27 protein-coding genes are annotated in these 41,123 nt (G+C 37.9%); 9 read left to right on the top strand and 18 right to left on the bottom strand.

The genetic code is table 11. From position 1 onward, the window contains the following. The first annotated feature begins 315 nt into the window (after positions 1–315). A complete protein-coding gene (locus ELS83_RS19405; protein ID WP_171597207.1) occupies positions 316–1,008 on the top strand; it encodes a S24 family peptidase in 693 nt (230 codons plus the stop codon). 2 nt (positions 1,009–1,010) lie between these two features. On the opposite strand, the gene ELS83_RS19410 is transcribed toward ELS83_RS19405, so the two are convergent. Continuing rightward, positions 1,011–2,228 (bottom strand): tyrosine-type recombinase/integrase, encoded by a 1,218-nt coding sequence (locus ELS83_RS19410; protein WP_171597208.1) that lies wholly within the window; start codon positions 2,226–2,228, stop codon positions 1,011–1,013. Between the two features lie 335 nt (positions 2,229–2,563). Continuing rightward, the gene (locus tag ELS83_RS19415) at positions 2,564–4,318 is read right to left on the bottom strand and encodes a M14 family metallopeptidase (RefSeq protein WP_171597209.1); all 1,755 of its coding nucleotides are present in this window, start codon (positions 4,316–4,318) and stop codon (positions 2,564–2,566) included. Positions 4,319–4,620: 302 nt separating this feature from the next. Between ELS83_RS19415 and ELS83_RS19420 the strand changes: the two genes are divergently transcribed. The 5 genes from ELS83_RS19420 to ELS83_RS19440 are packed head-to-tail and all read left to right on the top strand — an operon-like array spanning position 4,621 to position 8,878. Continuing rightward, positions 4,621–5,028 (top strand): Fur family transcriptional regulator, encoded by a 408-nt coding sequence (locus tag ELS83_RS19420; protein WP_171597210.1) that lies wholly within the window; start codon positions 4,621–4,623, stop codon positions 5,026–5,028. 3 nt (positions 5,029–5,031) lie between these two features. Continuing rightward, positions 5,032–5,403: a hypothetical protein gene (locus ELS83_RS19425; RefSeq protein ID WP_171597211.1), complete on the top strand. Its 372-nt coding sequence runs from the start codon at positions 5,032–5,034 to the stop codon at positions 5,401–5,403. Between the two features lie 35 nt (positions 5,404–5,438). Further along, positions 5,439–7,847, top strand: a complete 2,409-nt coding sequence (locus ELS83_RS19430) for a TonB-dependent receptor (protein WP_171597212.1) — start codon at positions 5,439–5,441, stop codon at positions 7,845–7,847. A gap of 28 nt (positions 7,848–7,875) precedes the next feature. Further along, positions 7,876–8,328: a DUF4625 domain-containing protein gene (locus ELS83_RS19435; protein ID WP_171597213.1), complete on the top strand. Its 453-nt coding sequence runs from the start codon at positions 7,876–7,878 to the stop codon at positions 8,326–8,328. A gap of 58 nt (positions 8,329–8,386) precedes the next feature. Next, positions 8,387–8,878, top strand: coding sequence for a DUF4625 domain-containing protein (locus ELS83_RS19440; protein ID WP_171597214.1), 492 nt, complete (start codon positions 8,387–8,389; stop codon positions 8,876–8,878). Between the two features lie 150 nt (positions 8,879–9,028). On the opposite strand, the gene ELS83_RS19445 is transcribed toward ELS83_RS19440, so the two are convergent. From ELS83_RS19445 to ELS83_RS19520, 16 genes are all read right to left on the bottom strand, one after another. Next, the gene (locus ELS83_RS19445) at positions 9,029–10,381 is read right to left on the bottom strand and encodes an MFS transporter (protein ID WP_171597215.1); all 1,353 of its coding nucleotides are present in this window, start codon (positions 10,379–10,381) and stop codon (positions 9,029–9,031) included. Positions 10,382–10,440: 59 nt separating this feature from the next. Then, complete coding sequence (locus tag ELS83_RS19450) at positions 10,441–11,316, bottom strand: hypothetical protein (RefSeq protein ID WP_216616701.1); 876 nt, start codon at positions 11,314–11,316, stop codon at positions 10,441–10,443. A gap of 35 nt (positions 11,317–11,351) precedes the next feature. Beyond that, positions 11,352–12,341 carry a glycoside hydrolase family 2 TIM barrel-domain containing protein gene (locus ELS83_RS19455; RefSeq protein ID WP_171597217.1) on the bottom strand — a complete coding sequence of 330 codons (990 nt, stop codon included), beginning with the start codon at positions 12,339–12,341 and terminating at the stop codon, positions 11,352–11,354. Positions 12,342–12,358: 17 nt separating this feature from the next. Continuing rightward, positions 12,359–13,849 (bottom strand): glycoside hydrolase family 30 protein, encoded by a 1,491-nt coding sequence (locus tag ELS83_RS19460; RefSeq protein WP_171597218.1) that lies wholly within the window; start codon positions 13,847–13,849, stop codon positions 12,359–12,361. 21 nt (positions 13,850–13,870) lie between these two features. After that, on the bottom strand, positions 13,871–15,307 hold the full coding sequence (locus tag ELS83_RS19465; protein ID WP_171597219.1) for an MFS transporter: 1,437 nt from the start codon (positions 15,305–15,307) through the stop codon (positions 13,871–13,873). A gap of 189 nt (positions 15,308–15,496) precedes the next feature. Then, positions 15,497–16,579, bottom strand: coding sequence for a glycosyl hydrolase family 17 protein (locus tag ELS83_RS19470; RefSeq protein ID WP_171597220.1), 1,083 nt, complete (start codon positions 16,577–16,579; stop codon positions 15,497–15,499). 11 nt (positions 16,580–16,590) lie between these two features. Continuing rightward, the gene (locus ELS83_RS19475; protein ID WP_171597221.1) at positions 16,591–17,538 is read right to left on the bottom strand and encodes a glycoside hydrolase family 17 protein; all 948 of its coding nucleotides are present in this window, start codon (positions 17,536–17,538) and stop codon (positions 16,591–16,593) included. 29 nt (positions 17,539–17,567) lie between these two features. Continuing rightward, complete coding sequence (locus ELS83_RS19480) at positions 17,568–18,452, bottom strand: glycoside hydrolase family 17 protein (RefSeq protein ID WP_171597222.1); 885 nt, start codon at positions 18,450–18,452, stop codon at positions 17,568–17,570. 73 nt (positions 18,453–18,525) lie between these two features. After that, positions 18,526–21,978, bottom strand: a complete 3,453-nt coding sequence (locus tag ELS83_RS19485; RefSeq protein WP_171597223.1) for a hypothetical protein — start codon at positions 21,976–21,978, stop codon at positions 18,526–18,528. A gap of 88 nt (positions 21,979–22,066) precedes the next feature. Next, positions 22,067–23,623 (bottom strand): sugar porter family MFS transporter, encoded by a 1,557-nt coding sequence (locus ELS83_RS19490; protein ID WP_171597224.1) that lies wholly within the window; start codon positions 23,621–23,623, stop codon positions 22,067–22,069. A 3-nt stretch (positions 23,624–23,626) separates the two neighbouring features. Further along, entirely contained in the window at positions 23,627–24,454 is an 828-nt protein-coding gene (locus tag ELS83_RS19495; RefSeq protein ID WP_171597225.1) for a glycoside hydrolase family 16 protein, read from the bottom strand. Positions 24,455–24,489: 35 nt separating this feature from the next. After that, positions 24,490–25,587 carry a glycoside hydrolase family 16 protein gene (locus tag ELS83_RS19500; RefSeq protein WP_171597226.1) on the bottom strand — a complete coding sequence of 366 codons (1,098 nt, stop codon included), beginning with the start codon at positions 25,585–25,587 and terminating at the stop codon, positions 24,490–24,492. A 71-nt stretch (positions 25,588–25,658) separates the two neighbouring features. Then, the gene (locus ELS83_RS19505; protein ID WP_171597227.1) at positions 25,659–27,425 is read right to left on the bottom strand and encodes a PKD domain-containing protein; all 1,767 of its coding nucleotides are present in this window, start codon (positions 27,423–27,425) and stop codon (positions 25,659–25,661) included. Positions 27,426–27,445: 20 nt separating this feature from the next. Further along, a complete protein-coding gene (locus ELS83_RS19510; RefSeq protein WP_171597228.1) occupies positions 27,446–28,966 on the bottom strand; it encodes a RagB/SusD family nutrient uptake outer membrane protein in 1,521 nt (506 codons plus the stop codon). 18 nt (positions 28,967–28,984) lie between these two features. Further along, positions 28,985–32,119 carry a SusC/RagA family TonB-linked outer membrane protein gene (locus ELS83_RS19515; RefSeq protein WP_171597229.1) on the bottom strand — a complete coding sequence of 1,045 codons (3,135 nt, stop codon included), beginning with the start codon at positions 32,117–32,119 and terminating at the stop codon, positions 28,985–28,987. Between the two features lie 311 nt (positions 32,120–32,430). Beyond that, positions 32,431–35,343 (bottom strand): ligand-binding sensor domain-containing protein, encoded by a 2,913-nt coding sequence (locus ELS83_RS19520; protein ID WP_171597230.1) that lies wholly within the window; start codon positions 35,341–35,343, stop codon positions 32,431–32,433. Positions 35,344–35,638: 295 nt separating this feature from the next. Here ELS83_RS19520 and ELS83_RS19525 point away from each other — a divergent pair, with 295 nt between their 5' ends. From ELS83_RS19525 to ELS83_RS19535, 3 genes are all read left to right on the top strand, one after another. Next, a complete protein-coding gene (locus ELS83_RS19525) occupies positions 35,639–38,407 on the top strand; it encodes an outer membrane beta-barrel protein (protein ID WP_171597231.1) in 2,769 nt (922 codons plus the stop codon). Between the two features lie 162 nt (positions 38,408–38,569). Next, entirely contained in the window at positions 38,570–40,060 is a 1,491-nt protein-coding gene (locus tag ELS83_RS19530) for a sensor histidine kinase (RefSeq protein WP_171597232.1), read from the top strand. A gap of 147 nt (positions 40,061–40,207) precedes the next feature. Next, on the top strand, positions 40,208–40,918 hold the full coding sequence (locus tag ELS83_RS19535) for a response regulator transcription factor (protein WP_171597233.1): 711 nt from the start codon (positions 40,208–40,210) through the stop codon (positions 40,916–40,918). Positions 40,919–41,123 lie beyond the last annotated feature (205 nt).

Raw genomic sequence — 41,123 nt, forward strand, 5'->3', positions numbered from 1 at the left:
GAGTGTGCCGTCTAATTTCTTTTACCTTAGCCTCGGTACTTTGTTTCTTTGTTCTCATTTTATAGACATTAATTGGTTACAAAAAGTTAAGAAATCTATCTCTTAAATTTTATACCAACTTGTCCAAATTAGGCTGAAGACTTACAGTACATTTATTTTTATCAAACAGATGAATTCTGGCGAAATTTTTAGATTAAGAAGAATTGGTGAATGTTACACTGGGGAATTTTAATAGCTTTGTGATATTAATAAGGAATATTGGTAAAAATAACCTATCGAGGAAGGTGTTGTTCTCGAAATAAATATGATAATAAAATGGATGATAACTTTTCATCATATCATAATGAATCAGTTTCCCAAAGAGTGAAAAAGCTTATCACTCATTTTAATTATACAATTCATTCATTTGAAAAACATATTGGAGTTTCCCCAAACATGTTAGGAGTGGCAATAAGGAAAAATACAGATATTAAATCTGAAACCCTACGAAAAATATTATATCAATTTTCAAATGTGAACCCAATTTGGCTTCTAACTGGAGATGGTGCAATGCTATTAGACTCGATGCAACATTTAACTGGAAATCAAGAATTAAACAACAAAGATTTTATTGATATTAAATTAATAGATCGTCAAAAGCACTTTGATAATCTCTTAATTGAAGAAGAAGTTGATCAATTAATTACCATTCAGGTGAGAAAAATTGATGAATTAAACTATGATAACACTTTCGCTATTAATGTTAAAGATGACTATATGGAACCCACGCTTCTTAATGGTGAAAAAATTATCATTGAAGCATTACCAATAAAGGATATTAAATATCTAACAGGTATAGTAGTTTTATATTTTAACAATGAATTTGTAATAAAGAGAATTCAAAAGAATCTTAATGGAATTCTTACATTATCATGTGATAGTATGAAAGGAACTACTTTTGAGGTAAGGCATCAAGATATAAAAAGGATCTTTAAGGTAAAATACTCATATTTCCGGCCTATAGAGTAAAATTATTCTACAGGATATAATAAAAAATCAATTACCTTTCGATTAGCCTGATCCATCAAACTTCTATCTTTTTTTATATAGTATTTCCAGGCCAGTGACTTTTTACTTTTATGACCTAAAGAAAATTCAATTATTGACTCTGAAATATTTAAATCATTAAAGGCTATTGTAGCCCATGTATGTCGAATCATTGATAAATGAAAACTTCCTATATCTATTTTCTTACAGATTAATTTTATACCATCATTTATAGCATCCCGAAATGCTTTTGCATCTTTAAATGATTCTTGAAAAATTAGTTTAGACTCACCCTTAAGTTTTGATAAAAGAATCTCAGCTTCAGGCTCAATTCTGATAGAATGGTTTACTGAAGTTTTTGAACGTTCAAAATAAAATCTTCCATCGTTAACTTCTCCTCCTGAATTATTTAGATGATACAAATCAACTGGGTTAATTCCAATTAATAAAAAATTTAATTGAAAGACTGCTTGAGCTATTTCTTCTTGACTGCAAGTTGGTTTATATTTAAAAAACCTTCTTAGATCTGGAACACTAATAACTCGAATTTCTTTTTCCTTTCTATACGAATTTACCTTAATATTCCTGAATGGATAATAATCCGAAGAAACAATATTATCAGTAACAGCACGATTATAAACTGCCCTAAAATCTTTTAGAATATTCCAAATGCCATTATCCAATCCTCTGTTTTGTAAATATGATATAAAATTTTTGATATACTTAGAATCAATGTCTTGAAAGCGTTTCATTTCTATAGAAGAATCAAACTGTTTAAGTTTTCTTTTCAATGCCGTATAATTATCGAAAGTGCTCTTTGAAGCTTTTCCATGATTTTTTAAACTGGCATGATACTTTTCCTGTAAATCAGATAGTACTTGATCAAGATATCTAATAAAACCTATATCAATACTTCTTTCAGATATCAAGTACTTTTTGATTTGAATCACAGACAAGGATTCAATTTTAAGTCCTAATTGAAAAATTTTAACTTCGTACTCCGAAATCTGGCTATGTATTTTAGCATTTATGATCCCTGAATTTGTGTGGGATCTTGCCATACCAGATTTTGAAAGCTGATTCTTAAAAAGATAATATTCGGTTCGAATATATGCAGCTTTCCCTTTATGGATTATTTGTATTTTTAGATTATATGTAGAATCCTTTCTTTTATCCTTCAGCACCGCTTTAATACTAGCCATATTTTACCGTGAGTAAATCGTGAGTAATTATTTTTACAATCAACTACATTGTAGAAAATGTAAAACTAGTAAAACACTGCACTACACACAACAACTTAAAAACCAAAACTTCCAATATTCTATGTTATCACGTCTGGGGGGCGTGGGGTCGGAAGTTCGAATCTTCTCGCCCCGACTAAGTAAAATAAGGGTTTCCATTTTAGGAAACCCTTATTGGTTTATTGTGGTTTAAATATGGTTTAAACTTTCAAATAGTACGATTTTAGGCGATTAAAACATCTTGAATCAGTTTCATTTCATTTGCAAACTCAATCACCTCTATCATTTTGGATCCCTCAGAATTCTGCATTATAAATTTTACCAACCGGATACAAGTTTTTTAAGCGATCGCGATAAGCTGACCTTTCCAGGAACCAATTCACTTTTGCCCATTGGTTGTTGTAAACATCCGGATGCTCTTTTAAAGCTTGCTGAAAATCTTTCAGTAATTGCGGATTTTCTTGAATCATTTTGCGTGCCATTTTTTCCATTACATAGGTTTCAACATACTCTTTCCGCTCGAAAATGGAATTGAAAAATCCCCATCGTAAAAAAGAGTCTGGTCCTTCAGGTTCCAATAAATGAGCTATTATTTTCGCGCTACGTTGATTTACAGGAACAATAACAGAACCCGCCGGATAGTTTTGGATTATACTAAGCTCTTCCACATCGAATCCTCTTACCATTTGTCGGCCTTCATAAGGAAAATTGGCAAAAGTGATATTGCTGAATTTATAAGTTCTTATTGTAAACTCTTTCGATTCTTCAAGCGTTGTATACTGAATTCCATGTAGCTTTAGCTTATTGATAACATGATACCATTGAGCAGGAATAATATATGCATCAGGCAGTTTTACTTTTTTGCTTTCCTTCAGTTTATCGAATAAAACCAGCTTGTAATCTATAGGTTTATCGCTGAATTGTACCCACATGCCATCGGTTAAATCACTATGTACAATGTCATATTCTACTCCTTTAAAAAGCACATTTGTACTATCCTTTTTTGAGGTATAATATGTTAGAACAAAATCCTTACCGGCCAACTTTCCTGCCTCTTCATCAGCCCGTTGATTGATTTTCTTAAGTGTCTGATAGTGCTTATCAGTATATTTAATTGTATGCTTTAATAAATGGTAAGTCGCATCTACCCTGGTTTTATAATTTTTTAGCATGTGTGTTTCCACCAGTAAAGCCGGACGGTTTTGCATGGCCAGATAACCTGTTGAATAACGCGGAGAATAAGTCTTTCGAATTAATCCACTTCTCGGATCGTGCCAGGTTCTATACGATACATAGGGAAACATCAATATCTCATCTTGTTTTAGTTCCTTTTCGATGCTAAAAAGGTATTCATTTTGCCAGTCTGTTTGTTCCTGGTTCATATCGCCCATAATATGCATGGCATAGGTCAGCTGGTATTGATAATCCGCTCCATCGGTGGTGTGGATATCTACAAACATATCGGGCAACCAACGATTAAATAAAGCATGCCAATCCTGCATTTCAGGCGCATCGGCTTTTGTAAAATCACGGTTTAAATTGTAGTTTTCAGCCGTAGTACGCCAGCCCATTTCTTTTGGACCGTTTTGGTTGATCCTGCTAAAGGCACTAAATCTTTCGTGTCCATCGGCATTGAAAATGGGAATAAAAAGTATACTCGTATTTTCGAGTAAGTCAGCATACTTGTTAAAAACCAGTATGTCTCTAATTAGCATCAAGCCAGCATCTTTCCCTTCAGATTCTCCCGGGTGAATACATGCTTCAATCAATAAGATAGCATTGCCCGATTCCCTGATGCTCTCAGGCGTAAAGTTTTGGTTTTTATCAATAATCAACACAGGTAAATCGCGCCCTTGAGTACTTTGTCCAAAGATCTCATATCTGATACAATCTGAATAATCTGCTAATTTTTTACAGTACTCTATTGTTTTATCATAGCGGGGAGTTTCCAGGTAATTTGATTGCTCGTAATAAGTATCCCATTCCGATTGTTGGGCTTTCAGAATCCCAAAGCACATGCTTAAAACTGCGAGTAAAAACCACTTATTCATGATAGTGTAATTCGTGAGAAAAATCAAATAAACATATTTTTTAATTCATATGCACAAAAAAGGCTATATCATTTGATACAAGCCAACTATTATTCGACAATAAGGAAGCTTATTTTATATACTGGCCCTGGCATTCGAGCATCACCCTTTGCCTGCTTGAGAAAGCTTTAAAATTACACAAAGAATCCCACCACTCTTCACCTTACTTAATTGTTCATGTTTTCAAAGCATCTTTATTTTTTGCAACATTATTGCATTTAGACTATCTTTGCAACATTGATGCATTTGAAATGTTGTTGTAAATGAAGCCTGCTGAAATATTAAATACTCATAAGCTAAAAAGAACAAGTTGCCGTGAAGGCATTCTTGAAGTGGTAATAAACGCCGGTCAACCGCTTTCGGAAAACGAAATCAGGGAAAATCTTCCTGGAAATTATGATCGAACAACTTTCTATCGTTCGTTTAAAACTTTGGAAGAACATCAAATCATACACAAAATTGTAATTGACAATCAATTGGTAAAATATGCCTTGCACAATTCAATTACCCACAAGCAGGATCATGCACATTTTTATTGCAACGATTGTGATATGGTAAAATGCCTGGATGATATACCGGTACAAAAGTATCAACTACCCGATGGTTTTTCCGATAATGAAACTGAAGTAATAATAAAAGGAACCTGCCCAAAATGTAAAAACAAAGACTAGGAAATGTTTGGTTTAAAAAAACATATCGCAATTCTTTTATTTGGAATTTTCTTTTTCCCACTGGCCTATCAGCCTTGGCATGTGATTGTGCATCATTCACAAGATTCACAATGCCATCATGCCTGCTGTCATTCAAAAGGAGCAAAAAAGACATGTGATTTTGGACATTGGCTTGCTTCTAAAGTGGAAAAACAAGAATCATGTCCTGTTTGTGAATACCATTTCCCGATTAATATTATACCTGAATTAAATCTATTCAAGCCTAAAAATCCAAATTTGGATAGGAATTTGTTTGAATTGGAGACCAGTATAGCATTACAACAAATCGACTCCAGAAAATCCCCGAGAGCACCACCCCTCTCAATCAAATCATAAGATCGTTTTTGGAGGTTTAATCTCATTTATATTACATGCACAAATACATTATACTCTTTTTGTGCATCAATATTTTGTCCTTTTCTGCAATCGGACAAAGTAATTGTGTACTCGAAGGGATGGTCGTTGACCAGAATAACCAGGTTCTACCTGGTGCATCACTAATGCTATATCCAATCAAAAAGGGTGGCGTAAGCGATCGTAATGGTAAATTTGAAATATCTGATTTACCCAAGGATACCTATGTGATCGAAATTTCGTTTATTGGATACAATACTTTGGTAGACACTCTTATTATTAACAAGAACACCAGCTATAATGCCCAACTTACGGTTTCTAATCTCAGTTTAAGCGAAGTGCTTATTACCGATAATTATGCCGAACAACGAAAGCGCGAAGAGGCTCTTAGCATCGAGATTGTTAGCGATGATGACCTGAAAAAAAATCTTGGCGGAAGTTTGATGAACTCTTTGGAAAGATTACCAGGCGTTACCACAATTAATATTGGTTCAGGACAATCGAAACCAGTAATTCGGGGCCTTGGCTTTAACCGGGTTGTGGTGGTTGAAAACAATATTAAACATGAGGCCCAGCAGTGGGGATCGGATCATGGATTAGAAATAGATCAATATGCTGTTGATAATATAGAGGTGATTAAAGGTCCAGCTTCGTTAATGTATGGTTCCGATGCTATTGGTGGCGTTATTAATATGAAAAACAGCAAATTACCTGCAAGTGACACCTTCGGAGGATTAGTTGACCTTACAGGCAAAAGCAATAATGAGCTGCTTGGTACATCTGTTTCATTGTACGGCAGAAAGGGGAAATTCTTTGCCAATGCGAGGGCTACCTACATTGACTATGGAGATTACAAAGTTCCTGTGGATAGTGTTGATATCTATTCGTATCGAGCACCTTTGTACAAAAATCACTTGCGAAATACTGCCGGATATGAGAAAAACCTGCATGTAAGTTTGGGAATAGCTCAAGATGGTTTTATCAGCAAATTTTATGTGAGTTCGGTAAACAGTAAAAGTGGCTTTTTTGCCAATGCGCATGGCCTTGAACCACGTAATGTTGATACTGATTTACACGACAAGTCAAATCGTGACATCAATTATCCATATCAAAAAGTAAATCATTTTAAACTGATTAACACTACACAATATGAATGGAAAAAACTAAAATTCGATCTTGACCTGGGTTTTCAACGAAACTTCCGACAGGAATGGAGTCAATACGTTAGTCATGGATATATGCCTGCAGTTTTTCCCGACACACTTGCTTTTCATTCTGATTTGGAAAGAGAATTTGAAAAATTTGTGTACTCAGGAAATTTCAAAATATCCTACCAGCTCAATGAAAAAACTGAAATGTTTTTTGGTGTGAATAGCGAATTTCATGATAATCAAATAGATGGAAGAGGATTTATCATTCCTGCCTATGAACAGTTTACCTTGGGTGGATTTGCTTTGGTTCGCAATAATTTTTCAGAGAAGAGTAGCATTCAATTTGGTATTCGATATGACTATGGTCAGATTGAAACCACAGAATACCAGGATTGGTTTCCATCTCCGGTAGATGAAAATCAGCCGACTAACTTGCAATATCTTTTAAGGGCTGAAAATATCGACCGTAACTTTTCCAACCTAAGCTGGTCCTTGGGCTATACCTATAATGCCGAAAATTGGTCTTTCAAAGCCAATGTTGGGAAGAGTTTTAGAATGCCTATAGCCAAAGAACTTGCCGCAAATGGCGTGAATTATCATCGATTTAGTTACGAGGTTGGTAATGCTGATTTGTCACCAGAAAAATCATATCAGTTTGATGCTGGTTTAGAATATCAATCCAAAAAATTGACAGTCGGTATTTCACCATTTATAAATTATTTTTCAAATTACATTTATCTGAATCCAACATCGGAGCACGACAGACTATATGGAAATGGAAACCAGGTATACTATTACACCGAAAGTGAGGTAATACGGTATGGCGGGGAAATTCATGCTTACTATGACCTTTTGGAAAACATTCAATTGGGCCTAATGGGGGAATATGTTTATTCAGAGCAGTTATCGGGCGAAAAGAAAGGTTTTACACTTCCTTTTTCACCTCCGGCTTCGGCCATTTTCAGTGCCAAATATCACAAAAGCAAGCTAGGGCTAATCAAAGACTTTTATTTCTCGGTAGATTACCGATTAACTGCTTCTCAAAATGAGATTGTTCCTCCCGAAAAAACCACCGATGGATACCAACTGATTAAGCTTGGGCTTGGTGGTAATATCGAAATGGGGAAACAAAAAGTAAATATTTCAATGCAGGTACACAACCTGCTAAACACAAAATATTTTAACCATACCAGCTTTTACAGGCTGATTAACGTACCTGAGCCGGGAAGGAATTTTATTATAAATATTTCCATTCCTTTTTCAGGCTATTTTTAAATAGTAAACAATTTAATCTATAATAATTATGAACAAAAAAGTTATTTTATTTACGTTTATTTTAGGACTTGCAAGCCTAATTACTGCATGCGATAGCGATGATGATACGAATGCAAAACCAGAAATCACAATTTTAGAACTAGGTGATGGTGAAAGCCATGGCGACGAGCGCACCGCAAAAATTGGTGGCGAACTTCATATGGAAATTGAAGTTGTAGCTGAAGGAAAAATCGATAAAATTCAGGTAAGATTGCATCCTGAAGGTGAGCACCACAAAAGCGGAGAAGAAGGTGAACACGAAGAATGGGAAATCGACACTACCTACACAAAATTTTCAGGTTTACGAAATACAACTTTTCACGAGCATCTTGAAATCGATTTGGATGCAGAACCTGGTGACTACCACTTTGATTTTGTAGTTACCGATATGGAAGGTAACCAAACTGATGCCGAAGCTGAAATTGAAATTATTGAAGAATAAAAAACTAAAAGCCAGGCAGGGATACTTTTACCTGCCGGCTTTTTTTATATTTATTGATATGAAGAGAAAAAATATACTAGTGCTACTTGCATCTTTCATGCTATTTGCAAGTGCCTGTAGCGATGACAGCGAGGTGGATTCTATTAAGCCTACAATTGACATTGGTTTTACCAATGCATTTCCTAATAATTGTGACACCATCTATTTTGGGGAGTCTTTCCAATTAAAACTACGATTTTCAGACAATGCTGAATTGGGTTCATACAGTATCGACATTCATAATAATTTCGATCATCATTCACACAGCACCGAAGTAAGCGAATGTGATCTTGGCCCTGTAAAAGAACCTGTTAACCCATATGTTCTTATAGATGATTATTCAATCCCACAAGGTTTGAAGGCATATGAAACCAACCTTACAATTTCAGTTCCGGCAACAAATGAAGGAGTTTTGCTGGATGAAGGAGATTATCATTTTTATATCAGTTTAACTGATAGTGAAGGATGGTCGGTACAAAAAGGCTTAAGCATTAAAATGTTGCATCGATAGAAATTTTCGAAGGAACGTGATGCTGTTGTTGGAAGAGACCTATAGTCTCTTTTCAACATCCGGCCTGGCTATATTATTTTAAGGCTAATAAACAAAAAAGCCATCCATTTTGTTTCTTGGACAGCTTTTTTCTTGTTCTAAAATCACTACTTATTCTTTTCCCCTTCTTGCATCCAAATCTTTCTTCATTTGTTCGCAAGTTTCATGGTCGATCGTATAGTAATACAACAATATTGCACACGACATGTAAAGAATGCCTGGGAATACCGATATCATTAATTTAATTCCTGTAATTGCTGTTTCTGTTTGTTCAGCATTAGGTGTAAACTGGAAAACTGCCAACAACCATCCTGCCAATGCACCACCTACTCCCCAGCCCGCTTTTTGAGCAAAAGTAGCAGCAGAAAATACCAACCCGGTGGCTCTTCGGCCCGATTTCCACTCCGAATAATCTGCCGTATCGGCCAACATGGTCCATAATAATGGTACAGCGGGAGCATAAGCAATTTTGGCCAGAATGTTAAAGGTATAAATCAGAAACAGGTTATCGGAAGATGGGATATAGAGGCAAATGAAGAAAAATCCAGACAATAATGAACTAGCCAAGAACACATTTCTCTTACCAAATTTTTGAGCCAATGGTTTCGAAAACGGAATGGCTACAATTAGTGCCACCGTTCCAATCACATTGAATAGCTGGACATTTTCCTCATTACCAATATAATACTTGAAATAATATGCGATAGATAAATTTTGCATGGCAAACATGACAAAGGAGATGATGCCTACAAAAAACAGGATCACCCAGGGTTTGTTTTTGAAGAGGTTAAGAATGTCCTCTTTTAGGTTTTCCTTTTGTTCCTTGGGTGGTTGAACTCTTTCCCTGGTGGTTTTAAAGGTGATGAAAAACAGAATTAAACTGATCGCTCCAAAAAGCATTAAAGTATATTGATATCCCTTTGCTGTATCGCCACCACCAAAATACAAGGCCAGCGATAATGCAGTTCCCGAAACAATAAACTGCCCTACAAAAGCAAAAATGAATCGATAGGAATTCAGGCCGGCACGCTCGTACGAATCCGAGGTCATTACTGCTCCTAAAGACGAGTATGGCAGGTTAATGGCCGTAAAAACTGTCATCAGAAGAAAATAGGTGGTTCCGGCATAAATCACCTTGCCAGTTGGTCCCAAATTAGGAGTTGTAAAGGTCAGAACTGCCAAAACACTATAAGGGATAGCCATCCATAAGATATAGGGTCTGAATTTTCCCCACCGTGTATTTGTTCTATCCGCAATTATTCCCATTACAGGATCGCTCACCATATCCCACAAGCGGGCAATTAACATGATGGTTCCTGCGGCAGCTGCCGATATTCCAAAAGTATCGGTGTAAAATATCAGGATCCAGAATCCAACCATATCCCACACAAAATGTGAGGCTGTATCTCCCAGACTGTAACCAATCTTCTCTTTTAGTGAAAGTTTTGTGTCTGCTTTATTCATTGTTTTATCTTCTGTTGTTTATGCAATTCTGATTTGAAATGAGAACTTCAATATTGGGTTCATTCGTCCAATTCGAAAACTTTGTATGTCCTGCTCCACTCCGTTTCCTGTCCTGCTTTTAGATCGATATCAAAAAACAATTCCGGACTAATGACATGTTTCCATCCCCACAAGTTAATTTTAGAGGTAGTAAAATTGCCGCTTTCGCTGATTCCAATCTTGCTTTTGGTATTGATCAATTCCCAACTGGCAGGAACAGTTTTATTTCCTGTAAGATTGCCATAAAAGAACTGCTCTTCCGGGGTATCATAGAAAGTAATATGCTCTCTGTTCACAATCACTTTCCTTTCCGGATTCAAAAGCTCATCAAACAAATCCTGTTTTAAATCGAAAGGAAACTTTAAGATGTAATTGCTGCTCATTAATTCTTTATCAATGGCTAAAAAATTATGACAGTATTCGTTCGTTGAAATTGTCTTTTCTCCTGTGTTTTTAAGTCGATATCGAATGACAAAACTATTATCCAGTAGCTCAATTTCCTTATGCAATTCGTAAGAATAGCCATTTACATTTCCAGAATTACAGTGCAATGTGAGCTTGTTAAAATCTTTAAAATGCTTAAAACTGGCAGGTTTAATATGGTAAGCATGGCTAAAAGCATATTTTTTTCCTTCTTTTTGTAATGCTCCAACTCCAATTTTAATAAAATCGTCTCCCTCCTTTACCTCATCAAAACCAACAGGCAATTCTATTCCAAACTCATTGTAAAATCCCTTGCCAAACACATTATCAGGATCACCATTCATCTTTTCCTGGGTGGAAATGGGAATGCCTTTAAATTTTACAGATGTAATCTTCCCTGTCCAATTAAATCTTGAAAATTGATAATTTTCCATAGGCAGATCTATGCAAATTTCCAGATTCTTATTTTTCAAGAGATAAGTCATTTCAATCTTTCTTTACAAACTGCTTATTTCACGAATTGTTCTTTCACCACAAAATAAGCTTCCTTTTTGTTTCGTTCGATGTCTACAATTCCCCAGTATTCCTCGTTGGGTGCTCCATCGTAAGGAACTCCACTGCTGTTTGGAGCCCAACCTCCCGGATCTTGTGCATCCGGATTTCCGGCCTTCCAGAATTCATCCACGAATGCAAATATCGCCACTCCGGCACATACTTCCTGGTTCTCCAGCGTCGATTTCAAAATCTGTCTTGTAGCATCGGCCTGGGCTTTCTCATTTTCGCCTTGTTCATAGCCATTCTTCGAAATGGTCATAAAGCTATCTGCTCCGGCTTCAGACAAATACATTGGTTGATTACTAACAGCCTTCCATTCTCTAAAAATATCTTTAGGATCATCCCATCGGTACACATTCATTCCCCAGATATCAATATCAGTGCAAATGCTGCGTGCAAGCGAATCGGGAAGCTCTCCATGAGCCGTTGCAACCGGATGGTTTACATCAATCTCTTTGGCTTTTAAGGCAGCTTTATTTAAGGCAAGGTACCAGTTTCTCAAATCGCCATCGAACCATTCCGGATGGTAATTGTATTCATTGCCCAACTCCCAGAACAAAATAGCCGGATGCGTTTTATATTTCTCGATATAATCAGCAAAACTTCCCGAAAGCATATCGAAATGCCCCGCTTGATTGTAGCCAAAGCCTACTATGATTTTTATTCCAGCTTCATGAATTTGATCCAGAACAGCCTGATCATCAACTGGCGAATAAAACCTGATCGTATTGATCCCTGCTTCATTCATCAGGGCCAAATCCTGCTCAAGCCTGTCAAAACTTCTTTCATTGCTGCCTTTGGGAACAGGATGATAACAGATTCCCTTAATCAGGAAGGCAGAATCATTAAGCACAATTGTTCTACCCGATATTGAAACAATATTATCCCTTTGACCACATGCAAAGCAAATCAGCACAAGGGCGATGCAAAGACATTTATTCATAGTAGGCATATTTTCATTTATTTTTCCTTGTGAATCACAATGGTTTGAACCGCTTGTGCATCTATCCTGAAAGAACTTTCTTGTTCACCCAGTGCTAGCTTGATCTCCTTGGCCTCCTCTTTCATATTCAATACCACTACTGCAATTGAACCATCTGGATTTTGAGCCGCAGTTACCATCAATTCTTCATCGTTCAGCTCAAATCCAATTCTTGTAGCACCCGGGCGGATGTACTTGCTAAAATGAGCTAGAGTGTAGTACATTGGAGTATAGTAAACCTCATCTTTCTTAGGGTCGACAATTACAGGAGCCAAACACCAGTTATTTGCCCAGTTTGGACCACCTTGAGTGTCAAGCACCATATTCCAGTCAATCCATCCTTGAACCCAATTGTTTAAACAGCCAATAATATCTCGTGCATAACGATATACCGGAACATATTTTGGATGCAGGTGCTTTTGCTCTTCAGGAGCCCAGTCCCACCCCCAATCGGTTGCTTCTTTTTTCCAGTACCAGGCATCATCGTTCCAGTGAGGAACTTCAGCATCAACACAGGCTTCCGATTGAATCATCATCTTATTTGGAGCTTTCGCATAGGTATATTGCAATGCTTCAGGCATATAATCGAATGTACTTGCATACCAGTGAATGGCCATACCATCGAAATATTTCGATGATTCTTCATCCTTATACATGATATCGGCCCATTCATTCAGCTCATCGCGATTTTGGTCGTAACCAAATACCTTAACATCATGTCCATCAGCTTTCAGTTTTGGTCCCAGGTGTTTACTTACAAAATCAACCATTTCCTCTGGTGTATAATGCATACTCTCCCAGTTGTAACCATTTCCCAATGGTTCATTTTCAACTGTCAAGGCCCAGATATCAATTCCCTCTTTCTTGTACTCGTTAATATACTTCGAGAAGAACAATGCCCAGGTATCGTAATATTCAGGCAATAGTTTTCCACCTTTCCAATCCTTATTGTCTTTCATCCAAACAGGAGCTGTCCATGGCGAGGACATAATCTTAAAACCATCCTTCGAAACTACCATTGCCTCTTTTATCATTGGAATGATATCATCACGATCTTCGTCGATAGAAAAATGCTTCAATTCCTTGTCTCCTTCAACCGGAGCGTAAGAGTAGTTGCTTAGCGAGAAATCGCAAGAATTAATATGGGTTCTGGTCAATGAATATCGTGCTCCATTTTCACCAAAATAGGCATCCAAAATTTGTTTTCGGTTTTCTTTCCCAAGCTGATTCATCAAATAGGCAGTAGACTCGGTAAATGAGCCTCCAAAACCAATAATTTCCTGAAATTTTTCATCAGGATTAATCCTGATTTCAACATCTGCCTTCGTGTTTTCTGATGCTTCAATTTTCTGAAGTTTGTTTCCTGCTGCCGATGTTTCGTAAACATCTACAAGTAGGCTATTGTCTTTTGAATTACAAGCCATCATACCAATACTTATCAATATGATCAATAATTTGTTTCGTTTCATGATTGTCCAATAAAGTTTTATTTAATGTTTTACTTTTCCTCTTCGAGCAATTAAGGCTTGTCTAATTTCGAGAGCTCTCTTTTCCGAAATGCTATATTTCATCATCATCCAAATGGCGATTAATGCAAATATGATTGGGATAATAATATCTGCCAACCTAAGATTTATCAGCGACTCAGCTGTTTGTGTCCCCGCATTTTGATTAAATCCAACCATTTTAAGCACTATTCCACTAACAAGCATAGCTAATCCGTTACCAATTTTTACCATGAGCCAATACACAGCTCCAAACATTCCCTCGCGGCGCGTTCCATTATTCAGCTCATCCAAATCGCAAACATCGGCGGTCATCGACATCATTAGGGTAAACAAACCACCAATACCAAAAGAAATCAATGGCAATGGAATGAACATCAACCATGGGTTGGCCGGGTTAAATCCCCACCATTTTAACACATATCCTACAATTGAAAGTAATGTGGAAATAATGAAGGCATTTTTTTTACCAACTCGTGTTGATATCCTGGTAATAATAGGAATAATTAAAAACGCTGTAGCTGCAGCATTAATGGTACTATACATTGGAGGCCAGTAGCCTGCTTCTGTCATACTTCCATTAAAAATGTAATATAGAATAATAAAGTACGAGAACTGTGCAATGGTCTGAAAGCCATTGAATATTAAAAATGTAGCTCCACACAGCTTCACAAATGGTTTACAGGTTAAGGTTTGTACAATTGCTTGCCAAAACTCCTTTAAGTTAGATGTCATGTTTTTCATCGAAAGTTTCGACTCGCTTTGCGATTCTGGTAGCACCAATTCTTTACAAAACAATGCAGGAAGCGCTCCAATTATAATACTTACACCACCTACCCATAAAGAAAGTACCCTTACTCCTTCGGTCGATTCTTTAAAAAACAAATCAGGATTTCCAATTAATGACCAGAACCACGGAGCAATCATCCAAGCAAACTGACCAAAAACCTGACCTACAGCCATTAACCTGGTTCTTTCATTGTAATCTGGTGTCATTTCATAACCCAGACCAATAAATGGAGTGGAGTATATTGTAAATGAAATGAAGAAAACAATTGACAGAATCAGAAAGTAAATAAAATTATAGGCTTGTGAGTTTTCCGGATACAATTGCCATAATATCATAAAAGAAATACCCGACAACATTGTTCCTAGCAGAATATAAGGTTTTCTTCTACCCCATTTTGATCTGGTGTTATCAGATAAAAAGCCCATTATTGGATCAATTAAAGCATCAAAAATTTTGGGCAGAGCAGCAACCAAGCCAGCAAGAGCAGGATCCATTTTAAATCCGTAAATCAGATAGAACATAAAAACGCCGAGGGCTGCCGGATAAAGGTTGATTGTTAATTGTCCTGCTCCATAAGCTGCTTTTTGTCCAAAAGGAACTTTGTCTTCTGCTGCTGTTTTATAGGGTGCCATATGATTGGAATTATGAATTAAAAATTAAGAATAGGGTTTAATCTTTTTAAGCTTATTACTTCTTCACCCCTCTGTCTATCGACATCTCCCCTTGCAGGGGAGAAAACAAACTTTTTGCACTACCGGTCTTATTAAATCTTCACCTTTTAAGGGAAGTGTCGATAGGCGAAGGGGTTGTTCCTTTATTTTTTAATTGAGCTCAGGAAATAATGCCTGCATTACCTTTTTGGGTTTGCGGTCAACTGTGAATATTCCCCAGTGCTTTTCAGCTCCTAAAGGGTTTGCTGTTTCACCTTTCCAATCCTCGTCGAAAGCTTCGAAAAAGAAGGTGGTAATGTTCATTTCCTTCGACCACTTGTTCAACTCCTGGTAGTAACGCTCCTGCTTCTCTTCGCTAGCTCTTTCGCCAAATTCAGTTGCAATACTTGCCCATCCAGCTTCTGTAATCACAAGTTTGCTATCGGGGAATGCATTTCGTACATCCTGAACGTTTTGTATGGTATATGACATTCCTTCGTCAATGTCTTTTCCTTCCCACACCGGGTAAACATGAATCGAAACAAAATCAACAGTTTTTGCCAGTTCTTGTCCACTTTTAATCCACCATTCGTAGTTATCGGCAACAGTTACCGGCTGCTCAATTTCTTTCTGCACGCTCTTCACATAAGAAATAATCGAATCGGTATCCACTTTGTGGTCGTTCCATTCAACCAATGCTTCGTTTCCCACATTTACAGCAATTACCGTTTCCGGATATTTCTTGGCTAAAGCAATTCCCCTTTGAATTTCTTCCTGGTTCAGTATCATGTTTTTATCCAATGTTTCCTGCGGAATAGGTTCCGTTAACCAAGAACAAGTTTCATGTGCACTTAACTCTGCCTTTAACCAAACGCCCAACATCACTTTAATATTCAGCTGATTTTCTTCAATAATCCTTAGAACTGCCTGCGAATTTTCGCCACAGTCGTACAGTCTGATTAGATTGAACAATGAATCTTTCGATATGATTTTTAAATCTTCCAGCACTTCCGAATCACTAGGGTTTACGGCTCCATTTCCCCTGTCGGGATGTTGTCCGCTGCGAAATCCAGAGTAGGCCACAGCCCACGATGTTCCACCTAAAAGATCTGTTTCCTTTTGTTTGATTTCCATATTCTGCTTTGCTTCTTCCTGAATATTTGCATCCGATTTCTTGGCAGCATTCTTACAAGAGAACATGCCTATCGTAATGCATATCAGTACTGAAATATTTTTAATCGTTGAGTTTTTCATATGCTTTGTTTTTAAGCTTTCATTAGTTCGGCAAACTGATTCTCCATTACCTTTTTTGGCTTTCTATCGAGCGTAAACAATCCCCAGTGTTTTTCCGGTTCCATTGGTTCTGGCGAACCTTTCCACGATTCATCAAAAGCTTCGAAGTAGAAGCAAAGAATCTCCTCCTCTTCTGTCCATTTCATCAAATCCTGGTAGTAAACAGATTGAAAATCTTCGCTCACATTTCCTGGATCGATCCCTCGTCCATTAGAATTGGTTGCCCATCCTGCCTCGGTAATTACAACTGGTTTGTGTGGATATTTTTCAGCAATACTGTAATAGTTCTGTTTTGTATATTCCAGGGCCTCATGAATATTCTTGTACTCCCAAACCGGGTAGGTATGAATGGAAATAAAATCAACAGCCTCTACCAGGTCTTTAATATGATCGAGCCAAGGCACGTAGTTTTCGCAAAAAGTAACTGGCTGCTTGGCGCCCTTTTTTATGATATTTACATATCGAATCACGCTTTCAACCGGAACGTAATGATCTGTCCAGCTAACTGTGGCCTCATTTCCTGCCGAAAGAGCAAACACAATATCAGAATACTGGTTTGCAAGTTGTATCAATTTCTCAATCTGATTGATATTGTGTTCCTTATTGGCAATCAATTGTCCTTCGGAATAAACGCCACCCCAGGGACAGGCAAAATTGTTCATTTCGGCACCAATGTATGCGCCCAGCATCACCTGGAAATCAAGCTTTTCATTGCGAATTACTTCGAGCACTGTATCAGTTTGCTCATCGCAGGCATAAAGTCGCAAGTATTTCCAGTGTCCTTGCAGAATTAAAAGGTCCTCCTTAATCTGTTCGTAGCTTGGAAAAATTCCTGCATCCGGACTCTGTCCTTCTCTAAATCCTGAGTAACAGATTGCCTTATCAAATTTTATATTCAGTTCTTCAGTAATCTTCTTCATTCAATTGGCTTTCTTCGTGAGTACACGAATTAGAATTTCAACTTTTCATTTTTATCCCAAATGCCCCAATAGGCACCCACATCACCTTCGTCCGAAGTTTTCCATTCTTCATCGAACGAAGAGAAATAGAAGATTTCAATATCTTCCTCTTTCGACCAGTTTTGAGATTGAATGAAATATTTCATTGCATTTTCCTGCGAAGGTTCCGCTCCATGAAATGGTTCTCCAACATTTGGCCAACCGGTTTCCGAGATAATCACCTTTTTGCCTGCTCCGGCGCTTAATGCGCGGTTGTACATATCTTTCATGTACAGGTATGAATTTTCGAGACTACAGCCTTCCCAAAACGGATAACAGTTTGCAAGGATCACATCGCAAGCTTCGGTTACTTTAGGTCGGTTAGCGAACTCATAGTAGGCATCCACATAAGCCACAGGAATGCCAGGAAGTTCCTCTTTCACGCGATAGATGTATTTCAAAAGTTCCTCTTCCGTTAAATCTTCGCGATACAGCACTTCATTTCCCACAGCTACAATATCTGCGTAACCTGCTTTTGCAACTTCGATTACACCTTCAATTTCATTTTCGTTAATGCTTTGGTACTTCCCCAACCATGCTCCTACCATGGTTTTCAAACCAAATTCCCTAGCTATCTTCGGAATCAATTCGTTTCCTTCAGTACATGAAAAAGATCGAATCCACTTGGTATGCGGACTCACAATTTCCATTCTTCTTCGAATCTGTTCCTCGCTAATTTGGGTTCCCGGCTCCTGTCCTTCCATATATGGACTAAAACAGATCCCATGCATTCCTCTATTTAAATGCTGATAGTATAGCGCTCGTAATTCATCTTGGCTCTTGTCTTCAAGATCAACCCCTGCCAAGGACATTAAATATTCACTTCTTACCGACATAGGTTTAGGCTTAAAAGGTTAAAGTTTACCGGAGTGCTCACAAATCTTTACAAGCACTCCGATTGTCTATTTGTTAGTTTTTCGACATTGTATAATCAATTCTTCTCACAGAATCTTCTCTTCTAAATATGGATGCACTGTTCTCCTCATCCATGATATTTCCAGGGATTAAAGTGCTGGTTCCATCTTTGTAGGTGATTTTTATCTCAGAAACTGAACCTTTTGTAAATACAATTGGAACCTTACAAAATGTTAAGGCCAGTTGACCCTGGTTCAATTCAATGTTTTGCTTTGTATCTTGAAGATCGTAGTACTCAAACTGCTCATTGTTTTTAAGAACCTCCTGCTCATTCAACAAAGGCAAATCAAAAACAATTTTCCCCTGATCGATACGGATACCCAGTTCTCCCATTCTCGAAATAAAATCTTCCTTCACCTGACCAGTCATACCTGGTTGTTTGGCTCCTGCATTTCCAGGAGTATGAGAATAAGCATCAGTTGGGAAAGCTCCATACAAGTCTGGCGATTTGTAAATTCCAATACCTGCTTTAATTTCGTAGTAGTGTTCTTTCAATCTACCAATTAGTTCGGCACTCAAGTTCTGATCGCTTGCCAGGAAAAAGTTCTCCTGTGTAGCAAGAAGCAGTTTGGAAACCATGTGCCAGTAAATGCTTCCCAGGCCTTCGTAGCCATAGAATGTTCCCGATCTTCCGGTAAACGACTGATGATCGAACATGCTTTCATATGCGTTCAACACAAGATCTCGATCGGCTTTTACCAATTCTGCATATTCAGAATTTAATCCATCCAGAATTCCATGTAGCACCTCTGCATTTCTAATTTTTCCATTAAAATGGCAGTTTCCTGATTCATCAACCGAAACCAGCGCAGTATTCTTATTTTCAATTAATTTCTGAAGTAAGGATGATTGTGCGACCTGTTCTTTTGGAATGTTGTTCTTCTCGGTGAACCTGGCCAATTGCCTGTCGGGATACAAGATGTAACTAAACTGATCGGCACGGAACAAGGAACTTGCCTTTAAAGCGTCCAACACTTCCAGGCTTTCTTCAGCCGATAAGTACCCAGAACTTAGTACAGCAACCTGTCCTTCCAACATTTCATACAGGTAACGAATCGATATTTCATTATCCGATATTGAAATCAGGTTATAAGCATGGTACAATTTGTCTTCTCGTTTATTGACACGAATCGATTGATCCATATAAGCCATTGCCAAGCTTGTAAATTCTACCAAATCGGCAACTTTCAGAGACTTTCGTTCTCCCGAGAAAGCATTGGTATAAATTGCTTCACGGTATTCAGTTCCAGCCAAACCTAGTACATCGGCAAAGTGCTTTCTGTCTTTGTTGGTAAAACCAGTATTCAACAAATTCGATTGCTCGTTGAACAAGTTAAAAATCTGATCCAACAACACTTTCACCTCTGCTGAAACGCTAATTTCTTCAACTGATAATTGAGCCAGCTTCTCGGTCCAGAACTTCAAAAATCTACGCAAGTAGTAAAGGGTTACCATAGAAACACCATTACCCACCAATGCATTGTTTGCATCGTTCCATTCCGGACGCTGAGTATTCAGCCAAATTCCTGCTTCAGGGATAAAATTGCTTAGCTTGCTTAGTAAGGTCACCAAAACTTTTTCCATCAGGTTAACCCTGTATATCTCGTTTCCTTGATGCAACAAGAAAGCATCGGCGCCAAGCTCTTTGTATTTGGCTTTTATTTCTTTGTTCAGATCAAAATCAAAACCGATGGTATCTTGCGGATTTTTGACAATCTGATCGTATGATTTAATTCTGTAAGGAACATTGGCATACACAAACATCTCCTTGCTCAAGAGTTCATCCAGCTTTCCAGGATGGAATTCGTTCGATAACTCCAAAAGCTTCTGCAAGTAGATAATCTGGTGATCGCCCCAATATCCGATGTATGCCCATGGATCATCCGGGTCTGGGCATTCCCAGTCGATTCCTTCACGTGTAATTCGATATGGATTGTAACCATCGGCTGTAGAAGCATTCACGAATTTGCTAATCATTCCTTCCAGGTACTCAGGGAACGACCAGGCCAAAGCTTCCCAGTTTTGGAAAATATCTCTCCAGTTACCCTGATAATTTAATTTCGGGCTTCCATCTTCGTTTTTGGTTTCGATAGAGAACTGGTTCCATGGACGACTTGGATCGCCATGACGTCGGCTAAAAGTCAATGGAAGGTATTCCACGCAAATTCTTTGAAAATCGGAATTCGCTTTACTTCCTACCAAATTTAAAAGCTCACTGTATGAAATTTCATCTGATAAATCGTTCAGCCAGTTTTCAAACTGGGAGAAAATTGCAGTGTTTGTCTGCTTCACAAACAGTTTAAAATCGGCAGTATTTACCTTGTAGGCATCAACAAAAATTCCACCTCTCATTACATTAAAAAGCGTATTCGAGAAATGTCTGGCCGTACATAAACTGTCATCGCCAACCTGTAAACCATCGGCATCAGCTACAATTTTTATCAGGTTATCGGTTCCTAACTGAATATCTTTATTGATTTCAGAAAGAGCATCCGAATCACTTAAAATAAAATCATTCAAGTTTGAAACTGCAGTGCTGTCCTGGTTAATTTCAGCAATAATTAACCACTCTTTGCTTCCTTGAGGAGTTAGCTCGAACTCGGCATTCAGCATGTATGCTCCACGTGTTGCTTTTACATCAACTTCGGTTTGCAGGCTTTCTCCTTTCATGAAGTTTTGCTCTTGTTTGGCCGATAAAAGAATCTTCTTGTTTTCCAGTCCAAGCGACCAAACACTTGTACATTTCAACGATTCACTCGGCTCAGCCTTATCTACCGGAATAGAACTCAACATATACAATCCCAATCCTGATTCGGATAGCAGTTCATTCTTTTTGTAAGCATCGAGCAAGTTACTGTATTCGCTCTGAAATGCATAATCAAATCCGTAAGGAATGATGTTTTGAATTCCATCCAAAACTTCAACACTTACATAAGTTTCGCCAGTGTTTTTAACCTTCGATTTTCTTACAAATCCAAATTTTTCTGAATAATGCCATGCATACTCGAATGCAACACCAAGATCAAGATTAACCTCTTCGAAAATAATCTTGTTTCCATAGATGCTCTTGTACAGATTTCTCTGAATTTTATATACTTCATTCAAATTTTTTGCGAAAGGTTCCCACAAAAAAGTTCTCTCATTTTTTTCAACCAAGAATAAAGTCTTACTACCTGTTATCCCCTTAAAATCGTGGATTTTATCAACAGTGTAATATGGAAACAATGCGTTGTCGCGATTTTTTCTACCAGCCGATAATGATCCGTTACTTGATATAAACATCCAATGATCCGAATCACTTACCATGCTCATAAAGAAATCAGGCATTTGGTCTGAATTGCTAATCTTGTAGAACTTCTCATTGTTAAAGTCTACAAATTCTCCCTTAATTTCAGCCTCGCTGCAATTCAGGTTCGTGTTTCCCAGATAAATGTTACTCTTCTTCATTTTAATCTAAATAGATTCTACTTCAATTTCCTACAACAAAAAACTTCTGAGTTTTATATAATAAATCCTAAATGGATACAATCTGTTCCTATTCCTTAACCAGAATTACTTCCAGTTCTTCAAGGGATTTCCCCTTGGTTTCGGGCAGCATTACAATGACAAATACAAGTCCTAATGCTCCGAATATTCCATATATTAAAAAGGTTGTGGCATTCCCAAGGTTCATCTGTTCCCATGGAAAAGCCAGCTGTACTATAAAACTTACTCCCGAATTAATCAGCCCCACAAATGATATGGCCAGGCCTCGTACCCGATTTGGAAAAAGTTCTGAAAACAAGACCCACATCACAGGGCCGATTGAAATCGCAAAAGAGGCTACAAAGCCAATAATTCCAGCCAAAACCAACCATGGGTTGATGCTGATTGCTTTCGCGATAAATTCTGATTGGTGCTCTTTAAAAGTTTGTTCACCAACACTACTTAAGAGTGCATTATTAAATTCGATATCGCTTTCGAATACAATATTTTTCATCTCATTCAATTGCGAAGGCTCAATAAAAACTGAACATTCGGCTATGCTCTTTTCGCTTAACTGGTAGGTGGCATTTCCAAAGCTTGCCGATAGCACAAACATGGATACTGCAATACCAAACAAACCAAAAACCAGAAGAGGTTTTCTGCCCACCTTATCGATTAACCAAATGGCGAAAAGAGTAAATACAAGATTGGTTAATCCTACCAAAATGGCTTGTGAGAATGAGGCATCGGTTCCAATACCTGTTTGTTCAAATATCATTGGAGCATAAAAAAACACAGAGTTGATTCCCGTAATTTGCTGTGTAATTGCAATCACTACTCCAATAATCAAAACCAACTTTAAGGATGGTTTAAATAACTCCTTAACAGAGATTCGTTCCTTACTTTTCGATGATTGAATGCTTCGGGCAATGTTTACCAACTGTTCTTTTGCTTTCGATTCACCCACTGCTTTAGTCATTACCTGAAGAGCTTCATCGTCGAGGCCATTCATGGCCAGCCATCGCGGACTTCTTGGCACAAAAAACAAGAGGAAAAAATAAAGCAAAGCAGGAATGGCTTCAAGTCCAAGCATCCATCTCCAATTGTAGGCATCGAACTGCAGCCAGCTAGCCCAACCAGCAGTCGATTTCCCCAATTGTAAAATCAGGTAATTGGTAAAAAAAGCTACCGATATACCCAGTACAATATTCAGCTGGTTAAAGGATACCATAGTTCCCCTAAGTTTTGGAGGGGCGATTTCGGCAATGTACATTGGAGCAATAATCAGCGATGCGCCAACTCCTATTCCTCCAATCATTCTAGCCAAAACCAAGAGTAAAAAATTAGGAGCTATGGCTGATCCTAAAGCTGAAATAAAATATAATGCTGCCGCACATTTTAAGACTGATCTTCTTCCAAACCTATCACTAACAGGACCAGCCAACATCATGGCCAGGGTTGCAGTAAGAGTCAGACAGCTTACAGCCCAACCCAGCTGAATTTTGCTAAGGTCGAACTGAGGCTCAATGAATTTCACAACGCCAGAAATCACCGACGCGTCGAAACCCATTAGAAATCCTCCTAAGGCAACAATTAAAGAAACAGCAGCACTATATTTTAAGTTCATATTCTATTTTTTTTGATAAACTCTTACAAAGTCTATTTCCATTGTTTGCGGGAAAGCTTCCTGGTCGATTCCCTTTACACTTCCCCAGGCACCGCCAACTGCAACATTTAATATCAGGTAAAAGGGTTTGGTGTAAGGCCATTTCGATTCTCCCAGGCCTTCATTTTTATACTCGAAATACAATTGATCGTCTACATAACATTTCATTACATCTTCTGACCATTCCAGTATGTATGAGTGAAATTTTTCGGTGGCATCAGCAATATTGATGGTTGCAGTTTGCTGCGTTCCTTTTTGCCACTGATAATCTTTTGAGTGTGCAGAGGCATGAATTACTCCTGCTTCATGGCCCACATGTTCCATGATGTCTATTTCGCCAATATTTGGCCAGTTTCCATCATTGAAAGACCAATCACCAGGCATCATCCAAATGGCCGGCCAGGTGCCAATTCCATCCGGTAGTTTTGCCCTTACCTCAATCTTTCCATGCAACCAATCTGCTTTTGAATTCAATCGGGCTGAAGAATACTCTTTGCCGTCCATATTTTCATGACGAGCAGTGATGAACAGTACTCCATTCTCTACCCAGGCATTTTCTTTCCTGCCTTGCGTATAATATTGCAATTCATTATTGCCCCATCCTTTGCTATTACCTTCCGTATCGTAAATCCACTTTGTGGAATCTGGCAATCCTTTGTAATCGAATTCATCGGACCATACCAGTTGATACTCACGCTCTTTCTTATGTTCTTCCTTTTTTGTATTGGCAAACTTACATGCGGACATGAGAAGTAGAATGCCTACAAATAGGCTTATTTTTTTTAGCAGCATATGTTTCACTTTACAGCGATTTACAATCCAATAAATTATTGGTATACTCTAACGTAGTCGATCTCCATTGTTTGAGGGAATATCGAATTATCGATTCCCTGAAGACCACCCCAGCTTCCTCCAACTGCAATGTTCAGAATGAAAAAGTGAGGTTTATTAAACGGCCAATTCGAAGCTGTTTTGTTCGAAGGAGAATAGGTATGGGTAATGTTATTCTCAGTATCCACATAAAATTGGATTTTATCTTCATCCCAAATCATACCATAAATGTGAAATTCCTCTTCGGCTGTTTCCAAAGATGCTGAGCTTCCATTTCCATCTCCGGCATATCCTGAAGGAGTATGAACTGTTGCATGAATTACATTGGGTTCAAAACCTACATATTCCATGATATCAATCTCTCCACAAGCTGGCCATCCTACTTCGTCAAGATTTGCTCCAAGCATCCAAATGGCTGGCCAAATTCCTGTACCCGAAGGCAGTTTCGCACGAATCTCCATTCTTCCGTAAGTAAACTCTTGCTTTCCCCAGCTAATCATTCGGGTTGAAGTATATGAACCTGCAACTTTATTGTCATTCACTTTTCGTGCAGTGATCACCAATTTGCCATCCTCGATATGCGCATTATCACCATTGGTATAATTTTGCAGTTCCTGGTTTCCCCATCCACCGTCACCAGTCTCAAAAGTCCAGTTGTCGGTATTAATTGTGGTCCCATTAAACTCATCAGACCATACCAAATTTTCACCTTGCACATAGTCTGGATCATCACTTGCAATCGTAACAGTTTTAGTTACAGTTTTCGTATCGCTTAAACTGTTCATTTTACCCCAAACTGTTAAGGTAATTTCATAAGTTCCTTTTTCAGGATAATGAATGCTTCGAACCGAAGTTTTGTCGGTTTCTTTTGCACTGGAACTACCATTTCCGTAATTCCACTGCAGGTATAAGTAATCTCCTTCGGATGTATTGGTAAGGTTCACCAGATTAGGGTTATCCTGATCTATCTCAAGTTCAAAACCTGCTGTATATTCTTCTCCTTCGTCACTCCCACTACTTGAACATGATGAAATACCAATTGTTGAAACAACAAGAAGCATTAGCATCCATATCGTATTCTTTACTTGAGTCATTGAATTTTGATTTTTAATTCAGTTGTAGAAAAGAGAGTTCTGAGCGAACCCAAAACTCTCTTGTATTCTGATTAATTCAATTTTCCTGATTTTACACCTTCTACGTGAGGACCTGATAGGTCATCGAAATAGAATTCGTGTGCACCGTCGCCGTTTCCAGGATTCACCATAATACGAATCACATTATAGAAATCGCTAGAGAATCGATCGTCAGTTGTAACATCTGAAGTAAACTGGTCGCCAGTCCAATCAAAACCTGCACCAACTCCTGCAAAGTCATACTCGGCAACTTCCCATGTATCATCTTCCTGGATGGTATAGATTAAATCGTAAGTACCAGTTTGCCATGCATTGCCACCTTTATCGGTATTTTCAAGTTTTAGCAATACTTGCTGTCCTGCTTTACCATACACCATCATTTTGAAAGTACTGATGCTGCTGATATCAAATCTATGACCTGCTGGCAATTGCATGTAAGCATTTGCCCATTGCTGATTTTCTTTAAAGTAGTGGAATACACTTGCACCACGGTTAGGGTAAATTCTATTCGGGTTGTCAACTACGTTTACAGCACAATCTTGTCCCAATACAGGAGCCAGTTCGAAATCACTGTTATCAACATACATTACCATTTGATCTAACAAGAATGGTACGTAAGTTGAATGGTGATTATCAACGGTAATAGATGAAGTAGATACCAAATCTTCGTTAGAAGCTTTTACAGTAACAGTAACTGGGTATGTACCTTTTCTCATGTATGTATACTCAATGCTTGCGTTGGCATCATCGGTTTCAACAAGTGCACCACCGTCACCAAAGTCAACAGAAAATCCATTTACAAATAATCCGTCAGGAATTACAAGATCTGTAAGACTAACAGCCCATGTATTTTCAGTACCAGTTGTTTGAACATCAACTGTGAAAGTTACGGTTGGCTTTACATATCCTTTAAGCACCATGGTATTGTACCATCTGTTTCCATCGGCACCAATACAACTTACTGCCAGCTTGGTATCTGTAATTTCATCGATTCTAAACTCATTGTTTACGGCACCATAATTAAATCCGAAGAACGAAGGTTTTTCTGATGATAATACAATGTAATTTACTCCATCTCTTTCTGTTAATGACCAATTTGCAGCTGCAGGAGTATAATTTACTCTTGCATCAGTACCATCAACTTCAACCGGATTCGAATAGTTAGGATCATCCAATAGTAGATCTTTCACATAAGAAGTACCGTTGTTTACGTAGTCGAAAACAAAATCAACCAACTTAAATGTAAACTCATCGTCGTAAGCACCAGCACCAGTTTTCTGCAATGGACTTGCTGCCCACCATTCTGGCCAGTCGCCCCCTGCAGGGCCAATACCAAAGTGTCCCGATTCCAAGCTATCAACCACCCATGTTTTTCCTTCAGCTGCCGAAGCACCACCAGAAATCATTGTCAGTACCGGGCTATCCAAAAATGCATAGTCTGTTTCGGTATGCTCAATGGTAGTTGTTTTTACTCCTTCGCTTCCATCAGAAGCTGCAATGGTAAGTGTTACCTCGTAAGATCCTGGTAATGGATAGTATGCTGTCACCTGGTTTCCTTCGGCACTTGAACCATTTCCGAAATCCCACTTTACAGTCTGAATTCCCGAAAGAGGAGTTAAATTTTCAAAATTATAGTGAAATGCATCCTCACCCTGAGTCACTGTAAAGTTCATCTCTTCAGCGGTAGGAGCTGTGCCGATATTCAATTCGGACTTATCGAATTCATTTGGATCACAGGCAACCAACATCATCAACATTGCCAGTGCAATTCCAAATCCTGATTTTATAATATTTTTCATGATTTTAACTTTAAATGTGATTAGTAACCTGGATTCTGTACCAACTTGAATTCTCCGTACGTTCTATCAATTTCAGATTGAGGAATTGGGAAATACTTTCTTGTTTCGTCCCAGGTTCTTTCTGAAGAAAATTCAGGAATACTTTCATTCAACAGAGCTGTATCACCCCATCGTACCAAATCCCAGTAACGCATACCTTCTCCGAAGAATTCTCTTCTACGTTCCAGCTTAATATTCTCAGCTGTTGCAGGAATAGAGGCAACACCAGCTCTTGTTCTAACAGCATCAAGACAAGTTTCTGCAGTTAAACCAGATGTAGCTGCCTGACCGTGTACCACAATCAGTTCGGCTGCATTTAATAGAGCTTCCGAGTAACGGAAAATACGTACATTGTTCTCGTAGTTCAAATCGGCAGTATATGGAGCATCGTTATACTCTTCGCGAGCTGCATATTTAGCCATAAAGTAACCAGTATTCTGGAAACGAGCAGTATATGTTCCAGCTTCAAACTGGTTTACAGATGCTGCCAATCTTGTATCACCAGCTTCGTAAATATCCACAATTTCTGTACGAGCAGGACCAAATCCCCATCCTCCTTGATACTCAGTGCTACCGCTTAATAAATCGGTACCAGTTAATTCGTTTGGAGAAATAAAGGTTGGCAGGTTGGTTCCATAACCAGTCCATGCAGCATCCCAGTCTTTTCCTTCTGCCAAATGATTTGCTTCAAAAATTGAACCTGAACCGAATTCACCAGCTCTGTCCCAAATTGAAGCATAGTCAGCCAACTGGAATTCACCACTGTTGTAAATTTCCTCCATATCGGCAAGTACCTCTGCATATTTGCTTTGATCTTTCTGATACATTACAATTCTTGCCTTCAACATCATGGCAGCAGCTTTGCTCGCACGACCATCGTCTACCGCACTTGTTTGTAATGGCAGTTTATCGCCTTCGATTGCAAAGTTTACATCTTCTATCAATTCTGCATAAATCTGATCGGCAGTAAACTGAGGAGCAAAATAAGGAGCTTCCAATTCTTCCTCGAAATAAGGAATGTTACCCCAGAATTTCCATAACCAGTGTACATAGTATGCTCTTAAGAAACGAGCTTCTGCCTTGAATTGATTTAATTTATCTTCGTCAACACCTACTGCATTTTCACAAGCTAAAATTACACCATTACAACGGCTTAAACCTGCATAGTAAATGTTCCAAAGTCCGCCTGCAGTTAAATCACCATTCAGGTTGTACTGCGACATATTATAAAGCACCTGCTGGTCACCCGCAGAACCTCCACCTTTGTATACATCATCAGATAAAAGGTCCGACATGAATGTTACACTGTTGTACTGAAAATCGGCGTAACTATCGAATAGCAATATCTGGTAAGCAGATCCAAGGTTTGATAAAATCGCTCCTTCGGTTGCATCACCTCCTGCCTCTTGAGAAGAAGTAGGCTCTACTGTTAAAAATTCATCGCTACAGGCTGTAAAACCTATTAAAACAGCAAGGAATAATGTTTTTATATATTTATTCATAATGTTTTCTTTTTTGAGTTAGAAAGTAATATTTGCCCCAAATGTAATTGTGCGTGATTGTGGGTATACCCCTTTATCAACACCAATTGTGGTATAACCTCCAGAAGCAACTTCCGGCTCAAATCCTTCGTAATCAGTTAATGTAAACAGGTTTTCAGCAGCTACATATACTCTGAATCTCTGGATGATATTCTTACTAATAATTGAAGAAGGAATCGTATATCCTAACTGGATCGATTTTAATCTAACATATGATCCATCTTTTACATACAAGTCAGAAGAACGTGCGTTACCATTTGGATCTTCAGATGTAACACGTGGAATTGAATTTGAAGTACCTTCACCTCTCCAACGATCCAGGATCCATGCAGGACGGTTCATATTTGGAATATCCGCTCTTTGAGAGAAATCGTAAATGTCATTTCCATAACTTCCCTGGAAGAAAGCATTGAAATCAAAGTTTTTGTAGTCTGCAGAAATGTTCAAACCAAATGTCCAGTCAGCCATCCCTTTACCAATTTTGGTTCTATCATCGTCATTGATAATACCGTCATTGTTGTAGTCTACAAATCTTACATCACCAGGCATTGCCGATTCACCGTAAGTATTGTTGTACTGTGTAGCTTCAGCTTCGTTTTGAATCAAACCATTGGTTTTAAAACCGTAGAAGAATGGGAAAACTTCACCGTTCTGACCTTTTACGTAACTACCTACACCAGAAGCACCATTACTCTCGTAAATTGCTTCACCAGAATCGTTACCCATATCAATCAATTCATTTTTGATATAAGAAGCCTGAGCACTTACCGAATAGTTCAATTCACCAATATTATCTTTCCAGGTAATTTCAAACTCGATCCCTTTGTTTTCCATATCACCAGCATTGGCAATAGGAGCACCTTTTCCAACATATCCAGGAATTGGCTGAGCGATCAACATTCCTTCAGTATCTTTCTTAAAGTAATCGAATCCAACTGTTAATGCATGGTTAAACAATCTCAAGTCAAAACCAACATCGATTTGCTCTGATTCCTCCCATTTTACATCTGGATTTGCAATTCTCGATGCATTTGTACCATACTGTAAGGTTGAATTATCACCAGAACCGAAATAGTAGTTTGTACCACCATCCATCAAACTGGTGTATGAGAAAGCATCGATATTTTCGTTACCATTTCTACCCCAGCTGGCGCGAACTTTTAAGTAATCAACCCACTCTGGTAAACCATCCATGAAAGATTCGTTGGTAACATTCCAACCCACAGAGAATGATGGGAAGGTTGCCCATTTGTTGTTAGGACCAAAGTTTGATGAACCATCGCGACGAACTGTTGCCTGGAACATGTATTTTTCATCGAAGTTATAATCGATACGACCAAAGTATGATGCCAATGTTTTAGAAGTATATCCTCCTGTTCCTCCAGAAACCATTGAATCGTCTTCGTCAGCAGTTGCATAATCGATAACTGCTTTGGTTGGATTTTCTTCCAATAAATCGAAGTCGGTACCCGATAAGTTTCGGTAAGTATATTCTTTTGAAGACTGACCCAATAATGCTGAGAAATTGTGCTTCTCATTAATGGTCTTCATATAATGTAAGGTGTTTTCAATCTGCCAGTTGTAACCTCTATTCATGCTCGACCATACAGAACTACGACTGAAGTTTTTACCTTGCGAAGTAAGGTAGTAAGGAAATCTATATCCATCTGCTCCCCAGAAAGCAAGATCAACACCATAACTTGATTTGAATTTTAAATCCTTGATAATTTCCAATTCAGCCCAAAGTGTTGCCACAAACTTGTCTGAGTTATCTTTTGAGTTATCAGGAGCATTCAACATTGCTACAGGGTTTGCAATTTCCTGAAAACCTGATGGAGGAAGTGAGAAAACACGACCATCTTTATCTGTAACAGCAGTAGGCTGAGCAGCAAGAACAGCATCAGGATCGGTAGCATATACAGGTACACTTGGATCGAATGCCAAAGCACTACCCAAAACAGAACCGAATTCCGAGTTGGTCTCAATTCCTGTTGATTTAATTCTGGTATAACCAGCATTAATTCCAACTTTTAAGTTACTAAACCACTGACGTTCTTCTTTTAACACATCGTATGTATTGTTTAAACGCAGACTGTAACGTTCGAAGTTCGATTTGTTAAAGTTACCACCAACAATACCTTCCTGGTTGAAATAACCAAATGATACAAAGTAGTTTGATCTGTCGTTTCCACCACTAATGCTTACCTGGTGGTTTTGAACAGGAGCATCGTAATTGAATGTTTCATCCTGCCAATCGGTTCCCGAACCTGCACTTGCAATTTGCTCCGAAGAATAGATTGCGCTATTGCCATCGTTCAATTGCATTTCGTTCATAATTACCATGTACTCTTCAGCGTTTAGAACTGCTTTTTTGGTCCATGGATTCTGGAATCCGTATGAGAAATCGTAGCTAATTGTTGCTTTACCCTGAGAACCTGATTTTGTGGTTACCAAAATAACACCGTTTGCACCTCTGGCACCATAAATAGCAGAAGAAGCAGCATCTTTCAATACCTCAACAGACTCAATATCCGAAGGGTTTAAGTAATTAATACCACCATCAACAGCCATTCCATCTACAATGTATAAAGGATCACTATTGTTGATTGTACCAATACCACGAATTCTTACTTTAGAATCGGCACCTGGCTGACCTGAACTTTGAGTAATCTGTACACCAGAAACTCGTCCTTTCAGCACATTTTCGATACGTGAAGGAGTAGATTTTTCAAGATCTTCAGCATCTACACTACTAATAGAAGCAGTTACGACACTTTTCTTCTGAACACCATAACCAATTACAACAACTTCATCCAAGCCAGTTGTTTCTGTGTCCAAAATCACATTAATTTCAGTTTTATCACCTACAAGTACTTCCTGAGAGGTAAAACCAATAAGAGAAAATACCAAAACATCTTCACTCGATGCTTCAAGGCTAAACTTACCATCAAAATCTGTAGAAGTACCTATAGTAGTACCTTTAACAACAACCGACGCAAATGGTAATGGTGTACCATCCTCGGCCGAAGTAACTAAACCTGTTACAACTTGTTTTTGTGCAAAAGATTGCAAACAAAAGAAAGCCATAACTAAAAACAAGACTGTTTTTTTCATAAATTCGTTCGTTAAGATTAGAAAAAAATTAGTTCACACATTTGGGTTACATTTATTTCACCTAAATCGTTTGCAATATCTTCCAATGTTAACTCAATGTCAAAAAATCAGCTACATCACGAACTCATCATTAGCAAATTACCAATACATCATTACTACATCATCTTGCTTTTTAAAAGCTATAACTCCCTGACTCACTACCGCTTAACAAATACAACAATTCTTAAAAAATGCACATCTCTTATACATCAAAAAACAAAAAAGGCAAATCTGTTAATCAGATCTGCCTTTTTATCTTAAAATGATGTTTTTTATACGTTCAATAAGAAATCTATTAGATTTTCGTCTCTTGTAAGATCAAATTTTTTCCGTAATCGGTATCGGCTAATTTCAACCCCACGAACCGAGATATTCATAAGCGGTGCAATTTCCTTTGTCGATAAATTCATTCTTAAATAGGCACACATGCGAAGATCTTTCGGCGTTAACTGAGAATACGCATTTCTTAACCTCTTCAGGAAATTCTCGTGTACCTGATCGAAGTGTAATTCGAACTGTTCCCAATCCTGGTCGCTATTGAATTCCGAATCGAGGGTTTTCATCAATTGACGCACCTGAACCAAAGCAGTAGGATCCTTTATTTTTTTCAATGCCTTTTTTAGTTCTCCAACAGCATAAGAGAGAACCTCGTTTTTATGAATGATATTCATGGTAGAACTTGCCAGTTCGCGAGTCTTAAAATCAACCTCGCTTCTCAGCTTTTCATTTCTCAGCTGTATAATTTCCCTCTCGGCGATTAATGCTTCTTCTCTAAACTTTTGCTCCTTGGCTTTTAACTCCTCTTGTTGTTGTTGTTCTAATTTTTCGTGCATTCTTTTAATGCGCAATCGAATTAAGAGTACAATTCCCCATAAGAAAGCAATGGAAATTAACAGGTAAACAAAGTAGGCCAGTTTTGATCGGTACCAGGGAGGTAAAATGGTAAATCTAAACTCGTCGGGAACAGATTGTACACCATATTGATTCTGCGCCAGAACACGAAAAACATAGTCGCCTTCGCGAAGATTGGTATATTCTTTACCTGTATTGATTTCCCATTTTGAAGTATCTTGTTCGAAGCCTTGCAGTTGATATTTATATTTTACCAATTGCATCTGACTCGACTGGGGAGCACTATATTGAAAACTGATTGCATTATTTCTAAATTTTAGATACATATTCGTCTTCTCATTCTGTCGTTCTCCTCCAAAATAAATAAGAGAATCTTGTGATTTACGCTTATCAGCTACTTTCACTTCCCGAATCAGGGTATGGAATGTGTTCTCATATCTTTTTCGCATTTCGGGGTTATAGTGTACAAATCCATCTTCGGTCGTAATTAATACATTTGCCCTGTCAATTTCGTAAACATTCTCAAATGCCCCAATAAAAGAACCTCTTATGGAAGAGAAAGCAAGCTCATGCTTCTCGTATGATCGATCTACTTGTAATTTTAATACTCCCACCTTTTCGCCCTGGAAATACCAAATATCACCATTGGATTGTTCAAAGATTTTTGTCACCTCATTTTCCCTGCCAAATAAATTGTTTAAAGATTGATAAGTCTCGAATTTGTTAATTTCCGGTACATACTCGTAAAAACCCATTTCGCTTGTAAAAACTACCTTATCGCGAATTTTATGAATTCCAAGACTTATATCTGCAGGAAGTGCATCTTCTTCTCCATACAATTTATAATTGATACATGAATCCAAAGCTGTATTCAGAACAATCCTGAATAATCCTTTGTAGCCATGGCTCATCCATATGCTGTTATCCTCATTCCAAATCATCTCTCTCGATGATTCCTGGAAACCGCCAATTTTCTGTTTGAATTTCCATTTTCCCTTTTCGGATTCTCGTTCAAACAAAATCAGACCCGAATAAGTTCCACCAATCATTTGATTCGGAAACTCATCTTTATATAGGTATTTCCATCCTCCTTCAACATCAGATATCAGTTCACCCCTGTTCTGATTTACACGAAAAGTACCTTTTGTATGCCCGCAGATAAGTTCGCCACCTATTACTTGTAAACTCCAAACTTGCCCTGAGGTATTTTCCACCAGCCTGAACTTTTCGTTCAAATTTAAAGCGATATCCGAGAAATCGTATTTACGGACAAACAATCCCATATTTGTTCCCAGGTACAAATATCCATTGTGGTAAATCGAAGCATAACCGGTTCCAACATCTCTAATTCTGGGGAAAGTAGAAACCGGAGAACTAATTTCAAGATGATTTATCCCATTATCCAACCCCAACCAGAGATTCTCTTCCGAATCCTGAAATAAGCTAAGTATGGTATTATTTAGCAGACCTAAATCAGTATTTACATGCTGAATAATTTGACCTTTTTTATTAATGATATACAAACCATTTCTAACAGTTCCAAAAACAAAATGGTCATCTCTTACCGCTAAACCCGAATAAATTTGCTCTTTAACAAAGGATTTATTTGCCTCAAGATTCCACAATTCGGTGGTTCTTCCATTAAAAAGGAACAAACCATTCAGTGCTGTTGTAATGACAAGTTCATTTTCTGAATAAGGCAACACACTTACAATTTCAAAATCTGCAAAACTCTCACCTCCTGGCAACAATTGAAATTCCTGTCCTATCAGTTTACAAAGCCCTTTCCCCGGAATTTGTACATAAAACTCATCTTCTATCACAAAACTTTTTCGAAAAAGCATACCTTCCCCTATGATGGATAATTTATCATCCTTATAGAACATTACTTTTTCGAATGAGTGAAAGACAATTCCATTTTTATAGTGGTAAATCTGCCAAATTTCTTCGAAGTCGATTTCTGTTTCGGGCAATAAATCAACCAGTGATTTATAAATCAATTTGCCATTGGAATTAGATTCCAAATAGCCAAATTCATTGTAAGCTCCCACATAAACCCGGTCCGACTTATCGATAGCCAAAGAGCGTACAACCGATTTATTAGGCATTTCTATCAGTCGCCAATTTGTTCCATCGAATTCTAAAACACCTTCGTTATTGGCAAAATACATCAAGCCTTTCGAAGATTGCGTAATATCCCAATTTTGAGTACCGCCCTGGTATTCATGTCGTGGAAAATTCTTGATAAAAGGGATTCCATTATTTTTTACTTTTGCCAAACAGCTGAAATGAGCGATTAGCAAAACCAGGAGTAAGGAGGTAGATTTATTCAAGGCAATAGTAGTTTAGTTTGCTGAAATATATAATGATTCATAAACATATCCAAAGTAAAGATGATTTCAATTTTAAAGAGTCAGCAATAATTTAATACAAAACAGAACTTCTCTTATTAACAACTCTTAACAAGATTCAAGATTCATTTTTTTACATTTATCGCTGTTTTACTGCAATTTGCGCATCATTCTTATTACCGATACATTAACCTTATTTAACCTTGATTCACCTTAAATCAGCAAAAGGAATAGAGTCCTGAACTTATCTTTGAATTGAATTTAAAAACGAAAATGCATGTACAGAATTTTACTATCTATATTTTTTATCCTTACAGGATTTACCCTTTTTGCTCAAAAGACTTTTACATTAAAAGGTAACGTTATCGATTCTCACCTAGAAGGATCACTTCCTGGCGCTACCATTCTTTTGATTAACAAGGGTGATACCATTCAAAAAAGTGGAACCATCACCAACGAACATGGGGAGTTTCATCTGAAAGTGAAGCCAGGGCAGTACGATTTCCAGGTTTCTTTTATAGGATACAAAGAAATTAAAAGAAACATCACTGTTGAAGAAGAGTCGATAAATTTAGGACAGTTTAAACTTATTGAGAATACAGAGTTTTTGCAGGAAATTAATATTACAGAAACACTTCCTCCCACAAAAATTAAGGGTGATACCACAGTTTTTAATCCAGAAGCATTTAAGGTAAACCCAGATGCTACTGCCGGGGAACTTTTGGCCAAAATGCCCGGTTTCTACGAAATGGATGGAAAACTGATTGTAGAAGGCGAAGAAGTTGCAGAAATATTGGTGGATGGTAAAAAGTTCTTTGGTAACAATATGAATCAGGCATTAGAAACCATTCCGAATGATGTAATCAAAAACATAGAGGTATATGAATACAAAAGTGATGAAGAAAAATTCACCGGCCTAAAGAAAAACGAGGAAGATAAAAAGACCGTAAATATTGTTACCAATAAAAGTAAAAAAAGACTTGTATTTGGGGAAGTTGCTGCCGGATATGGCAAAGAGAACAAGTATGGATTTGATGGAAATATTAACAGTTTTTCTGATAACAATAGCATTACCGCAACTGCAAAATCGAGAAATGTAAACGCCCCTTTAAAACTAAACAACCGAAGGTTTGGCAATTCGAGTATTGATGGAAACGACATTCAGGATGATTCTTTTGGGATTAACCTGGTTAAATCGAAAAACAAGAACGATATTGAGTTTAGTTATGAATTGGGCAATCAGGAGTATGAGAACAAAAGCAGTAATGTAACAACATATACCACAGAAGCACTTGCCGGACAGGTTCAAAACTCCAGCAGCACATCCAATAATGATGTTGATGATCATCGAATGAACCTTAGAGTTTCCCTAAATTCTAACCCAAAAAACAGGTTGATGTTGTATACAAACCTTTCGCTTTCTGACAATGAATCAAGTTCGAGGTCAATATCAGATACCTATTTAAATGGGAACAGCTTGAATTCAAACAGCAACCTAAATACATCAGAAGGTCAAAATTACAATCTCAATCAGAATATCAATTATTCGCGCACTCTCGGCAAAAAAGGCAGAACATTAAATCTTACAGCCGGATTTAACCATTCAAAAAATGAATCGGATGGTAAACAGTTATCAGAAACTCTAAATGAGAGCGATGAAGTGAGCCAAAGTATCAATCGCATATCCGATTCGGAAAGCAAGAATACCGGCATAGATGCAGGATTATCATATAATGAACCAATTGGCAAAAAAGGTTTTGCGAGCATCGGTTATCGATTCAATTATAACGAGCAAAAATCGGATAAGTACGGATATAATTTTAACCAGGACGAAAACTCTTACAGTGATTTGGACGAACTAACTACCAATAATTTCGAAAACTCGACCACGCAAAATGCAGGAAGGTTTTCATATAATATGCATGGCAAAAAACATGGATTTAGCCTTGGTGCCGATCTTGAACTGACCACTTTAAAAAATGAGGAGTCTTTTCCAAACCAGACCGATTTCGATAAAGACTTTTTCTCATTTAAACCCTACGTGAGATATTCATTGAATTTGAAAAACCAGAAGCGAATCAGGCTGAATTACATGTCGAGAACTTCGACTCCTTCGGTTCGCGATTTGCAGGAGGTTGTAGACTTATCGAATCCATTGTACATTTCGACTGGAAACTCGGAATTGGATCAATCTCGCTCTCATGCTTTAATGGCAAGTTTCTCGAAATCGAACATGAAAAAGGGGAGTCATTTATCGATTCATGCCATGGCAACAACAACCAATAATACCGTGGGTAGAAGAACCATTGTGGCCAGTCAGGATACCACAATTAATGGTTTGTATTTCTTGCCAGCAGGAGGTCAGTTTTCGGAGCCGGTAAATCTTGACGGACAATACATGCTGAGCACCAGTGTGAGTTACAGTTTTCCGGTAAAAAAGCTAAAATCGAAGCTCAATATCAATACACGAGCCAACTTATCTCATAACCCAACCTTTGTAAATGATAAAAAGGCTTATACCGATTCGTGGAATTTGAATCATGGCATGACACTGAGCTCAAACATCAATGAGAAAATCGATTTTACTTTTTCCAGTTCGAGCAACTATCGAAAATCGACCAATGCTTCGAGCTCTGGTTCTGAATATTTTTCGCAAACCACATCATTAAATATGTATTGGAATTTCTTAAAAGATTTGGTATTCAGAACCAATGCCAGCAACAACTATCAGAACAACTTTTCTACGAATAATGAAGACAGTTACTGGCACTTGAATCTTGGCTTATCAACGAAAGTGTTTAAAAGCAAAAGGGGCGAAATATCTTTTACTGCTTATGATATTTTAAGCAAGGAAGACCAAAGATCACACATTGTAACCGATTTGTATACTGCCGATTACTACTCGAATAAACTAAACAACTTCTACATGTTTACCTTTAGTTATAAACTAAGGGATGGAAAAGGCAAAGGGAAACACAGGCGACACAGAGGTGGACATGGCAGGTATCCGGGCGCTTATAACAATTACAATATGATGATGATGTAAGAATCGAAAAACAAAAATTATTTTCTTTTAAATTTTCATAGTCAATGTGGGCCATTCCTTTTGGAGTGGCCTTTTTTATTGCCAATTCTGATCGAAGATCAATTTGGTTAATTAAGGTTAACAAATGCCCTATTCACATCTGAAAGCCAGTATATTTGTCTCATGCAGAAAAACAGACTGAATAGAAAGAAGTATAAAATCATTTCGCCAATGGTTTTAAGTATGTTTTTACTGGTAACCTTTGTAGGATACTGGTTGCACAGTCAGTACAATAACGAAAAAAAGAACCTGCAGGTAGAACTTACCAGCCTTTACCACGAATCATACGCCGATGGGGAGTTTATTTATTTCTATCAGAATGTGATAAAACCCTCGCTAAACTATAAGGACACAACAAATTTCGATCAGTTGAAAATTGGCAATGACAAAACCAGTGCTGAATTTAAAAAGGCTTACGTAAACGAGTTGAAGAACTATTTAGATTCTAATCAGAATTACCTCAATATTTTTCGTTCCATAGAAAGCAACTTAATCATCCCCGATAGCTTAAAAGAAGACAGGCGCTTCGAAATTGTGCGATTGGGTTACCGCTATCAGATTTACCCTGCCCAGATTTTATACAATCAAAGGCAAACAGCTCATGATACCATAAAGAAATTCTTTAGAAACCTGTTTCTTAGATCGGTAGAAGAGAAATACCCAAGCCTTAAATCAGGTGAAGAAAAGGCTCTTGACAGGGACAACCTGGAATTAATTGAAAAAACAAATAGCGAATCGCTAAGAAGAGGAAGATTAGGCATTATTGTTTATCCGAGCAGATACGATAAGGCAAGTGTTCTGTACTTCGATCACTACTTCTTTCATCTGGTAAAAGAGATTCTGGCACAAATTATATTTGGAATTGTATTGATTGGATTATCGGTTTTTGCCCTTGTATTTGCTTACCGAAGCTATCTTACACAGGCCAAATTAAACATGCTTCGCTCCGATTTTGTGAGCAATATCACTCACGAGCTAAAAATTCCGGTTTCAACGGCCAAAGCAGCAATGGAGGCCATTCTGAATTATGGCATTACCGACGACAAGGAGAAGACCAAGTCGTACCTAAACATGGTGGCCCTGGAAATGAATCGATTGGATAGTCTTACCTCGAGGGTGTTGGAACATTCGAAACTGGAATCGAACCAACACCTGCTTAAAAAGGAGGAAACCAACTTGAACGATTTTGTTGATCGAATTGTAAACTCGGTTCAATTGTTTTATGCCGATACGGTCAATATCAAATTCAGCAGGTCTGACAAAAGCATTAGTATCCCGATTGACCAGGTTTATATAGAAGGGGTGATTCGAAACCTGATTGAGAACAGCAAAAAGTACGGTGGCAATGATGTGAGCATAGCAGTAAACCTTTGGCAGGAAGGCTTGCATGTATACCTTTCGGTGATTGATAACGGTCCAGGTATACCAAAAGAATACCTCAATAAAGTCTTCGATCGGTTCTTTAGAGTGCCAACCGGCGATCAGCACAATGTAAAAGGATTTGGCCTTGGTTTGAGTTTTGCAGCCCTTGTAATGAAGCAGCACAATGGTTCTATTAGTGCCAGCAACCTGTCTGAAACGGGTTGTGAAATCAAACTTGAATTTCCTGCTTAGAAAGTTTTTTTTCAGAAACACCCATTGCCACGAGATACATTCCATAATGCCAGGCAGTAAGTGAAATTTAAGCTTTATTAACAAGACTCTCCAATCTATTTCTTATTTCATTTTCTTATCTTGCATGGCATTCAAGCTAAGATAATCATGGAAAAAGTTAAAGTACTCTATGTAGAGGATGAGCCAAATTTGGGTCAGATTGTCTACGACTCACTCTTACTAAAAGGATTTGATATTGTTTGGGAAACCGATGGTGCCCAGGTAATGTCTAAATTTCATGATTTTGCACCAGATATTTGTGTTCTGGACATTATGCTTCCAAATGTGGATGGATACCAACTTTGCGAACACATCAGGAGTAAATTCCCAAACCTTCCTATCATTTTCCTGACTGCAAAAACAGAAACTCACGACCTGGTAAAAGGATTCGAAGCCGGTGGAACCGATTATATTCGTAAGCCTTTTAGCATTGAAGAATTGGTGATTCGAATTGAGAATCAATTGAAAATTCATGGCAGCAATCAAAACGCTAATACTTCCAACGAAAGCAAAAATGAGTTGGATGAGATCAAATTAGGAACCTATACCTATTTCCCTAAAAGATATGAATTGATTACTCCCTCTAAAACCATCAACCTATCGAACCGTGAAGGTGAATTGCTAAAAAAGCTTACCGAAATGGGCAGCAAGGTGGTCGAGCGCAAAGACATTCTCATGCAGGTTTGGGGCGATGATTCCTTCTTCAACTCCCGAAATTTGGATGTCTACATTAAAAAGCTTCGAAACTATTTTGGCGAGGATGAAAATATTGAAATCCAAACCCTAAGAGGTAGAGGCTATTTGTTTTTAGTGAAATAAATCAGACAAGAATATAATAAGAAAGGAGTACGCTACAGGTACTCCTTCTTTTTTATCAAATGTCCCGTCCTGAAATAAGTTGACAGTAAATCGACTTATTTATGAAAATATTGAGAAAGACTGTAGCAAGGCGTACCCAACGAAATTATAATTTATCCTTTAAATTGTCAGTTGTACGTCAAGTTGAAGAAGGGGAAATGACCTA

The organism is Marinifilum caeruleilacunae (assembly GCF_013141825.1).
Classification (GTDB): domain Bacteria; phylum Bacteroidota; class Bacteroidia; order Bacteroidales; family Marinifilaceae; genus Marinifilum; species Marinifilum caeruleilacunae.

What these genes read in the sequence shown, in the direction of transcription:
- ELS83_RS19405 (WP_171597207.1), top strand. Translation starts at nt 316, where the DNA reads ATGGATGATAACTTTTCATCATATCATAATGAATCAGTTTCCCAAAGA.
- ELS83_RS19410 (WP_171597208.1), bottom strand. Translation starts at nt 2,228, where the DNA reads ATGGCTAGTATTAAAGCGGTGCTGAAGGATAAAAGAAAGGATTCTACA.
- ELS83_RS19415 (WP_171597209.1), bottom strand. Translation starts at nt 4,318, where the DNA reads ATGAATAAGTGGTTTTTACTCGCAGTTTTAAGCATGTGCTTTGGGATT.
- ELS83_RS19420 (WP_171597210.1), top strand. Translation starts at nt 4,621, where the DNA reads ATGAAGCCTGCTGAAATATTAAATACTCATAAGCTAAAAAGAACAAGT.
- ELS83_RS19425 (WP_171597211.1), top strand. Translation starts at nt 5,032, where the DNA reads ATGTTTGGTTTAAAAAAACATATCGCAATTCTTTTATTTGGAATTTTC.
- ELS83_RS19430 (WP_171597212.1), top strand. Translation starts at nt 5,439, where the DNA reads ATGCACAAATACATTATACTCTTTTTGTGCATCAATATTTTGTCCTTT.
- ELS83_RS19435 (WP_171597213.1), top strand. Translation starts at nt 7,876, where the DNA reads ATGAACAAAAAAGTTATTTTATTTACGTTTATTTTAGGACTTGCAAGC.
- ELS83_RS19440 (WP_171597214.1), top strand. Translation starts at nt 8,387, where the DNA reads ATGAAGAGAAAAAATATACTAGTGCTACTTGCATCTTTCATGCTATTT.
- ELS83_RS19445 (WP_171597215.1), bottom strand. Translation starts at nt 10,381, where the DNA reads ATGAATAAAGCAGACACAAAACTTTCACTAAAAGAGAAGATTGGTTAC.
- ELS83_RS19455 (WP_171597217.1), bottom strand. Translation starts at nt 12,341, where the DNA reads ATGAATAAATGTCTTTGCATCGCCCTTGTGCTGATTTGCTTTGCATGT.
- ELS83_RS19460 (WP_171597218.1), bottom strand. Translation starts at nt 13,849, where the DNA reads ATGAAACGAAACAAATTATTGATCATATTGATAAGTATTGGTATGATG.
- ELS83_RS19465 (WP_171597219.1), bottom strand. Translation starts at nt 15,307, where the DNA reads ATGGCACCCTATAAAACAGCAGCAGAAGACAAAGTTCCTTTTGGACAA.
- ELS83_RS19470 (WP_171597220.1), bottom strand. Translation starts at nt 16,579, where the DNA reads ATGAAAAACTCAACGATTAAAAATATTTCAGTACTGATATGCATTACG.
- ELS83_RS19475 (WP_171597221.1), bottom strand. Translation starts at nt 17,538, where the DNA reads ATGAAGAAGATTACTGAAGAACTGAATATAAAATTTGATAAGGCAATC.
- ELS83_RS19480 (WP_171597222.1), bottom strand. Translation starts at nt 18,452, where the DNA reads ATGTCGGTAAGAAGTGAATATTTAATGTCCTTGGCAGGGGTTGATCTT.
- ELS83_RS19485 (WP_171597223.1), bottom strand. Translation starts at nt 21,978, where the DNA reads ATGAAGAAGAGTAACATTTATCTGGGAAACACGAACCTGAATTGCAGC.
- ELS83_RS19490 (WP_171597224.1), bottom strand. Translation starts at nt 23,623, where the DNA reads ATGAACTTAAAATATAGTGCTGCTGTTTCTTTAATTGTTGCCTTAGGA.
- ELS83_RS19495 (WP_171597225.1), bottom strand. Translation starts at nt 24,454, where the DNA reads ATGCTGCTAAAAAAAATAAGCCTATTTGTAGGCATTCTACTTCTCATG.
- ELS83_RS19500 (WP_171597226.1), bottom strand. Translation starts at nt 25,587, where the DNA reads ATGACTCAAGTAAAGAATACGATATGGATGCTAATGCTTCTTGTTGTT.
- ELS83_RS19505 (WP_171597227.1), bottom strand. Translation starts at nt 27,425, where the DNA reads ATGAAAAATATTATAAAATCAGGATTTGGAATTGCACTGGCAATGTTG.
- ELS83_RS19510 (WP_171597228.1), bottom strand. Translation starts at nt 28,966, where the DNA reads ATGAATAAATATATAAAAACATTATTCCTTGCTGTTTTAATAGGTTTT.
- ELS83_RS19515 (WP_171597229.1), bottom strand. Translation starts at nt 32,119, where the DNA reads ATGAAAAAAACAGTCTTGTTTTTAGTTATGGCTTTCTTTTGTTTGCAA.
- ELS83_RS19525 (WP_171597231.1), top strand. Translation starts at nt 35,639, where the DNA reads ATGTACAGAATTTTACTATCTATATTTTTTATCCTTACAGGATTTACC.
- ELS83_RS19530 (WP_171597232.1), top strand. Translation starts at nt 38,570, where the DNA reads ATGCAGAAAAACAGACTGAATAGAAAGAAGTATAAAATCATTTCGCCA.
- ELS83_RS19535 (WP_171597233.1), top strand. Translation starts at nt 40,208, where the DNA reads ATGGAAAAAGTTAAAGTACTCTATGTAGAGGATGAGCCAAATTTGGGT.